65 protein-coding genes (1 of these 65 running past the window's edge) are annotated in these 52,702 nt (G+C 60.0%); 20 read left to right on the top strand and 45 right to left on the bottom strand.

Annotation, left to right across the window (positions count from 1 at the left end; all coding sequences use genetic code 11):
* Positions 1-170: 170 nt before the first annotated feature.
* On the top strand, positions 171-779 hold the full coding sequence (locus PQR40_RS29540; RefSeq protein WP_408510448.1) for a nucleotidyltransferase domain-containing protein: 609 nt from the start codon (positions 171-173) through the stop codon (positions 777-779).
* Between the two features lie 165 nt (positions 780-944).
* On the opposite strand, the gene PQR40_RS29535 is transcribed toward PQR40_RS29540, so the two are convergent.
* Entirely contained in the window at positions 945-1,586 is a 642-nt protein-coding gene (locus tag PQR40_RS29535; RefSeq protein ID WP_408242255.1) for a hypothetical protein, read from the bottom strand.
* Between the two features lie 199 nt (positions 1,587-1,785).
* Positions 1,786-2,700, bottom strand: coding sequence for a PhzF family protein (locus tag PQR40_RS29530; RefSeq protein WP_408510447.1), 915 nt, complete (start codon positions 2,698-2,700; stop codon positions 1,786-1,788).
* 510 nt (positions 2,701-3,210) lie between these two features.
* On the opposite strand from PQR40_RS29530, the gene PQR40_RS29525 reads away from it, so the two are divergent.
* Entirely contained in the window at positions 3,211-3,609 is a 399-nt protein-coding gene (locus tag PQR40_RS29525; RefSeq protein ID WP_408510446.1) for a hypothetical protein, read from the top strand.
* Between the two features lie 178 nt (positions 3,610-3,787).
* Here PQR40_RS29525 and PQR40_RS29520 read toward each other — a convergent pair whose 3' ends face one another.
* The 13 genes from PQR40_RS29520 to PQR40_RS29460 all read right to left on the bottom strand — a co-directional run bounded on the left by PQR40_RS29520 (position 3,788) and on the right by PQR40_RS29460 (position 15,807).
* Positions 3,788-4,525, bottom strand: a complete 738-nt coding sequence (locus tag PQR40_RS29520; protein WP_408510445.1) for a Type 1 glutamine amidotransferase-like domain-containing protein — start codon at positions 4,523-4,525, stop codon at positions 3,788-3,790.
* Between the two features lie 357 nt (positions 4,526-4,882).
* Positions 4,883-5,488 (bottom strand): IncC plasmid conjugative DNA transfer DtrJ family protein, encoded by a 606-nt coding sequence (locus tag PQR40_RS29515; RefSeq protein WP_408510444.1) that lies wholly within the window; start codon positions 5,486-5,488, stop codon positions 4,883-4,885.
* Positions 5,478-5,741 (bottom strand): hypothetical protein, encoded by a 264-nt coding sequence (locus tag PQR40_RS29510; RefSeq protein WP_408510443.1) that lies wholly within the window; start codon positions 5,739-5,741, stop codon positions 5,478-5,480. The genes PQR40_RS29515 and PQR40_RS29510 overlap by 11 nt, the downstream gene beginning before the upstream one ends.
* Entirely contained in the window at positions 5,698-6,216 is a 519-nt protein-coding gene (locus PQR40_RS29505) for a hypothetical protein (protein ID WP_408510442.1), read from the bottom strand. The genes PQR40_RS29510 and PQR40_RS29505 overlap by 44 nt, the downstream gene beginning before the upstream one ends.
* Positions 6,217-6,226: 10 nt before the next feature.
* Positions 6,227-8,092: a conjugative transfer system coupling protein TraD gene (traD, locus tag PQR40_RS29500; RefSeq protein WP_408510441.1), complete on the bottom strand. Its 1,866-nt coding sequence runs from the start codon at positions 8,090-8,092 to the stop codon at positions 6,227-6,229.
* A complete protein-coding gene (locus PQR40_RS29495) occupies positions 8,089-9,489 on the bottom strand; it encodes a TraI domain-containing protein (RefSeq protein ID WP_408510440.1) in 1,401 nt (466 codons plus the stop codon). The genes traD and PQR40_RS29495 overlap by 4 nt, the downstream gene beginning before the upstream one ends.
* A complete protein-coding gene (locus PQR40_RS29490) occupies positions 9,486-10,550 on the bottom strand; it encodes a type IV secretion system protein (protein WP_408485368.1) in 1,065 nt (354 codons plus the stop codon). The genes PQR40_RS29495 and PQR40_RS29490 overlap by 4 nt, the downstream gene beginning before the upstream one ends.
* Positions 10,551-10,561: 11 nt before the next feature.
* Positions 10,562-11,302, bottom strand: coding sequence for a DUF4141 domain-containing protein (locus PQR40_RS29485; RefSeq protein WP_408510439.1), 741 nt, complete (start codon positions 11,300-11,302; stop codon positions 10,562-10,564).
* A 12-nt stretch (positions 11,303-11,314) separates the two neighbouring features.
* Positions 11,315-11,587, bottom strand: coding sequence for a hypothetical protein (locus PQR40_RS29480; RefSeq protein ID WP_408510438.1), 273 nt, complete (start codon positions 11,585-11,587; stop codon positions 11,315-11,317).
* Between the two features lie 14 nt (positions 11,588-11,601).
* Positions 11,602-14,064, bottom strand: coding sequence for a VirB4 family type IV secretion system protein (locus tag PQR40_RS29475; RefSeq protein WP_408510437.1), 2,463 nt, complete (start codon positions 14,062-14,064; stop codon positions 11,602-11,604).
* A complete protein-coding gene (locus PQR40_RS29470) occupies positions 14,058-14,321 on the bottom strand; it encodes a conjugal transfer protein (protein WP_408485410.1) in 264 nt (87 codons plus the stop codon). Before PQR40_RS29470 ends, PQR40_RS29475 begins: the two co-directional genes overlap by 7 nt.
* A 40-nt stretch (positions 14,322-14,361) precedes the next feature.
* Positions 14,362-14,742: a TrbC/VirB2 family protein gene (locus tag PQR40_RS29465; protein WP_408485360.1), complete on the bottom strand. Its 381-nt coding sequence runs from the start codon at positions 14,740-14,742 to the stop codon at positions 14,362-14,364.
* A gap of 15 nt (positions 14,743-14,757) precedes the next feature.
* Positions 14,758-15,807, bottom strand: coding sequence for a TadA family conjugal transfer-associated ATPase (locus PQR40_RS29460; RefSeq protein ID WP_408510436.1), 1,050 nt, complete (start codon positions 15,805-15,807; stop codon positions 14,758-14,760).
* Between the two features lie 297 nt (positions 15,808-16,104).
* Here PQR40_RS29460 and PQR40_RS29455 point away from each other — a divergent pair, with 297 nt between their 5' ends.
* The 3 genes from PQR40_RS29455 (at position 16,105) to PQR40_RS29445 (ending at position 17,564) form a co-directional block, all read left to right on the top strand.
* Positions 16,105-16,563, top strand: a complete 459-nt coding sequence (locus tag PQR40_RS29455; RefSeq protein WP_408510435.1) for a zinc-finger-containing protein — start codon at positions 16,105-16,107, stop codon at positions 16,561-16,563.
* Between the two features lie 54 nt (positions 16,564-16,617).
* Complete coding sequence (locus tag PQR40_RS29450) at positions 16,618-17,082, top strand: hypothetical protein (protein ID WP_408510434.1); 465 nt, start codon at positions 16,618-16,620, stop codon at positions 17,080-17,082.
* A 173-nt stretch (positions 17,083-17,255) separates the two neighbouring features.
* Entirely contained in the window at positions 17,256-17,564 is a 309-nt protein-coding gene (locus PQR40_RS29445) for a hypothetical protein (protein WP_408510433.1), read from the top strand.
* A gap of 74 nt (positions 17,565-17,638) precedes the next feature.
* Here the strand turns inward: PQR40_RS29445 and PQR40_RS29440 are convergent, their stop codons facing one another.
* The 8 genes from PQR40_RS29440 to PQR40_RS29405 all read right to left on the bottom strand — a co-directional run bounded on the left by PQR40_RS29440 (position 17,639) and on the right by PQR40_RS29405 (position 24,879).
* Entirely contained in the window at positions 17,639-18,862 is a 1,224-nt protein-coding gene (locus tag PQR40_RS29440) for a vWA domain-containing protein (RefSeq protein WP_408510432.1), read from the bottom strand.
* Between the two features lie 7 nt (positions 18,863-18,869).
* Positions 18,870-19,796, bottom strand: a complete 927-nt coding sequence (locus tag PQR40_RS29435) for a hypothetical protein (protein WP_408510431.1) — start codon at positions 19,794-19,796, stop codon at positions 18,870-18,872.
* Positions 19,797-19,896: 100 nt separating this feature from the next.
* Positions 19,897-20,955, bottom strand: a complete 1,059-nt coding sequence (locus PQR40_RS29430; protein ID WP_408510430.1) for an ATP-binding protein — start codon at positions 20,953-20,955, stop codon at positions 19,897-19,899.
* Positions 20,956-21,213: 258 nt separating this feature from the next.
* Entirely contained in the window at positions 21,214-22,737 is a 1,524-nt protein-coding gene (locus PQR40_RS29425) for a hypothetical protein (RefSeq protein WP_408510429.1), read from the bottom strand.
* Positions 22,738-22,821: 84 nt separating this feature from the next.
* The gene (locus PQR40_RS29420) at positions 22,822-23,235 is read right to left on the bottom strand and encodes a hypothetical protein (protein WP_408485338.1); all 414 of its coding nucleotides are present in this window, start codon (positions 23,233-23,235) and stop codon (positions 22,822-22,824) included.
* Between the two features lie 215 nt (positions 23,236-23,450).
* A complete protein-coding gene (locus PQR40_RS29415; protein WP_408510428.1) occupies positions 23,451-23,924 on the bottom strand; it encodes a hypothetical protein in 474 nt (157 codons plus the stop codon).
* 8 nt (positions 23,925-23,932) lie between these two features.
* Positions 23,933-24,325, bottom strand: a complete 393-nt coding sequence (locus PQR40_RS29410; protein WP_408510427.1) for a hypothetical protein — start codon at positions 24,323-24,325, stop codon at positions 23,933-23,935.
* Between the two features lie 92 nt (positions 24,326-24,417).
* A complete protein-coding gene (locus tag PQR40_RS29405; RefSeq protein ID WP_408485332.1) occupies positions 24,418-24,879 on the bottom strand; it encodes an outer membrane lipoprotein in 462 nt (153 codons plus the stop codon).
* Between the two features lie 336 nt (positions 24,880-25,215).
* On the opposite strand from PQR40_RS29405, the gene PQR40_RS29400 reads away from it, so the two are divergent.
* On the top strand, positions 25,216-25,578 hold the full coding sequence (locus PQR40_RS29400) for a DUF2471 family protein (protein WP_408485331.1): 363 nt from the start codon (positions 25,216-25,218) through the stop codon (positions 25,576-25,578).
* Here the strand turns inward: PQR40_RS29400 and PQR40_RS29395 are convergent.
* The 11 genes from PQR40_RS29395 to PQR40_RS29345 form a co-directional block, all read right to left on the bottom strand.
* Complete coding sequence (locus PQR40_RS29395) at positions 25,529-25,735, bottom strand: hypothetical protein (protein WP_408510426.1); 207 nt, start codon at positions 25,733-25,735, stop codon at positions 25,529-25,531. The two genes, PQR40_RS29400 and PQR40_RS29395, sit on opposite strands and share 50 nt — an antisense overlap.
* A gap of 174 nt (positions 25,736-25,909) precedes the next feature.
* Positions 25,910-26,104 carry a hypothetical protein gene (locus PQR40_RS29390; RefSeq protein ID WP_408510425.1) on the bottom strand — a complete coding sequence of 65 codons (195 nt, stop codon included), beginning with the start codon at positions 26,102-26,104 and terminating at the stop codon, positions 25,910-25,912.
* Positions 26,105-26,194: 90 nt separating this feature from the next.
* Positions 26,195-27,010, bottom strand: a complete 816-nt coding sequence (locus tag PQR40_RS29385; RefSeq protein ID WP_408510424.1) for a PRTRC system ThiF family protein — start codon at positions 27,008-27,010, stop codon at positions 26,195-26,197.
* Positions 27,007-27,645 (bottom strand): PRTRC system protein A, encoded by a 639-nt coding sequence (locus PQR40_RS29380; protein WP_408510423.1) that lies wholly within the window; start codon positions 27,643-27,645, stop codon positions 27,007-27,009. The genes PQR40_RS29385 and PQR40_RS29380 overlap by 4 nt, the downstream gene beginning before the upstream one ends.
* Entirely contained in the window at positions 27,642-28,370 is a 729-nt protein-coding gene (locus PQR40_RS29375) for a PRTRC system protein B (RefSeq protein WP_408510422.1), read from the bottom strand. Before PQR40_RS29375 ends, PQR40_RS29380 begins: the two co-directional genes overlap by 4 nt.
* Before the next feature lie 11 nt (positions 28,371-28,381).
* Complete coding sequence (locus PQR40_RS29370) at positions 28,382-29,518, bottom strand: PRTRC system protein F (protein ID WP_408510421.1); 1,137 nt, start codon at positions 29,516-29,518, stop codon at positions 28,382-28,384.
* A gap of 99 nt (positions 29,519-29,617) precedes the next feature.
* Entirely contained in the window at positions 29,618-29,836 is a 219-nt protein-coding gene (locus PQR40_RS29365) for a PRTRC system protein C (protein ID WP_408485317.1), read from the bottom strand.
* An 8-nt stretch (positions 29,837-29,844) separates the two neighbouring features.
* Positions 29,845-30,297 (bottom strand): PRTRC system protein E, encoded by a 453-nt coding sequence (locus PQR40_RS29360; RefSeq protein WP_408485315.1) that lies wholly within the window; start codon positions 30,295-30,297, stop codon positions 29,845-29,847.
* A gap of 77 nt (positions 30,298-30,374) precedes the next feature.
* Complete coding sequence (locus tag PQR40_RS29355; protein ID WP_408510420.1) at positions 30,375-32,048, bottom strand: PRTRC system ParB family protein; 1,674 nt, start codon at positions 32,046-32,048, stop codon at positions 30,375-30,377.
* Between the two features lie 287 nt (positions 32,049-32,335).
* Positions 32,336-33,370 (bottom strand): N-6 DNA methylase, encoded by a 1,035-nt coding sequence (locus PQR40_RS29350; RefSeq protein WP_408510419.1) that lies wholly within the window; start codon positions 33,368-33,370, stop codon positions 32,336-32,338.
* A 29-nt stretch (positions 33,371-33,399) separates the two neighbouring features.
* Entirely contained in the window at positions 33,400-33,780 is a 381-nt protein-coding gene (locus tag PQR40_RS29345) for a hypothetical protein (protein WP_408510418.1), read from the bottom strand.
* An 805-nt stretch (positions 33,781-34,585) separates the two neighbouring features.
* On the opposite strand from PQR40_RS29345, the gene PQR40_RS29340 reads away from it, so the two are divergent.
* From PQR40_RS29340 to PQR40_RS29295, 10 genes are all read left to right on the top strand, one after another.
* Positions 34,586-34,780, top strand: a complete 195-nt coding sequence (locus tag PQR40_RS29340; protein WP_408510417.1) for a hypothetical protein — start codon at positions 34,586-34,588, stop codon at positions 34,778-34,780.
* Between the two features lie 15 nt (positions 34,781-34,795).
* Positions 34,796-35,149, top strand: coding sequence for a hypothetical protein (locus PQR40_RS29335; protein ID WP_408510416.1), 354 nt, complete (start codon positions 34,796-34,798; stop codon positions 35,147-35,149).
* On the top strand, positions 35,146-35,886 hold the full coding sequence (locus PQR40_RS29330) for a hypothetical protein (protein WP_408510415.1): 741 nt from the start codon (positions 35,146-35,148) through the stop codon (positions 35,884-35,886). Before PQR40_RS29335 ends, PQR40_RS29330 begins: the two co-directional genes overlap by 4 nt.
* A gap of 13 nt (positions 35,887-35,899) precedes the next feature.
* Positions 35,900-36,244, top strand: coding sequence for a hypothetical protein (locus tag PQR40_RS29325; protein ID WP_408510414.1), 345 nt, complete (start codon positions 35,900-35,902; stop codon positions 36,242-36,244).
* Positions 36,245-36,259: 15 nt separating this feature from the next.
* Positions 36,260-37,489, top strand: coding sequence for a DUF1173 family protein (locus PQR40_RS29320; RefSeq protein ID WP_408510413.1), 1,230 nt, complete (start codon positions 36,260-36,262; stop codon positions 37,487-37,489).
* Positions 37,490-37,616: 127 nt separating this feature from the next.
* Positions 37,617-38,003 (top strand): hypothetical protein, encoded by a 387-nt coding sequence (locus tag PQR40_RS29315; RefSeq protein ID WP_408510412.1) that lies wholly within the window; start codon positions 37,617-37,619, stop codon positions 38,001-38,003.
* Positions 37,969-38,523, top strand: a complete 555-nt coding sequence (locus PQR40_RS29310) for a hypothetical protein (protein WP_408510411.1) — start codon at positions 37,969-37,971, stop codon at positions 38,521-38,523. The genes PQR40_RS29315 and PQR40_RS29310 overlap by 35 nt, the downstream gene beginning before the upstream one ends.
* 127 nt (positions 38,524-38,650) lie before the next feature.
* Positions 38,651-39,049, top strand: a complete 399-nt coding sequence (locus PQR40_RS29305; protein WP_408485296.1) for a hypothetical protein — start codon at positions 38,651-38,653, stop codon at positions 39,047-39,049.
* Positions 39,050-39,112: 63 nt separating this feature from the next.
* Positions 39,113-39,649, top strand: a complete 537-nt coding sequence (locus PQR40_RS29300; RefSeq protein WP_408510410.1) for a hypothetical protein — start codon at positions 39,113-39,115, stop codon at positions 39,647-39,649.
* Between the two features lie 180 nt (positions 39,650-39,829).
* Positions 39,830-40,573, top strand: a complete 744-nt coding sequence (locus tag PQR40_RS29295; RefSeq protein ID WP_408485292.1) for a Lar family restriction alleviation protein — start codon at positions 39,830-39,832, stop codon at positions 40,571-40,573.
* 48 nt (positions 40,574-40,621) lie between these two features.
* Here PQR40_RS29295 and PQR40_RS29290 read toward each other — a convergent pair whose 3' ends face one another.
* From PQR40_RS29290 to PQR40_RS29265, 6 genes are all read right to left on the bottom strand, one after another.
* Complete coding sequence (locus PQR40_RS29290) at positions 40,622-42,100, bottom strand: UvrD-helicase domain-containing protein (protein WP_408510409.1); 1,479 nt, start codon at positions 42,098-42,100, stop codon at positions 40,622-40,624.
* Between the two features lie 112 nt (positions 42,101-42,212).
* Positions 42,213-42,467: a hypothetical protein gene (locus tag PQR40_RS29285; protein WP_408485288.1), complete on the bottom strand. Its 255-nt coding sequence runs from the start codon at positions 42,465-42,467 to the stop codon at positions 42,213-42,215.
* A gap of 81 nt (positions 42,468-42,548) precedes the next feature.
* Positions 42,549-43,670, bottom strand: coding sequence for a DUF3396 domain-containing protein (locus PQR40_RS29280; protein WP_408510408.1), 1,122 nt, complete (start codon positions 43,668-43,670; stop codon positions 42,549-42,551).
* Between the two features lie 8 nt (positions 43,671-43,678).
* The gene (locus PQR40_RS29275; protein WP_408510407.1) at positions 43,679-44,410 is read right to left on the bottom strand and encodes a VRR-NUC domain-containing protein; all 732 of its coding nucleotides are present in this window, start codon (positions 44,408-44,410) and stop codon (positions 43,679-43,681) included.
* On the bottom strand, positions 44,407-44,943 hold the full coding sequence (locus PQR40_RS29270) for a PAAR domain-containing protein (RefSeq protein WP_408510406.1): 537 nt from the start codon (positions 44,941-44,943) through the stop codon (positions 44,407-44,409). The genes PQR40_RS29275 and PQR40_RS29270 overlap by 4 nt, the downstream gene beginning before the upstream one ends.
* A 166-nt stretch (positions 44,944-45,109) precedes the next feature.
* The gene (locus PQR40_RS29265; protein WP_408510405.1) at positions 45,110-46,243 is read right to left on the bottom strand and encodes an integrase domain-containing protein; all 1,134 of its coding nucleotides are present in this window, start codon (positions 46,241-46,243) and stop codon (positions 45,110-45,112) included.
* Positions 46,244-47,385: 1,142 nt separating this feature from the next.
* Here PQR40_RS29265 and PQR40_RS29260 point away from each other — a divergent pair.
* From PQR40_RS29260 to PQR40_RS29245, 4 genes are all read left to right on the top strand, one after another.
* Positions 47,386-48,390: a PRTRC system protein D gene (locus PQR40_RS29260; protein ID WP_408510404.1), complete on the top strand. Its 1,005-nt coding sequence runs from the start codon at positions 47,386-47,388 to the stop codon at positions 48,388-48,390.
* A gap of 10 nt (positions 48,391-48,400) precedes the next feature.
* Entirely contained in the window at positions 48,401-48,727 is a 327-nt protein-coding gene (locus tag PQR40_RS29255; RefSeq protein WP_408510403.1) for a hypothetical protein, read from the top strand.
* Between the two features lie 102 nt (positions 48,728-48,829).
* Positions 48,830-48,979: a hypothetical protein gene (locus tag PQR40_RS29250; RefSeq protein WP_408241316.1), complete on the top strand. Its 150-nt coding sequence runs from the start codon at positions 48,830-48,832 to the stop codon at positions 48,977-48,979.
* Entirely contained in the window at positions 48,979-49,221 is a 243-nt protein-coding gene (locus PQR40_RS29245) for a hypothetical protein (RefSeq protein WP_408241313.1), read from the top strand. The genes PQR40_RS29250 and PQR40_RS29245 overlap by 1 nt, the downstream gene beginning before the upstream one ends.
* A 65-nt stretch (positions 49,222-49,286) precedes the next feature.
* On the opposite strand, the gene PQR40_RS29240 is transcribed toward PQR40_RS29245, so the two are convergent.
* From PQR40_RS29240 to PQR40_RS29220, 5 genes are all read right to left on the bottom strand, one after another.
* The gene (locus tag PQR40_RS29240; RefSeq protein ID WP_408241310.1) at positions 49,287-49,511 is read right to left on the bottom strand and encodes a hypothetical protein; all 225 of its coding nucleotides are present in this window, start codon (positions 49,509-49,511) and stop codon (positions 49,287-49,289) included.
* A 107-nt stretch (positions 49,512-49,618) separates the two neighbouring features.
* Positions 49,619-50,764: a primase-helicase zinc-binding domain-containing protein gene (locus PQR40_RS29235; RefSeq protein WP_408485279.1), complete on the bottom strand. Its 1,146-nt coding sequence runs from the start codon at positions 50,762-50,764 to the stop codon at positions 49,619-49,621.
* Between the two features lie 239 nt (positions 50,765-51,003).
* The gene (locus tag PQR40_RS29230; protein WP_408485277.1) at positions 51,004-51,579 is read right to left on the bottom strand and encodes a single-stranded DNA-binding protein; all 576 of its coding nucleotides are present in this window, start codon (positions 51,577-51,579) and stop codon (positions 51,004-51,006) included.
* Positions 51,580-51,590: 11 nt separating this feature from the next.
* On the bottom strand, positions 51,591-52,457 hold the full coding sequence (locus tag PQR40_RS29225; protein ID WP_408510402.1) for a hypothetical protein: 867 nt from the start codon (positions 52,455-52,457) through the stop codon (positions 51,591-51,593).
* An 8-nt stretch (positions 52,458-52,465) separates the two neighbouring features.
* Positions 52,466-52,702, bottom strand: partial view of a hypothetical protein gene (locus tag PQR40_RS29220; protein WP_408485273.1) — the 3' portion only. 192 nt of this gene lie beyond the right edge of the window; the window shows 237 of its 429 coding nt (coding positions 193-429); its start codon lies off the right edge, out of view; the stop codon is at positions 52,466-52,468.

The raw sequence follows: 52,702 nt of genomic DNA, 5'->3' as shown, positions 1-52,702 counted from the left end.
TCATCTGGGCCGATCACCGCCTCATGCAGCTGGCATCGACTGCCCGATCGCGCGCAGTCGCGATCGTCGGCACGCGACCCACAACGGTCCCCGAGCTTTCCCGAAAGCAGCCATTCCAACGTATATTGTCTTACGCACGCCCATCTCCAAACTCCATCTAGGACTGCTCGATGCGCCTTGAAGACATTCTCACGAGGTTGAGGGGCAACCCTTCCACAACACGCCAAATCACACTTCTTAAGCGGGTCTCGGCCGCGCTCCAGGCTTCTCCTGACTGCACCGGTGCGGCGGTCGTTGGTTCATTTGCAAAAGGGAGCGCAGATCGCGTTTCTGACATCGACCTAGTCGCCTTTTGCTCGGATGGCACTGGGAGTTCGCTATTACGTGCGATAGAGCAGCAGATCGCCCCGTCGGAAATATTCATCAAGTTTGATGGCGTGCGTGATCCGAAAAGTCCGTTCCAAAAGCTAATCTTCGAAGACTTAACTTCAATCGAGTTTCATGTCATCTCACCCGATACTGAACTCATCCTAGAGCAGCCATTTGTTGAAATAGTTAACCGGGATCGTTGCCTTGAGTCGAGGGCATCGTCCAGGCTCGCTCCGACTGAGCACGATGTGACGGCCTATCATTATGGCGACCGATTCCTGGCATGGGAACTCTTCACTTGCTTGAAGTGGTTATGGCGCGGAGACTTCAAAACTGCAAAGCGCTACCTGGTCAATTTGGGAAGAGCTATAGAAGCGTCGGAAAAAGCCAATGGATCTGCAGTCTGTTAGCCTGCGCACATGCAACTTCCGTGCTGGTGGTCGAGCGCCCGTTTGTCAACGATGCTCGCCTCGAAGTCGACGGTCCGCTTTTGGCCGAACTCAGCCTGATGCGATTGGCTCGGTTCGACCCGGAAGGGACGCACGAGTGTCTCGAAAGCGGCCGCTCGACAGCAGTTACGGATTTTGCTTTCCCACTTCGGTTATAACGAATCGAACTGTGTGTTGGTCAGGCCGAAGGATGTGTTCGTACTTCCCCAAGTCAGTCCCTCTCGCTTTTGCATCAAAATAGGCGCATGGATTGGTCGAGTTTCCTGGTGCCAACTGACTGACAGAAGCCAAATTGCAACGATGATAGGTCGGTTTATCACTATCGTCGTTTGAGGCCCAGGTGTTCAGGCAGTTCTCTCCAGTCCCGCAGACGTAGGCAACACGGACGGGAATGTTGGACGCCTGAACGGGATCCTCGTTAGAAGCCTTGGAGTCAAGATAGACCACAACTTGCTTCAACGCCCAACCACAGTGCCCGGACTTTACGTCGTCTCGCCAGACAAGCCAAGATCGTTGTCCATTCGCCGCGGATGTCTGTGTTGCACGCTTCGCGAAATGGCTGGGCATGAAGCCAGCCTCTCCAACCATGTGTTGGCAGAACATCGAATCCGTTGTGGTGTACCAATCTTCCACAAGAACGGCTTCGACATCGTCGGGTATCGCGCCGGTTACCTCTACTCGGTCGTTGGGGCTGGGGTTATTATCTGGCGCGGCAAACGCGGCGCAGGTATAGAGCACCACAATTAGAAAAATGAATAGAGATTTCACGCGTCCGCCTTTCCTTAACCTGTGAATGCTTGCCCGATTGTCGGCGATCTGAACGCATACGTCGACTGACCGTATATGGCCGGGTGCTGTCTCATGTGATCAGCATATGTAGCTCGAAACTCATGAGCAGGCGATCGGCCGCACACGACCCACAAAAGACGCTCAACTTTCTCGATAGCGGACGCTGGCCGACGATCAACTAAGCGTCGCCCGCGAGTTGAAACGACCCTTCCATAACGCTGACGCATTTGCCCCCGACACGGACCCTTGCATGACCGTCATGCGTGTCAACTTTCGCGAATAGAATGCTCGGGCGACCCATGTCCACGCCTTGGGCGACGCGCAGCGACAGTTCCGACACCCCCCCGATCTGAGCAATGAGCGCAGCAGTTGCTGCTGTCGCGCTGCCCGTAGCCGGGTCTTCTGTCATGCGCGGTGTGAACATCCGGGCCTCCAGATCACAGATAGGTCCTGCTTTGACGCGATCGATATCGCGTGTATAGCCATAGATGGATACGGCACCGTCAATCGGAAGCAAGCGTTTGAACGCCACGAGATTCGGCACACATCGCCGTAGAGCGTCGCGTGAAGCAAGTTCAACGACAAGAAACGGGAGACCGACAGAGGCGACCTGCGGGGCGTGAGCATCCACCCGGACGTCATCAGGGGTGAGTGAGAGACAAGCGGCTACCTGGCTTGCGGAGGCATGTGACAGTCGCGCCAACGGTTCAGGCGCAATGAGCTCAGCTCCGACTACGGCCCCACCCTCTTTCAGCTGGTTTACGGGAACCAAACCAGCTAACTCCTCGAATACGAGCAGGTCTGGCAACGGATTCCGACCGGATTCCGCCCTTGCAGCGAGCACAAATGCCGTGCCGATGTTCGGGTGTCCGGCGAAGGGTATCTCGCGGCTCGGCGTAAAAATTCTTACCCAAGCAGTATTAGCGGCATCGCGGGGAGGCAACACGAATGTCGTTTCACTGTAAGCGAACTCGCTTGCGATTGCCTGCATCTGACTGGTTGATAATCCAGCGGCATCGAGTACGATCGCAACCGGATTACCTTTAAGTTTCTCTTCTGTGAACACATCAGCGGTGACATAGCGGCGATTCATTGCGTTTCTCGGTTTATTTTAGACTCTCTAACGATGTACCCTATTATCGCCACGATCTGCCACTGAGACAGATACAGTTCTGCCCCGATAGACCGGGCCAACGCGTCGAATGACCGGGTTAGCCGCGTACAGCCTTCGGGTTCATAGACTTTGCGTTGGTATCGAACCGTAAGATTGTCGACGAGCTACGCGATGACGTCGAACGTCTCAAACTGGCCGAACCCAGCCAGATGACGACCGACCGAGTTCGACCCGGAGCAGCCACACGGATTGTTCGAAGGCAGACATTAAATGTCGCGAACTCGTGCGACTGTATTGAAACGCAGCTTAGTTCGGACAATGGCAGCAGCAGTTCAGGCATTAGATGAGTGGATCAAGCGTCACTGGTGAGCGCCGACCAACGATAGGTGCAATAGCTTACTGACAATATTAACAATGACGAGCCTGTTTTCCACACGATCGTCGCGCTTATGCACGCGATACGCCACATGTCTAGCCGCCTCTTTGCTCGTGAGTGCGGCGATTTCGACGTGGTTGGCACATCGTAGCGAACTGTTTTTCTGGCAGAATTTTCTAATGTTTTGGTTGCCTCAGGCGCTTGCGATCGGTGCTTTCGTTTCTCAGAGGAGCCGGTGGGCTTTGACGAGCGGAGCATCAATAGCTCTTACATTTCTTCTAGCACTATGTGCGTTGCTGTTTCATCATGCAGACGACTGGCTGCTCTACATATATGCCGTTGGTGCAGCGTTGATCACCGTACTAGCCGTGGGTCGCCTCAGCGTCGTTCAAAAAGCCAATCCTTTCTGGTGTTTCATTCTTGGATTTTTGGCCGTATTTCTGGCAATCGTGGCGCTTGCGTTGGTCATATACGGACAAATTGTGATAGCCGCCATATCCGTAAATCATTGAATTATCTTCAGCCCGGCACGCCAACTGACTAATTGTCAGCAATTCCTGAGTATCGGTCGAATGTCGCTTGTTGGCCGCACTTCGCCCGACGACGACCGGCTCAGGACGACCCGCAAACGCCCTTCACGCTACCCAAAACCGAACATTCAGACAATGGGTTGGTACATCGGCCGATGCATTATGGACCGGCGACCTTGCTCAATTGAACAGCGGCTAGCGGCGTCTCATGAATCTCATCATCAATTTTTTCGACTCGATAAGCGGTCGTACCCGGCGCCCAAGAAACCACCTTCTCAATTTCGCGATCATCGAAAAGAACAGCAGCAAAATCGTCGATAGCCAAGGTCCGTGGCATTCTTCCAAGACGCATTTCCATCAGAAAATTAACGCGCCGCTCTGGAATATGAATGTTGTTGTAATGGGCTGCGCAAGCTCCCGGAATAAGGCCTAAACCGCGCTGCAAACCATAATTCCCCTGTTCGAATGGCCCACCCAAGCCCGTCTCAAACCAGCACATGGCGCCGGCGCTCATTCCGGCGAGGAGAGTACCCTGCTTCCACGCTTCCGAAAGAGTGGCATCTAGACCCCACTCTCGCCACACAGCTAGCGCCGACCGCAGATGCCCACCGCCAACAAATATCGCGTCTTGACTCAGTAGCCGTTCTCTATAGTCGGTGTAGGAAATTACGTTAGAACCCCATCCGTTGAAAAACGAGAGATTTGACGTCTCAAAGCCGAGAGCTCCATACGCGACATGGAACTTGTCGATTTGCGCGGCGTTGTCTCCGCTAGAGGTCGCAATAAAACAGATTCGCGGTTGAGGCTTCCCCACCAACTCTCGAATGTAGACGTCGACGGGCGACGGCTCTTTTTCGATCGTAAATCCGCCGCCACCGATTGCAAGTATTCGCTGCATTTTCACGCCTCGTATGGACAGGTGCCCGCATTGTCAACGATCTACGTGCCGCAGTCGACCGTCCGTTCTTGGCCGCACTGAGTCGGATGACGACTAGCTTAGATCGCCCCACGCGATCCACTCGACGCGCTCGATGACGGTCATTCAGGAAGTACGAGCATGCGTCGAGATTAGTTGTCTGAATCGAGTGGACAGACGGCTGGGCGGTTGACTCGTGCCGCGCACGCGGTGGGCGCGGGCCTACGGTGACAGACACTGCCCGTTATCGAACGGCGAAATGCGTGCAACGCGTTACGCGCCCTTAGGCGGAAAGACCGTGTTCTTTTGATGGCTTTCCGGAAATAACCATCCCGAAGGCTACTGGTACGACGAGGCGGCCTTCCACAGCAGCGCCCCGAGGCACAGGGCAACCACCACCCAGTATTGCGCCAGCACGGGCAGCGGGACGACGAGCACGGTGAATGCCACGCCAAATACCAGCAGGATGCCGTGCCCCGCCAGATGGAAAGACAACGGACTGGCGAAGCCGGCCGCCGCGGCCTTGATCTTGCGGCGTACGGAGCCGTCGACGAACATCGCCAGACAGAACACGGCTGTGCCGAGTAACCAGAGCTTCATGACGATTACCCGATACAGCACCCGGTATACCAGCAGCCAGAAGTTCCGGACCCACGTGCGCGCAAAATCTGACACACCGCCGTCGCTTAACGTGTCGTCGCGCGTGGCGTCCATCGTCGCGCGCAGAAATCCCGGTTCGACAAAAAGCCTTTTGAACAGCAGGTTGGTATGCGACACCGCCTCGTCCGCGCGCGCCTCGCCCACCGTAGCGACCACCGATTTCGATTCCGCGTCAGGAATCTCGAAAAGCGTGCGCTCGGGAATCACCGGCATGATGAAAACTGAAATGATGGGCACGATAAAGAACCACCATTTAATGTGCGAGACGAAGCGGCTATTTGCCATGGAAGTACACCGCCAGCTGGACGAGCAGGTACACCGGGAAAATGACCAGCCCTGCCAGCCCCAGATAGAAGTGAACCGGCTTGCGGGTGATGAAGATACCTAGCGCATAGGCCAGTGCCCCCCTGCCCCTTGCAAATTCCACGGGCGGCGCCGCGGACATCTCGTCCTGCGACTGCGCGGTCGTCAGCGCACGCCGCGCAACATCGTCGTCAACCCGCGACAGCTTCGCAATCAGCCAGACTGTGAGCGACATCGTAATCCTCAAAATAAAGTCGGAAGCTCTCGCCTGTCAGTGCGCGCGCCGCCAGTTGGAACGCGGCCGAGCGCTGCGTGATGATTTCCGGACAGCGCTCGTCGACCATACCCGTCTCCCAGTCGCCGTGACGGGCCTCAAACGACGGGATCGGCTCGAACATGGGCGACCAGACGAAGTACTTCTCTCCCTGGCGCGCCACGTATCGCCGCGCGTACAGCAGATGGGCCCGCTCGAACAGCCCCTGCATGAAGGCGACATGAGGTGTTCCAGACTTGCGGGTGCGTTTGAACGCTGCCAGCGCAGACTGGAGCATTTCGACGATGAGCGGATCTGTCTCCCCCTGGAACCGCTCACCAATAAAGTCAGCTACGCGCGCGCACGCGAGTTCAAGCTCCGGTGCCAGCGTGAAAACCGGCACGAGGCGTGACGAAAGCTTGTGGTCGCGGATAATTTTTTTGAATACGGCAGACATGCGTAGGTTTTCAGCCTTGAAGGATTGGAATACGGCCCTGATACACCGCCGCGCCGGAGATCCGCATGAAGTACTGCAGGTTCGGCAGGCCGTGAATCAGACGGGTTGGAATCAAAGGGACCTTCTCCAGTTGCAGGGACCGCGACACGGACCCGTTAAATTCGCCAACGTGCGCTTCGCTCCCCGTGCTCGTGCTGCCGGTCACAACGAGATTGCGGATCGCGGTTTCTCCAACCTTGTCGGAGAACCACTGCGCTGTGTCGCTGTCTTCCAGGCGTAAGATGATCTGATTGTTCAGATTGCCCAAAACCTGCAGCATTTTTGCGGCATTTCCCAGCCGTGCCTCAAGATCAGCGCGTGCCTGGAACGCGACGAATGCTTTGAATCCTGCGCCGCGGCCCTTGTTCAGGATCTGGATGACCTGCTCGTTGATCGCTTCAGCGATCTCATCGATGATGAGCACGACATCAGGCGGCACATCGTAGAAGTTGTAGATCGAGCCGCACACCGCGGCGACGTCGGCGAGAATCATCGAAGCGATCGCCTTCTGCACGATGTTGTTCGACAGGGAATCGAGGCCCATGTACAGCACGGCCTTCTGCTTGATGATCTTGTCGATGTCCCATATTTCGCGCTCGTCCTCGAAGTCGTCCGCTTTTGGCGAAAGCATCAGACCTGTCTCGCCGGTAGCCAGCATCTGGAGCAACGGAAGCACAGACGCGATGATGCGCATGTAGTGCTCCTTGTCGTGCGTATGCGTGGCCACCAGGCCGTCGATGGTTTCGTGCCCTTTGTCGAACGCGGTGAAGCGGGCGTTGTAGAGTGCGACCATCCCGTCTACGATCGTCGCGCCCGGCTTGTTTCCGATGTTCGCCGCGTTGGCCGTGACAAGTGTTTCCCAATCCGGCAGGCCGTTTTCCCGGAAAAACCGCTTCAGGCTCTTTTCCAGCAGGGTCGTCACACCTGCCTGCGCGTATTTCAGGATCGAGCGCAGGGTTGGGTTGTCGCCGATGAAGAGTTCGCCCTTGACCGCGCGGTCGATGAAAAGGAACGCGAAGTCGCGGAACGGGCCTTCTTCCATCAGCTGCGAGATGCGGCTCGGAATTTCAGAGGGCTGTGACCAGTTTTCGATCGGATTCAGCCGGATCGACTCTGATGGTTTCGCCTGGTTGAAGTACAGAAACCTCCGGCCCGATCGTTCACACTCCCGCCTCACGCGTTCACGCCAATCCTTGTCGTTCTTCGGATCGATGCAGATCAGGACGTCTCCAAGGTGAACCACCTGCGTGGATATCACCTCGTAGGTCCGGGTTTTTCCTGAACCTGTCGTGCCACCCACCAGCGTGTGGCCACCCATCGCCTTGTAGTGGAACGGCACGAGCCCCTTCTTCGGCTCCATGCCGTGAATCCAGGACGACCCCTGCGGCATGCGATCACGGATACTGTCGGCCGGCGCGAAGAGCGACTCGATGGCCTCCTCAATCTTGCGGCCCGTGCGCGACTTTGACAGCCAGCGCGGCAGTCCAGGAATGTCCGTCGTCGGCATACGCAGGATGTCGTGCGCGATCTGGCAGTGCTTCTGCGTCCACTCGTAACCGATGCCCAGGTACATCGAGTTGGCTTCCTTGCGCATGCGCTGCTGGATCTTCAGCAGCTTCGGCACGTCGAGCGTGGTCAGCCATTTCGTCGAGATCGCCATGCGGAACTTGAGCGCCGTCCAGATCTGGGTCGACCGGAACACCAGCACAAGGAGGGCAAACAGAGCAAATGCCCAGCCGTACGGCATGCCTGAAAGCGGCAGGACGAGTAAAGCGAGAAGCCAGAATGTTGCGGCGCGAAATTCGTAGATCGGGCGGAAATGGTTGATGTAGTTCACGTTCCACTCCGCGCGAGGATCAGTTCACCCGCGCGCGGTGCAAGCGTGATCTCGCCATTTGCGTTCGTCAGGAGAAGGCTACGTTTGCGAAGGTGTTCGACAAGCGTGTCGCTCGTCACGCCGTAGTTACCAATCAGGCGTTTGGTCACGACGAGGCCTTTCTCGGACCATGCAACCTTTGCCTTGCCGCCCGCGACGTCCTCGCGCAGCGCGCGAAACAGTTCGCGGATGATGTTGGGCGCACCACTGAGCACTTCATCGAATACCTGTGGCTCAGACGACGCGGCCTGGCGCTGCTGGCTCGCAGCCGGGGGAACGTCCGCCGGATTTACCGCGGTCTGCACCCGGGCGTCGTCTACCGTGAACGGAAGTCCCATCTGGTCTGCGGCCTTCGCGCGGACGCCACCCTGTGCCGGAGTTGCCGCAGGCGCAACGCCTTGTGCCGTGTCCTGCTCGATGTCGAGGACGTCCATCAGGGACTTCGGTGGGCGAGCAGTTGCGCTTGCAGCCATAACCGTCTGCGTCGCCGCTGTCGGGGCAACGGTGGCCGGAGTTGCCGCGGAGCAACCGGCCGTCGCTGCAGGTGGCACCGATGTGCTGGGCGCAGGCGGCTGGGCCGCTGCGCCCGCAGGCGTGACTACCGGCTGAAGGACAGCCGCCACGTCAACTGCCGACGGCACGGTGAATTGCACGGGCTCGAACACCGCACGCTGCGCCTTCCGGTCAAAGTCCGCGGCAGTAACAATCGCCTGTCTCACGACCTTATGCGTCAGGGATTCCGAGTCGAGTGGTCGCATGCTCGGGTTGATCGCCCCAAACAGCTCCGACAGGACATCGGCATCGAGCCCACCGAGCAGATCCGGACCAATCAGCATCTGTGCGAGCATCCCGGTGCGCATGCGCTCAACCGGCAGCGCCGTATCACGGAGTCCAACCCGGTAGGGAGCGTCTCCAAGCCATGCGGCGGCCGCGCCGTGCGCTGACGGGTTCCACTCGGCCATGTCGCGCTCCCGGGTCACTATGAAGTGCCGGTGCGGTTCATCGAGGCCCGAACAGATCGCGGCGAGAAACACCGCGTAGTTGTACTGCGGCTCGATCCGGCGGCGCTTCTCCGACGTCAGATTAGTGCCGAACTTCTGCCCACCGGCAAGGCGCATCGCGTAGAACGCGGTTTCCACGGTAAAGCGGAAGGCGCCACCAGGCTCACGGTAGAACTCAGCGTTCAGCGGCAGCGACGAAAACCAGTCACCGCAGCGCAACAGTACCGCCATCCACTTCCTGTCGAATTCGGCGCGCTTTGCCTCGTTCGCACACTGCTCGATCAGATCCACCCGCCGTCGATGCTGCTCGACCAGAGCGCACGCCGCGAGCGGTTTGTGCAATGCCGCCGCGGTCATACAACACCGCCGGTTGCCTTACTCGCAAGCTTGCCGAGGATCGAACCGGATGCGTTGGCACCGCCGCCGAAGATACCGGCCATCTTTGGAATCTCGAAGGACAGCAGGAGGACAAAGAACGCGAGGTCGAGGACATAGGTCGAACCTTCCGCCGTTGACAGCCCGATCTGCTGCGCCTGCGCCAGCGCCGTCGTTATCGAGCCAGTGACGAGGCGAACCAGGATCGCAGCGATGACCACATACATTCCGGCGCTGATCATGTAGTCGAGCCACGCCTTGAAGTACCCGCGTGTGAAGGATGAGAAGCCGAGCGCGAAAGCGACCTGCCCGAGCACGATGCCAACGGCCGCCTGCAGCTGCCCGATGTGTACATAGAAGATGAACACAACGGAGGTCACCATCAGGACCACCCACGCGAGCAGAAGCGGAACCATGCCGATCGCCAGCTTCACGTAGTTGTACCAGTGCTCGGCTTCGAACGCAGCGATGACCGCGTCAAAGATCTGCCCGGACGCCGACGAAAAGATGCCCTGCCCGCTCTGCATGTTTCCTGTGATCTTCTGCGAGAGCGCGAGGAACCAGTTATAGAAGCCGGGGGCGGCCTTGACGTATCCCACGTAGATCGCCGCGAATATGCCCAGAATCGCAAGTTCCTCGAAGAAGGCGATCCACGCGCCAACGGGATCCTTCGTGCCCGCGAAGCGGATCGCGGCCAGAACGATGGTGATGACGGCGAGACCGCCGGCGAACTTGTCCGCGTCGTCCTTGATCAGTTGACTTGCGGTGACAGCGGCGGGGATAACCGAGTCGAAAAGTGTGCTGAGCTTATCGATGGCCTTTGAGGCACCCGCGCCAATCTCGCCTGGCGTTACAGTGGAGCCCGGCGCGGTGGTCGAGTTCGAGGGACCGCCGACCGTCGAGCCATCGGGCATGACAACCGTTCCGTCCGCCAGAGCAACGGGTATCTCCTGCGCAAAAGTCGCAGCGGGCCACATTGCCCCGAGCGCGACAACAGTCATCAGCGTCGTCGCAATACATGCCATCCGGCGAAGAAAATTCATGGCGCGATCCATCATTTCAGACTGTCGAAGGCCGCCCGTTCGGCCGCCTGCTGGGCTGTGAAGCTCTGCATCGCCGCCGTTTTCGTCTTCGCATCCTCGTTGGCAACCGATGCTTTCTGCGCGTCCTGCTGCTGTTTTGATGCCGTCAATTGCAGCAGATCGGCGTTCTGGCTGGTGACGATATCGAGATAGTGCGTGGTGAGCTCGGCCGTTGCCTGTGCGGTCGGCGTAAGCGCCATCTGCGACTGCAACTGCGAACGCCGCTGGGCCAGTTGCTGCGTGTGCTGCATGACGTCACTGCCCATTTGAAACAGACCCTTGGATTGCGAATCGTTCTGCTGGTAGAGCGTCGCCATGTCAGCGAACCACTGCGTGTTCGACTTGCCCGAGCGCGAAACGAGCGTCTGCACATGGCTGAGCCATTCGTTCCCCTTCTGGAGATCGCCGTAGAGGTCGGTCGCGTTGTTGATCAAGCCCTTGTACTTGTCGATGTCACCGGTGATCTGGTCGTACTGTGCCTTCATCGCAGTAGGGTCCAGGTTGACCGCCTGCAGCAACTGGTTGGCCATCATCTGGTACTGATAGACGATGTTCGTGTCCTGGTAAATCTCACCTTTCACGGCCTTGGCGGCTGTGATCACGTTCTGGGCGAAGTTTGTCGGGTCGAAGACGACCCATTGAGCAAACGCCCCCTGCACCATGCCGAACATCAGCCCCACCACCGCCGCGAGTCGAATGAATATTTTCTTCATCGTTGTTCACCTTCACAAGGGATTTGCCGTTAGACGCGCACGCGCGTTGTCTTCGTTATGGTTTGCCGGCGATGGACCATCCGCTGGTCTTGCGGCGACCGGGTCAGTTGGGGTGCTGCCAGCCGCAGCCCGCAGGGCCAGGTTCAATTCGGCCGCTACCATGCGCGCTTCACGCACGCTGTTGGTCACGCTGGTTGGGTCGATGGTTGGATCGGCGAACGACGTGCCGGAAAACCCCGACAGCAAGGTTGCAGCAGCTATGACTGCAAGCAGATTGATATTCATCGTGGGCTCCGGTGTCAGTCGACGGCCATCATTTCCTGCATATACGCCTCGCGCCAATGCGGCACACCTGAGGTGAAATGCTTGTCGAGCACGGCCTGCGCGCGGCCGTCGGAACGCAGCGCGGCGAGCGTCTCCCTGGGGAAGCTCGCCTGGAGCATCCGCGTCTGGTTGGGTGTGACCCACAGGTAATCGCGGTTAGGCACCGCATCGGTAATCATCTGGATCTGGTCCAGCGTCAGGCCGAACTTCTCCTGGTAGAGGTGCAGGTTGCTCTTCGCATCGCGGTTCGGCAGGTAGATGATGTTAGGGATGTTCTCCTTGAGCACTTCGAAGTCCGCAATCCGCGCAACCTGTGCAAGGGATTGCGTTGCCATCATCAAGGTCGCGTTAAGCTTCCGGATGGTCACCGCCCACACCTCGAGCCGCTCATAGAAACGCTGGTTCTTGAAGAAGAACCCCGCCTCCTCCACCTCGATCACGGTGTAGCGTTTGCCGTCGAGCCACTGGGAAATCCGGTAGAACGCGTAGTCCATGAACAGCGCCGCCGCTTCCTGATAGTTCAGGAACAGGTCGCCCATCTCGATCGAAATGTCGTCGGACAGCGTGAACGCATCGTCGACGTGATCGAAGAAACGCCCGTTCTTTTCCCCGCGCGTCCAGACCGCGAGGCGCTCGCGCAGTTCGTCGGGCAGGAGCGTGTTGAGAAATGACAGCGTCCAGAGTTCCGGACCGTAGCCTTTGCCGAGCGTCTCCACCGCCTCAAAAATCATTCGTTCCTGCGGCTTGGTGCAGCGGAAATCGTCGTCCTCGATTGCCATCTGAACCCACTCGGCAACATACGGAAAATGCTTTTCGTCATGCAGCAGTGACAGCGGGTTGACCGACGTAGCCGCTTCGAAGCGACCGGTTGCGTCGATGAATCTGCCGCCTGCGAGGACAGTCGGAATGCGGGTCGAACGGTCCTTATCGAAGCGCACCCGGCGCGCCTTGTGGCGGCCCGTCTGCGACATGAGGAAGTTCAGCATGATGGTCTTGCCGGCGCCGATCGGACCGAGAATCAGCAGGTGCGACGCGCCACCGGGCTGATGCAGGTTGACCCGCTGCAAGGTCTTGTGACGTGTCGGCAGCAACGTGAGCGGCCCCGTCTTTTCGCCTGACTGTTCGGTCAGCCAGTCGTTGACCGTATGACCCTCTGCCACACTGCGCAGCGGCGCAATATCGGAGACGGCCGGTGTCTCAACAAATTGCAGGCGCCGCTGCTGATCCCAACGGCCGGGCAACGTCGATGCCCAGCAGGCGAACAGGTTCTCGCGCTCGACGATGACGCCGAACCCGGCATTGCCTATGCGACCGACGACCTCGCGCGTCGCGTCATCGCATTCCTCGATCGTATCGCCATAGACGATCACGGAGATATTCGCGAATCCGTACTGCTGTCCGTCTGCGACCAGTTTGGCCAGCGCTTTTTCCGCTTCATCGGCTAGCCGTTCGCGGCCCTCGTCGTTTTTCTGCTCTTCCTTCGTGAAGTACTGCTTCACCATCGACCACGGATTGAACGCCGCGACCTTGTAGAACTTGCGAATCTTGTTGATGTAAGCCGACGCCTTGGTGGTATCGAGAAAGCGGAACATGATGCAGACGTCCAGTTCCGCATCGACTTCCGCCAGTACGTCGAGCGCCGCCTCCTGGAACCCCATCCATTCCTTCACACCGATAATCTTCGCGTAGCGCTTGCCGTATGCAGACTCGAACATCAGGTGTTCAGCGCCGATCGTCGCAACCGTCTCGGTGAGATGCGTGTCGAGCATCGTCACCGGGTATCGCACCCGCCGCGGCGGCACGGAAGGGTTGGCGGTCTGATGCAGGAACGCGAGGGCGTTCTGGAGCTGGAGGCGCTTCATCTTCAGTCGTGTTACCCCGCCCTTGAAGGCATCGAGCACCGACTCGAAACGTTTAATTTCGGAGGTCAACCGGTCAATGTCGAACGCAAACGCGCTGCGTGCGAGGACCGAGTCCCTGATCGTCTCAAAAATCGCGACAGGGACGGACTTGCCACCTACCGTCATGTGGTACGCGACCTTCTCGAACACCTTGTTGATACCGGTTTCTGGCGTATACGCGAGCGAGACCGAGTGCGCGTTGCGGAAATACTTGCCGCTCGCAACATGCTTGCGGTTGATTGCGTCGACCCGGTCGTCGATTGAGGCCGCGAAGGTACCTTCGATTTCTCCCTTGATGCGCCGGTGTGACAGGCGCCACCACGCCGTGACGCGATGGTCGAAGTTCTTGCACGCGTGATCGAGGTTGTCGCGCGCCGCCGAGATATCGGACGTGTTCGGGCTGTCGGCGTCGATTCCCTCGAACGTGTAGACGCTCAACAGCGACCCATCCTTGTCCAGAATCAGTTCCGGCGTGACCATCGTCGCCCACGGCGCGATCTCCTGGATCGCGCGTTTCGTGAATTTCTTCTTCAGCATGGAAGATCCTGATCAAACCCGTATGGCCGCTTGAAACGCGCCGCGAACTTCGTGGTAGGCACCGGCTCGTACACGTCCGGATAGCGGTTGTAGACCAGCATCACAAGCCGCCACCACGGATCCTTTGACGACTTCCAGCGCAGCAACCAGTGCAATCCAACACCAACGACCAGAAATGCAGGCGTGGTGCTGCTGTAGCAAAGCAGAATCGTGAGCGTGCCGCTCGCGATCGCGAGCCCACGGTCAGCACCGCCGATCTGACGCGGCAGCGACAGCGAGCGGCTGACCTTGGTCCGTTTACGCACAGGTGTAGTTGATCTTCAAATGGTTCTTGACGATTGGAATCGCGCACGATGCGATACCCAGGCCAACCAGGACCAGCGAGATGAACTTGCCGATCGAGCTTTCCGAGTTAGCAATCGCGACGGCGCCGATAATGATCAGCACGATGCCGATGGCATACAGCCACGGCCCGCTGACGTACGACGAGATCAGACAGATCACGTCCGTGGCGGAGCCGAGATCCGACATATCGACGGCCGAAGCCATCGGTGCGAAACAGACAAGCGCGGCAGCGACTATCGTGCTGCGCAGTTCCCTGCGGCTGAACAGACGTACACCCAGCCGGCGGAGCGCGGCTCCTGCCAGATCAAATTGGGCGAAAAGGTGCTTCTTCATTGCTACTCCAGTCAGTTAGAAAACACGATTGAGGACGTAGTCCCCGTCCTTGAAACCCTTGATCTCGACGATCTCGGAAACGTGGCGCAACTCGCCGGTGCGGCGCATATGGATCACGTAGTCAAAGCAGTCGGCAATCGACTTGCGCATGTCCGCAAGCTCCCATCGACTGCCAGGCGGGATGCCAAGCATGGCCAGGCTTTCCAGGCGGCTCAGCCCGATGCGTGCATTGTTCGCGTGGATCGATCCAAGGCCACCGTCGTGCCCGGTGCTCAGCGCCTGGATAAAATGAAATGCCTCGCCACCACGGACTTCGCCGACGATGATCCGGTCCGGCCGGAACCGCAGGCATAGCGCAACCAGTACCTCGGTCGTGACACCCTTGTCCGGGTTAGATAGAAACCGCACGAGATTCGGTGCGCGCAGCTTCAACTCCATCGTGTCTTCGATAGTGATGACGCGCTGGTCGTCGGGAACCTGCGCGGCGAGCGCGTTCAGAAAGGTGGTTTTGCCGGTCGATGTGCCGCCCGCAACGAGGATGTTCTTGCGCTGCAGGATCAGCTGGCACACCGCGGCCATCAGGGCGTCGTCTTCAATGCCGGGGATGAACAGATTCTGGTCATCGCGGTCCTGAAGCGCATTGATGCGTGAAAATGCGCCCATCGCGACGTAGTCATCGAGCGAAAGGAGCTTGTCGCTGTGTTTGCGGATGGACAGCGCGTGACCATCGATTGCGGTCGGGCGCATCACTGCGGCGATACGCAAACCCTTGTGACCGGCGTTGATGATCCCCTGCGACGTACCTGCGCGTGCCGACTTCTCAACGGACGACGCGAGCGACAGGACCGCTCCGTTGAGCGTTGCCTGATTCAGTCTCAGGTCGAGCCGGTGCATCTGGCCACGCTGCTCAATCCACACACTGTCGAAATTGTTGATCATGATTTCGGCAACGTCGGACGCTTCGAAGTACTCGCGCAGAGGCCGCAGCGATTCGAAGAACATCTGCACCGCACTCTCTTCGAGAGGACGGAGCTTGAGCAGGGAAGTTTCGAGGGACTCAGACATGCAGCTATTGTTAAAGCTGCGCATGCCAACGGCAGGCCGAAAGAGTCGCGAAATTTGAGCGCTTTCGAAGCGCGGCGCTGTCCCGTGCTGCGCGATCATCTGGCATGCGCCCGGGCGCACTCACGAGCCTGTTCTTGCTGCCGCGTTGCCGTGAGGTTGACTGGTCCGATGCCGGAGTGCGTTCAACGCGTTACGCGCCCTTAGGCGCTAAGCTCCCGAAAATCGGATATCTTTCCGGTTTAGACAAGCTGTTTTCCGTGTAATGACCGCTCGCCTCTCGAACTGGAGATTCACACCTTGCGCGTAGGACGCCCCGTCAAAGCCCTCCCCCAACCCGACTGCGACTATTGCGGGGAACGCGCGCTACTGGCCCGCGCGGATGACGAGGCTTATCCGTACCGCGAGGACCACGGCCCGTTGTGGATCTGTACGGCGTGCCAGGCGTGGATCGGTATCCCCTCGCGCAGCACCCGCAACGTGCCGTTGGGGCGGCTTGCCGACGCGCCTTTGCGCGACGCTAAAAGCCGCCTGCACGATATGCTCGAACCGCTGGTTGCAGGCAAGGTCCGCCGCGATCGGGTCAACCCGTTCGAAGCCCGCGCGAAAGCCATCCGCTGGGCCGCCGGCGAACTCGGCTTCGACCCGCTGCCCGCATCGATTCACAACCTGTCGCTCGAACAGTGCGAGCAGGCGATCCGGTACGTCGAAGCATTCATCGCGCATCGCCGCGCTGCATCACCCGACGATCGCGCTTAAGTGACATGTCCCGACAGCCGATATCCTCTTTGCAAAGATCACCAACGAACGCTGATGCCCAAAACACTTCCCTTCTCGCGCAACACCAACGCAGCCCGTGCACGTCGGGCCAAAACGATGCTGTTGCCGATGGCGCGCGCCACCGCCGACGAGCTCGCGCTGAGGGTGCACCTCGCGCTCGCAACGATGCGGGACTGCACCGCCGGTGTGTGCGACGCCCAGACCCTCACGCAGACGATGATCCTCACCGGTTTTATCGCCGAGGCGGGCTACGGCACGGCCACGTACGAGCAGCTGGTCGTCGCGGAGGCCGCCATTTCCGCTGCGTTCGACCGCGGCCGCGACACGGGTGAATGGCGGCTGGATGAGGGTGCCGCAAGTCTGTTCGCCGCCATCGTCACAACCTACGACGAGCAGTTGCGCCGCGCCCCGCTTTGGGCGATCGCCGAAGCGAGCGAACGGCTCGACCGCTTTCAGGCGGGCGAAGCGTACCAACGAACGGACCGAAAACTGGCCTGAGCGTGTCGCGCTGCTGCGACAGAAGCGCGCAATGGCATTGCGCGAACCAGATTAGGGTTTATACTGAATCCGTCTCCTCCATGTCTCCTCCGATATGGATTCAGCCCGCCCTTGAGGCGGGCTTTTTTCTGCCTGTCGCTATAATCCGGCGAACGAAAAACGGATGATTCGGGATGAAGGGAAAAATCGCTGACGGCGAAGCCCGCGAGCGGCTGATCATCTGGATCCGCCGACGCATGCAGGAATTCGGCATCTCATTCGACGCATTGGAAGCGTCCCTGCTGGAAGATGCCGCACATCCGCCCCTGTACCGCGATGCGCGAGGCAACGACTGGAACGGCATTGGCCCGATGCCTGACTGGCTGGCGGCCGCGAAACACGCCGGCGTTAGCCCGGACTTCTTCCGCATCGAGGAGAAGCCAAAGGAAGCGCCACAGCGCAAACGGGATGCGATCTACAGACAGGCAGACCTCTTCGAATAACTTGCGCCCATAAAAAAAGCCCGGCTGTATAGCCGGGCTTGAGTCAGGGAAACGGGCAGCAACGACACGCCCACTCAACAGATCACTTCCATCATCTCGCCGAACGGAGCCTGTTTCGCGCGCCGCAGCGGTGTGGTTGATGCCCACAAGACAGGAAACCCGGGCGCCTCGTCCGGGAACCGCCCGTCCATATCCGTCAGATAGACGAGAAACGCCGGATTGATCGCCTCGTCCTCAACGCGCGTGAACGGATCGACGAACGCCGTGCCGCCGCCACCTCGCACTGGCAGAAGATCGATCGGATCGCCCCGCTCAAAAATCTGCACCTGCGTGACGCGCTCATCGCAATCCATCACGATGAGCCGCCGCGGCCGCAGGCTGTCGTTCACGGCGAGAATCTCCGCGTCGAACTGGGCCTGCGTTTCGTCGAAAACCGAGCCACTGGAATCGCGCACAAACACCGCGTCGCCAACAGCCGGTTCATGAAGCGAGGGCAGGTACAGACCCAGATGCAGATAGCGCCGGTTAGGCATCGCGAAGCTGTAATCAGTCGGCGACGCCTGCTGCGCAAACCGGTGCAGGATCGAGCGCCAGTCGACAATCGGTTCAACTGCCTGCCCGACCATCGCCTGCAGCCCACCGGGCAGACCACCGCGCATCTGGGCCGCTTTCGCAGCCTGAAGCACGGCAACCTTCCATTCGGCTTCGTTCACCGGCTTGTCGTCACCCTTGTACTGACGCACCTCGCCACACGAAGGCGCGGATTTGGGGCTCGGGGTTGCGTCCGGAGTGTTCGCGCCGTTTGCGGATTGCGGCGGGGTATTGCCCCCGGATTGTCCACCTGACTTGTCGCCTGGCTTCCCGTCCGTTTTGCCACCGTCCTTCTTCCCCTTCTCCCTCTTCCGCGCCTCCTGCGCGAGGATCGAGTAAATCTCTTCGGCCGCAATTCCGGAAAAACGCGGATCGATCAGTGCACCAGCCGGCAGAATGAATCCCGCCGATTTAAGGATCGGGTTGATCGCATGGTCGCACGCGTGGTTCCAGAGCTCTGGGTCACGGTCGCCCATACGCCAGCAGTGACCGTTGGCCACGTGCAGTACTTCATGCGCCAGCACGCCCCGCACTTCGAGATCGTTCACACTTGCAAGATACGCAGGGTTGTAACCGACTCGTACCGAGTCAGTCCAGAACGTCTCACAGGACGGATCCTCCACGACGGTCAGACGAAGCGCCAGCGCGCCAAAGAACGGCTGATCCAGAACAAGGGCGGTGCGCTGCTTTGAGATTCGCGGATCCATGCGTACCTCAGGCAACGAGCCGCAGAAGCGGCGTCTGATCTTCCAGCGCCGTCGCCTGATCCTGCATCGGCTCCGGCACGCCGCCCATAAACGCCGCCATCAGCCCTTCGATTTCCTGGGCTTTGGCAGCGACCTGCGAGCGCAGCACGCGCGACTCTTTCAGATCGGCACCGGTATGAACGGCAAGGTGCCTGTTCGCCTGATCGAGAATATGCGTGAGCTGCGGATCGTTGCTGAAGTTCAGCTTCGGCAGCAGCTCGCACAGTTCGCGCACCTGATTGGTCACATCCAGCCGGACATTGCCTTCCGCGTACAGCCGGTCAGCCAGCTTCGACGTTGCCTCGTACAGACGGCCGACCAGATCGTTGTTGGCCGTCGAAATGCTGGCCAGAACGTGCTGATCGATCTCGCCCTGCAGCGACGAGAGTACGTCACCCGGCAGATCAATCCCGAACTGGCTTGCGTCCGGAAACGGCAGCACAGCCATCTTGATGCCGAACTTGCCGGACATCTGCGCGAGGCTCGGATAGTCCGCTTCGTTGAACAGTCCGTTCAGCTCAGCGCGCGCTTTTTCCTTCAGGTCGAGATAGTCCGTCAGGAAGACCGAAACGGCGAGGTCGAACTCATCCTTCAGCTTGCGCATGTGGTCGGCGAAGTCCATGTAGATCATCGTCGGCAGGAGGCGTACGCCCAACTGATCGTAGTCCAGCGAATGATCGTAGTAGTAGGCGCGGATGCGGTTCCCGATCGAAACCGCTTCCTTGTAGCTCGGCGCATGCTCCGGCATGAGCCGCTTGTTAAAGCGCCCGATGCCTTTGGCCTGATGCGACTTCTCGACCTCCTCGGTGACCTTCCCGTCGAAACAACGGGCGTGCCACGCAGAGATTGTGACCGACGACAGCATGACCTTCGATTTGATATCGGTGATGTTCATGGATAACTCCAGAAAAGTAAGGGTATGGATGACGCAGAAAGAAAAAAGCCACGACGTGCGGATGCAGGTCGTGGCCAGATACAGCAAAAAAACAGAAGGGTCAGGTACCCTGGATGATCTTTCCGATCTCACCACCCTGAGCGCGGACGAATGCGTCGGTGTTTGCGAGCGTCGGAGTACGACGAAGCGCATCGCGCACGAGCAGAGCCCCGAACTCGCGACTCCCTCCGCTGATGATTCGATCCGTGTACGTCAGCACCCGATCGAAGTTACCTTCGTTGGAATACGCCGCGAGAGCCGCAGTCACCGCATAGAGCGCCGAGGTGTTTTCCGGGATCTGGGCTGTATCGGGATTGAGCAGGATTGAATCCGGCGAAGGAAGTTGCCGGTAGATTCCGAGAAAACTCATCAACTCGGTTGCGGCCTCTACGCCGACCGTCCCTGAGTACGAGAGCAATTCCAGTCCCTTTGGCACAACCGGCATCGTTTTTGCGAGAAAGCCCCAGGTTCGGGGACTCGGCGAATTCTCGATGTCGCGGCTTCGTTTCTGGACGAAAAGAAGATCCGGCCGGAAACGTAGGAAGGCGATGAGTTCCGCCGGTACGTTGTTCAATATCGCCCACGCGGTCCAGTCGTTGACCGTTGGCTGCAACTCAACGACCGTCGCAAACCGGGAGATAACGGGGTCGAGGATTCCCGACACGCCCGCGTTGTCTGACCGTCGGTTGGTGGCGGCGACGAAGGTCACATGCGGGGGGAGCTCGTGGCTCCCTACGCGCCGGGCAAGCAGCAGTTGCATCTTGGCCGCCTGAACGGCTGGCGACGCCTGCCCGAGATCGTCCAGAAACCAGACAAGCGGCCTGGTGCTGTTAACCGCCCGCTCAAGATCGCCGAACGGGAGGTGCGCTGCCGTCTTGCCGTCTGCCGACGGAAACGGTAGGCCCTTTGAATCGGTCGGATCTTCGACAACCGGATGGCTGATGAGCAGGTCGTGGCTCTTCGCATATGCGGCCCGATCGACGATGTCGCTTTTGCCGATGCCGGCAGGGCCGGTGATGAGTACCGGCAGCCGCGCCGGAATGTAGGCTGTCAGCAGTTCGATCAGTTGAGCCGGATTAACAGTGGGTCGCGTGGCGACCGGGGATGCAGGTGCGTTCATGGGTTTGCCTGAAAGAGAAAACCCACACGAACGACGTCCCGCAGGGACGTGGTCCCTGTGGGAAAGGTGGAATGCCGTGATACGGCGGATCGATGCGTCTGGGACGCGGGTGATACGTGAAGTCTAGGCCCGTACCGTTGTGCCACTCTGCAGAAAGGTCTGATTTTCGACCCAGCTTTGTGCCGGCGTGCAAACCTGTAGCCCGAAAAAAAAACCGACGCGTAAGCGCCGGCCTGTTCAAACGGTTAACCGACGCGATCAGGCTGCAAGCTGCACGTCCAGCACCGCCCTCGCATACGCGAGCGTTCCATCTTTCGCCTTCAACTTGCGCGCAAGGCCGCGGGCCGGGTTGACCAGCAGGTAGATCCTGCTCGCGCCCTTCCGCTCGCTCCTGATTTCTGAGAAGCCATCCGAGATCGCCTGGTCGACGAACTCGGCGCCGTTGAGCACAGAACCGTCTTCCACGTGAAACCTCACCGTCTGCGCCTGCTCGCGCGCTTCCTTCGCTTCGCGCTCGCGATCCTTCTGCGCTTTCGTCGCCGCGGCCTGCAGTTCCCAGTTCGCCTGCTCTGCTTCATCAAGACCGCAAAGTGCAAACACTGCGCGGCGTCGATCCGAGGGCTTGAGGCCGCGAATCTTTACTCCGAGAATTTCGCGCACGGCCTGCTTGCTGAGCTTGTTCCAATCATCCGCGGTATCGAGTACCGACAGCAGGTATTCGACGTCGCGCTCAGCCAGCCCTGTGGCGAACCGATTCGGCCATTCGTAAGTCGACCGGCCGTGATCGAGGAGTGCCATCTGGCGCTGCAGCTGATACAGCCGCTTGCTGATAAGACCTTTGGCGAGTTCGCCTTCGGCTCGCTTCAGATCCTCGGCCCGCCGGTTATCCGCGACCAGTTCGCGCAAACGCATTGCCAGCTCCGACGTAGGGATGCCAACATCAAGCGGCGACATGAAACGGTCCGGCAATGGCAGTGATTGCAGCAAACCGACCTCATAGAGCCGGTTGTCGATGACGAGCGGATCGACGTCGGCCGGCAGTGCCTCCATGGCGGCGATGTACGCAGGTGCGGTTTCGCTGGAAAGTGTGATCTTCGCGTGCCGAAGCACTTGCGCGAGCCCGGCCCACTTGCGCGGAGGTACAGCACCGCGCAGTTCAGGTAGATCGAGCAGCGGCCGTGCCCAATCGAGGCCATATTTGAACGTTTCTTCCATCGCGCGGTAGTCGGCGACGACCGATTCTGGAACCGGTCGATTGGCCACAAGTGCGTAAGCGACATGCACCGCATGCCGCCCGTTCATCTGACCGCTAACGGGTTCAAGCGGACCGTTGAACCCGAACCCCAGGCGCTCCATCGCTGCCTTGTGGACGCAGTTCGAAAACTGGAAGTATTCGCCGCGAGACTTTGCGGCTGCCTTCTCGGCCTCGATCTGGCTGGACGAGAACAGCAGCCGCACATCCTTGTCCAGGCCAAACAGCGCCTGAAAGCTCTCCCAGTGGTGCGGACGTACCTGCCAGGGTGCCGCTATTTCGCCGCTTCGGGCAAACCAGGCAGTTGCAACCTCGTCGACGAGGGCCGTCGCGAAATCCGATGCCGCCTGCGTATGACGGATTGTCAGCGCGCCGTTGAAACGGGTCACCGTCACCGGCACGCCTTCGCGGGAAAGCTGGACGTCGTCCGTGGCCACCGTCTGCAGCGTCGGCTCACTCTGGAACAACTGGAACACTTCAATCAACGTCTGAAGTGTGAACTGGGAAATCGGTGTGGTCAGGGTGTACATGCTTGCCTCGTGCGTAAAAAAATGGAGAGGCAATCACCCCGTGGGGCGATTGCCCCATATGGGAAAAGATGAAACTGGTGGTGCTCAGTCGATATCGAGCAGCCGTGCGACGACCGCCGCAACCGTCCAGGCCTGCGAGCGGGACAACGCTTTGATGCGCATCAGCGGGACACTCTGCCAACGGCCGCTCCCTGCGCCGTCTTCAACGAAACGGACGAAGTCTGCCTGGATGATCCAGCCTTCGGACGTCCCGCGCTCGACCGAAAGGCTCAGTCGGCGTCGTCGGGCGAAGGTATCGGGCCATTCAGTCGCGGACCGCAGCCCGTACTGTTCTTCGTTGGGATCATCGACGGTGTTAGCCACCGAGACCCATTCCGGTTCAATCTCCGTGCGGGCAAGAGCCTGTTCGACCTGACGGACGACATCGATGACCGATTTTCCGACCGGATCGAATGGCGCCGCGGCAAGCTCGACGGGTAAATCCATCAATTGGGACATGGTTGGGTTCCAGAATAAAAAAAGGCCACACCCGAAGGTGTGGCCTTTGATTGATGGCGGGCTGCTAGATGCAGCCCAAAGTCAGTTTTTGGTCTAGTGGGAGGCACGTGAATGAGTGCGCTCGCGATCCGCCTTGCGGCCGCGATTGGTCATGTACGAGCCATACACACAGACCGTCAGGCCAATGGCCAATGCAAAAAGTCCTAAACCCATGTTCATTCTCCGTTCATGGAGTCCATGCCGATGAAAAACAGTACCACAAACAGGACGACGAGAACCGAAACGTTAAACGCTGCGGCCAGCGTCCAGACCGTAGTGGAATGACCATAGCCAATGGCACCCACAGCTGAAGCTGCAGACAGCGTGTGAGCGAAACGGCCAAACTGCTGGCGTTGGTCTTTGCTCCACGAATTACCTAGATTGAGCAGCCGGAACCCGGAGACTGGTTTCTTCAGTGCAACGCTTTCGCGCGACACCGAAAACGTACCGTCCACCCGGGCGTCGAGACGTAGCGATACGCCGTCAATCTCCGCCGTGACTGTCGGCGGCGCTTCAGACGTCGCGAACTCGCGCAGGATCGATGCGAGTCGCTCGGATGGCACAACGTTGTCCAACTGCTGGATGAAGGTTGCCCGGTCGACGATGCTGATGCCAGACGGGTATTCGATGCGGATGTCAACGATTTGCATCGTTCCTCCTATCGCCGTTCTGCGTCCAGACCCGCGGCGAGCCGCAGGCCTCCCAGCAACGCGTCGTACCCGTCGCGGGACGACAGTTGCTCGATCGGTACCGCATTGTCGCCACCGCCCGACAGATCGGAGCGGCCACGACGCGTGCGGAACGACATCGCTACCGATTGCCGGTAGGGCGAATCGGCGACTTCCAGCATCACGGCGGGAGTACGGAGTGTTACACGACAGCCGCGACCACGGCGTGCCGACTCGGCGACGATCTCGTGTTCGCCGGAGCGAAGACGAAGATCGCGGGCCACGCGGCGCAGCATGCGCGTTGCCTGGTCTGTGATGGCGGCGTCGGTCGACGCGCCCGCACTGCGGCGATCGGCATAGAACACCTTGGGGATTTTCAGCATGAATGACTCGCGAAAAGAAAAAAGCGAGGCTCCCTTTCGGAAGACCTCGCTATGCAGGAGTTGTCCGGCGGATGCCGGTGGGGGGAATTGCGTTAATGCGTGACGCGCAGTCCCGAGTTAGTGGAAACGAGAAGGACGTGGTCTCCCGGCGCGAACTTCTGATCGTCCGGTTGAGCAACCACCAGCGTGCGGCCAGCGTTAGTGCGTACGACAATCTCCAGACCCGCGTGATGCGACAGGACTGACGAGATTTTTTGCGTGATGAAGCCGGATGCGGCTCCAGTGATGGCACCGGCGATATATCGCCCGTTGCCGTTGCCGATAGTGCGGGTACCGAGGAAAGCACCGACGCCTGCGCTCAGGAGAGAAGTCAGCCCGGAGTTATCCGAACTGGCCTCGATCGTGATGTTGCGCACGCGAACGATGGTGCCTTCTTCGAGGGTGCCAGCATGCTGAACGTCGTAGCGCTGGTACGTGTCCGGAGAACCGAAGTCGGTACCGGCGCATGCCGTCAGGAGGGACAGAAGAACAATGCTGATGATCAGTTTGAACATGGTTGCCTCTAAAAAAGAAGGGCAACCGGCCCGTCAGGGGGTTGCCCTGACGGGGAATAAAAAGAGCGGGCGATACGTTGCCCGCAAAGGTGCCGAGGGTTCGGCTGAGAGAACGTGCACACCGGCGGCGCTGGGGTGGTGGGGTCGATGCGCTGAAGCGCGGGGAAACAGGACCAGTCTACGAGGCCGGCACCGTCGCAGCGGACAGAAACGTCAGGAAATCACCATCGCTTTCGCGACACTGCGGCCAGCGCGCCTGCCTTGCGCGTCGACCGGAGCCGGCAGCGCTAGAATTGGGGGATCTGAATACAACCGCCAGCACGGCCGACCACCACAATGAAAATGACAAACGACGAGACGCTCGCCATCCAGCGCGGCCAAGCCATGTTTGTGGCGGACGTGGGCCGGGTCGTGGCAACGATCGCCGAGCGACACCGGGCAACCGGCGCGCCGCTCACCTGGCAACTGGTTCGGGAAATACGGGAGGAGGCCCTGGCGGATATCGGGCTCGCGGGGCGTTGGCCGGCCCAGGTTCTTGACGAGCTCTGTTCGATCGATCTCGCGCCGCCGCTTGATGGACCGCTACGACAGCAGGACCTCGCCACACTTGGAGAACTGGGGCGCCCGATCGCTAACGTCTTCAGGGACACTATTCCGGCGTTAGGAACACCAGCACCGGCTGATCGGCAGGCAATGTGAATTCGAGGAGACGCCCAGCCCGGACATCGAGAAGCAACTGTTCGAGCGCGTTAGCCCGCGTCTGTGTGTCCGGCAACAGGCTGTTGCCCGCCACGACTCGTTCCTGCAGAATCCGGCGCTCCTCGATAATCCTGACGACGGCGCTGCGTCGCGGCATAAACACGCGATCCATCTGGGTCCGCCCTACTTGATCGGGGCTAAATGTGGGTGGGTAATCCATAATGGACCCGCAGCCACGGCAGAAATTCCGCACCAGAATGGAAAAAGCGCCGCCCGTTTGACGGGGCGGCGCTGGTTCAAGGAATGAACGGTTGCAACGGCGATAGCCTGGTCAGAAAATCGTAATGCATCCCTGGGCATCGTCGTCCCACTCGATTCTCAGCTTCGCCGGTGCGGGCTCAATGTATGAAATGCTCTTGCACCCCTGACACTCGGCCGCAATCCGCGCCTCCCTGTCGGCAGTAAAGAGCTTGAATCCGTCCGCGCCGCAACCGCCGCAGCGCATCTGTTTTGCATCCACCATCACGATCACTAACCTCCGAACAGTAAAAAACGTGGCTCCCGACTAAGGGACGAGCAGCTAAAAAAATGCCGCTCCTTTTGGGAGCGGCATCGTTCAGTTTGTTGCCTTCGCCTTGCGGCGCTTCGCGGCCTTAGGGTCCGGCGCGGGCGCCTCGTAACCGAAGCGTGCCCACGCGGCTGGGTCGATCGGAATCGGATTCGTCCGCCCCGTTGCAAGGTTGACGAACACGCCCGAAAAAGCCAGTGACCCGGTGCGAAAAAGCGTCCAGAGCAAATTGAACGCCTGCACCGAAATCGCCTGGTTGATGACCAACGACTGCTTGCGCAGCGCGTCCGCCATACTGCATGAGGGTGTGTCGTCTCCCTTATCATTCTTCGCGTTCAGCAGGTCCGGAAACAGGTCGCCCACGTGGGGCAACCGGTCGTGCCGTGCCGTGCCAAATTCGCCAAGAATGACCTGCCCGCGGTCCGTCTCGTTCCCGCAGTCAAGGTAATACGAACAACGCCCTCGCTTTGCCGCCTGAACAATCGCGTGACGCGCGCGACGGGAATCGACACATCCAACGACCAGATCAGCATCGAACCTGACGCTCGAATCCACCCGTCGTGGCTCCGCGTTCCAGCGGGTCCCCATCAGGTTATTCAGGCGATTGACCATCAGAAGCGCCTTGTGCTGGCCAACGTCGTTCGGATAGAAGCCCTGCCGTCCGACATTCGTTTCGCTCACGGTGTCATCGTCAAACACGGTGCATTCGATACCACCCGGGTGCCCCAGTTCAACCATCGCATGGTGCAGACGCGCGAGACTCGGAAGAAATGCGCTTCCGGTTCCGCCTGCCCCGACAACAACGACCTTCCAGGCCCGCTGGATCATCTCCTGCGGAATGGTGTGCGTGATCGGCTGACTCATCGCGTCACCTGTGCCGAAAGCGCATTTGCCCACGGCTCAGGGATCGTGCCGATTTTCTCGAAGATCCCCTTGGCACATAGCCGCAATGCCGTCGACGGTTCCTGATGGCAATGCCCGAGCACAAGCGCGAACTTTACGTCGTGCCGGTCATCCTGATTGTCGGTACGCGAAAAGAAGGCTTCCCCCCTTCCGTGCGAATGACAATCCACCACGACACAATCACCGTCCGCGAGCGGCGGCCGCTCATAGACGAGGTAGCCGGGGCCGTGTGAGAGCGACGGCAGCGCGACGAGTCGAAACTCCAGCGTCAACGCGCTCCACACGATCCATGCACCCGCCTCGTTGGGAAGTGCTCTGCGAGCCATCTGCAGAAATTCCGCGACGAGAGCCGGTGGTACCGAACCGCAAAGCAGCTGCGTCTTCTGTTCGACGGCACCATACGGGATCGCGGTATCCACTTCGTAGCGCGCAATGCGCCTGATGATGTGAATCCACGCGCGCATGACTTCCAGATACACGCCGTCGGCAGCGACAAGCAACCGCTCCCCGGGCCCCGTCATGGCGACCAGTGGTTCACGCGCCGGCACCATGACCGACGGGAACGAACGTTGAAGAACCAGATCGACCGGGTTCATTGCGCCCTCCCGATCTTGCCGCCGATCAGGTCAGCCAGGGTCGGTTTGACCGGAACAAGAAGTTCCAGCGGGAATCCGGCGTCGAACTTGCCATCGAGCATGTCACGCCAGAACGCAAAGAAGCCCGTTTCGTAGTCGACACGCTTACCTCCCACGTTCGGATGCGTGAACGCCGAATTGAAGAAGCCCGACTCCCAGCCATCTATGGACGCCACGTCAATACGGCGTGGCACTTGAGCCGAACCAATGCAGATCTGGCCCATATCCCACGTGTTGAAGTACGGCGGTTCAAACAGCACCGAATCGAGCGATGGGCGCCCCGCGTCTTTCAACGCGAAGACACTGAAGCCCTTCGCCGCTGCCTGAAAGGCTAGACCCGGGTGCGAAACAACGGCGCTACGCTTGCCCAGTTCCTTGCAATCGAAAAAGACACGGCGGGATGCAGGCGCACACCACCACGTCAGTGCGTCGGGAGAGATGGCAAGCACGGTAGGCGGGAGGAAATCAGCCTTGGGTGCCGCATTTTTGTCGAGGTTGCGCAACGTCCCGAGCAACGCGTTACGGTCCATCGGACGACCCGCGCCGATCAACGGGCGGGAAGTCTTCGGGTCATGGGATACAGGATGGATGGTCGCAAACTGATCGCCATTCTGCCCCGAGTAAAAAAGAATGGCTGACGACAGCTGAACTTCGCTGCCGGTGTTGCCTTTAGCAATACCAGTCATGGGATGTTCCTCTAAATAGTGATGAGCGCCAGAAGGCGATCAAGATGGGTAAGGATCTGGAACGCGAGCGCCCAGTCGGCGTATTGCCGACGTATAGAGCCGCGGGTCAAGGCAAAGGGACTGAAACCCGAGTAGTACGTGTACTCGCCGCTCTGCGATTCCTGCTCGAAGTGATCGTCGAGGAGCTCGCCGATACGTTCGCTATTGGTTAGCGCGATACTGCAGGCCGCATAGGCAGGACTTCCGTCGTGAGCACCCTGAAACAGATCCCTCTTTCCGGCGTGCCTAAGCAACCTGGTAAGCGTGATCATTTCGGTGCACACTCGGCGAGCCATTCCGCGGCAACGGATACGCAGTTTGAGGAGCTCGTACTCGCTCAGCAGCGGGTTTTTCCGCCGCCTCCCGGCGACGGGAGCGGGCTTGCGCAGCTCATCCGGATAAAACTCCGGTTTCACCGCTGATGGCAGGTATCGGTCAGCATCTTCGCCTTCGAGACCCCGATAGTCCGCAATGAATTCCCGTACCTCATCGTCGGACGCGTTTTCGTCGCCTTCCCAATGCCAGCAGGAGAACTCGTTGAGAAACCAGCCGGGCGTCCGCACAAGCAACGTCTTCCAGGAGGCCTGGTCGATGAGCCAGAGCACACTCGGCAACAACAGTGGGTGAATCGCGCCAAGCTCATCTCCCTTTGCCCCGATAACATAGAGGTGCTCATCGGGCAGCTTCAGGGCCAGATGCAGCGGCGATGTCGGGGTGAAATCATTTCTCTCGTACTGATGCTCGATTGCATCCTGAACAGCGTTCGAGTCCATTAATTCGGCCCCGAAACAGAGACGCTGCGTGGTAGGGAGCTCGCGCTGCACCCAGGCATAGAAAGCCTGCTGGAACGCATCGCCCGCGTCGACCGGATCATTGACGTCAGCCGCACGCAACGGCCCGTGCTCGAACTGGGCAATGACGAGGTCAACGAAAGGCGCTTCCTCGCGGTGGCGGACCCTGGCCAACGGCGGGATGCCGTCATGAAGGTCCGGAAGAGTCAGAAAATCAGTGGCAGGTCGACGTCCGGCAGCGGCAACGCGTGACGATTGCCACGTCGCGCCGATGCACCCAGCGACGCCTCGATCAACCGATGAAGAATCGAGCAGCATGATTTGACATCCTCGTCATATAAAAAAACCGCCCTTTCGGGCGGTTCCTCGGAGTTGAAGCCCGAGTCCGGATCGGACAGAGCTTTGAGCAGGGTGGATTTACGCATTGGTGCCTTTGGCCCCAGCTGCACGCACGAATTTGTATCGAGCGACCTCGCCCGCCATTTCCGGACCGTCGACCGCTGCGGTCGTCAGTTCGGGATATTGAGCGGTGTACAGATCGCGAACCTGATCTGGCGAAAATGACGGCCCGGGATCCAGAAGAGTCATACCGTTGTAGGCAAACTCCCGAACCAGCGCGGCAATGCTGATAGTCATAAATTACCTCACAGAAGAAGTTGGGAAAGGTCGGTACCCGCCGGCTTGTCAGTCGCCTGCGGCATCGATACTTCGCCACCCGGTTCTGACGCTCCGGCCGAATCAGCCTCCTCGTCATCGTCATTGCCCGAAGACGGCGCCGGCAATGCAGGTGCCGTCTTCTTCGACAGCGCCTTCTGGGCCTTCCCCGCCTGGGACTTCTCAGCCTGCTGCAGGATCGCCGTTGTCGCCGCGACCTGTTCATCGAGCGATTTATGCGCGCTCGAATACGACTGAACCGCGGCAAGGAAACCCTCGTCGAGCTCGGCCCCCGTCGCCGTCAGAATCAAGGGCTGGCGCAGAACAGCCTCTTTCGAGTCGCCCTGGGGCGTCAGAAACACGACCATCCTCTCGCCATCCATCGACAGCGACAGCACCAGCTTGCCGGTCGTGCGAACCAGCGCTTCAATTGCCTGAAACATGGAAACTCCAGAAATAAGAAACGCCGCGCAATGGCGGCGTTGAATGGGAGAGCGCTTCGGCATGACCCGAGCGCACGTCAGAACTTGAGCACCTTCGGCACCTTGCCTGCATAGTCGAAACCATCGACTGCGAGCAGGGCCTCGATAACCTCCGGCTTCGATTTCGCGAAAACCTTTTTGACACTGTCACCAAGCGCGGCACGAATGCCTAACTCGTCGGCCAGCACCATCATTTCGGACTTGGTAATCAACTCCAGAAACTCCTTGTCGAGCTTCCAGTGTTTTTTAAGGTCCAGCTTGTGGGTTTTGCAGAGTTGCGTAAGGTAAGTGACATCGAGCCCGTCGATCGCGGAGAAGATCATTCCGATCATCAGGTTCGACTGAGCATCGGCGCCTGCCGCCTGCACCGCTTCGACAGCCTTGGGCAGGTTGGCGACAGGTGAGTCCGTGCCGGTGATCCGCTCGAACAATTTGCGATAGACAGCATCGTCGATCTGTCGGGCATGACCGCTGAGCACGACGGCGATCAGGTACTGGCGCGCCAGATCATGATCCATGCCGATGTCGGCACGCAGGGCCTTGCGCCACAGCTTCACACGATAGGACTTGACCCTCTCGGATTCGGCCACAACAGTCGCAGTCGGATTACTCGCGGCCACCGTAGTGGCGGATGCGGCACCCGCCCCTTTCGTCCCCGGTTTGCCCTTGTCGGCAGCAGTCTTCTGCGGCGCCGTTGCAGCTTTCTCAGCCTGAATACGGGCGCCGACCTTCTTCATGTTGCAGACCGTATCGAAGCACTGCCCTCGATAGACCTTTCCCATGGCGTCAGGCAAACCGCTAACCGCAGCACCGTAGTTCGAGCAGGCGTGGCAGGCTTTCGCCTGTTCCAGCCCAACGCCTTTCGGCCCGTCTACAGCAAGTTGAACGCGGGTGTTGTTATCACCTGCCCGGACGATTCGCACCACCTGAAACTCTTCGCGCAACGGTACCGCGATCGTTTCAAGCTGCTTTTCCGTCTTCTCGTTGAAGCAGGCTCGGTTGGTACAGTTGCCTGTCCCGATCGCTTCGCCAAACATCTGGGCCTGAGTCGACGAATTGTGCGGGCAACCCGCGCAGTCCGCCTTGTCAAAAATCGCTGAAGCCAGTGCGCACGACGCCGATTCGACCAGCTTGCGCACATCTGCGGCCGACCGCTTCTCAGCGACGACAACAGGCAGGACCCTGTCCTGATTCTCCTTCGAGAGCGCGGCCAACAGTTCAGCGTGAGCGATGCTGATCTGTCGCTGGCTGAGTGCGTCGAGCACTGCTGTGGAACAGTTCAGCAGCGCGAGGCGGCCATCCAGTGTCGAGCGCGACCACCCAAGAATCTTGGCCGTCACGTCGCGATCGCCACCGTGCAATCCAAGCAACTCGGCGGCATCGACCGCTTCTTCAGCGGGAGACAGATCGTCGCGCTGAATGTTTTCAGTGAGCGCAATACGGCGCGCCTCGACATCATCGACCACCCTTACAGTGATGGGCATCGCATAGTCCCCCCCGTGGGCATCTAACGCTCCGCGGTAACGGCGACCACCAGCGATCACCTCGAAATCGTAGTCTTCTTCAACTACGGGACGAACGATGATCGGCGTATCTACGCCGTGCGCCCGGATCGACTCGGTGATTTCCGCCATCTTCTTCGGATCGAAGTACGTCCGGGGATTGCGACCGAGCCTGATGCGCTTGAGGGGAGCAGTGAGTTGTTGTTGCATTGCAGGTTCTCCAGAGAGGGAACCTGCCCCCGATCGGGAGTGGTTCCCGATGGGTTTAACAAACGGTTGCCGGGCGAGCCGGCGGATCGATGCGTCAATGACGCTGAAGGTAGAGCAACGATACAGTCAGGTGTCTCAGCGGACGCGGCGGAAAGACGCAAAAAACATGGCGTCTTAGAGACTTGCCGCAGGCGAAAAAAAGCCCGATCTCGCGATCGGGCCGTAGCACACGTTACTTCATGGTGGATCGCTCCACAGAAAAATACTAACTTGCGAAAACAACTACGTCAAAACAGGGTCATCTGCTCGATACGATCAAAAATCGTGTTCTCTGCTTTCACAGCAGTCGCCTGCCCGGTCAGCGCTTCGAACAGGGCTGCTATAGATGTTTGTGCGTCGAACTGCATCTCCGCACGATCAGCATCGACCGCGACGGCGACGTCGCCTTCCTCCTGTTCAACTGCGTGATGCTGTCCATCAGCGGTTGAAGCGACCTCCGGAACGGCCAACCCCGGCGCGTGTCCGTCTGGAGCCGTCGTTCCCGGTTCGTTGCAATTGCCCGGCGGCTCCGTGTACCCGGCGATGATGCTCTTAGCCTCCGCTTCGCGCCGTCGTCTGAGTTTGCGACCCCAACCAAGCATAACGTGCGCTGGCGTGTACCAGACACCCCACACCTCGAGTGAGAGGCCGTTACCGTGCACAACGATGGCCGGGATACCCAACAGCGACAACTGGACAAACGCCATGTGAACACAGCGTTGATCGATATCAACGCAGGTAGCGTGCAGGGTCTCGGGGTAATTCAACCCGACCTGATGCATTGCCTGAGCCGTCGCGACCACCATTCCGGCCGACCCACACGCCGGTTCCTGGAGGGTGACGAATCCTTTCTCCCGAACGGAAGCGGCGTCGCCGACGGTCATCATCGCCATGAGCAACGAGACGCTATAGGGCGTGAAGAACTGCCCTGCGCGATCGTTCCCCAGCTCCAGCGCCATAAAGATCTCGCCGAGCACGTCGCCCAGGCCGTCGCCCGGAATCCCGGGACATCCCGGATCGCCAATCGCATCCACGCGCGTGCGATAGCACATCTGCAACGCCGCAAACATCGCGGCAAATCGCTGGACCTCCTCAGCCTTGTACTTGCCGACGATGTCCAGGTAACGCTTCTCCCGCGCATCGAACTGCGGGTGATCGAAGCGATTGCTGAGCGCTAGCGCGCACATCTCGACGAAGTCCGAAAACACCGTGTACGGGTCATGCGAATGCGAAAACTCTCGCATCGACTTGATCAGTTCGGTCTTGTAGGGATCGCCGCCCATTGCAGCGCGTTCGACCCGCTGGCGCCGGCTCATTGCTGCTCTCCAGCCGGACCGCGAGTTCCGCCCAGTTGCGTTGCCAACACCAGCCACAGGCGATCAAAATCCGGCGCTTTGCCCAGCGATAGCGAACGTTCGATATCGAAGCCAGCCTGTTCGAAGACCGACTTACGGTCAACGACAGGTCGTGCAGCTCCGATGGCGAACTGCTGCCGTGCCTTGGTAATAATACGATCGGCGAGGACTGAATAAGTGCGCCGCAATTCCTCCACGATCTCGCGGGTACCGGGAACCCTGACGGCCGGATCACTCATATCCGCGAAGAGGCGCTTCTCCGTCGCAGCGATTGCGCTGTAGTGACGCCATGCCGCAGTCTGTGCGTCGATGAAAGTTTCGATGAAGTGGTTGTACATGCCTGACTCCTGAAATGGACGAGGCATGCCCTTTGGGGACAATGCCCCTGAGGGATAGGAAAACGTTGGATTGAGCGTGCCTACACGGCGTAGTGCTTGCGCACCCGCCGGCGTCGCTCGGCAAACGGCCGACCGCCAGTCACCGAAAGCGGTGCATGAAACACAAGGTGACGTAGCGCGGCTGTTCGGTAAAGAGGGCTGTACTGGTCCCTTGATCGGACAATCTGCAGAAGCACCGCCTGTGGCAGGCCGTTCGTGTGGCAGATCATCTTCACAAGGCGAAGGATTCGCAGTGACTTCACAAGTGCTTCCGTAGCTGTAAGACGGAAACACATCCGCAACGGGCGTGAGTCCCGTCGGGCTTAAGAATAGGCGCGCTCTGCGCGGGCCAGGTCGATGCGTCGGCGACGCTGTGGATCGAGTCATCGTAGCCGGTTGCTTACCGCAGGAAGGTCCGAATGCGCCGACAAACCACCCAGCTTTTGCCACGCCCATGTTATCCACAGAGTGGATGGGATAAGCCTGTGGACAGTCCGCCGAATCACAGTCCCGACGTGCCCTTCGTCGGCGGTGCCTGCAAATTGCGCAGCATGCCCGTGCGTGCAACTCGTTACGCGCCCTTAGCCGGAATGGTGCGGGAAACCATACAGCTTTCGACCTAAGCGCGACAACGAGCCCGGGTGGTTGCCCTGGCATCGTCACGAAAGCTCCCGAAATCCCCACCGCTTTCGCCCGTCCATTGGCTCCACATCCGGCCAGAATCAATGCACGCGCACGCACGTGCGTTCCCCTTCCCAGGAATGCCATGACCGAACCGATCGAGCAGCGGGACCCTGATTCGCTGAAGCTTCGCCGGGTCTATTACCAGACGGATGTCGCCAGCTTCGGCGAGGGCGTGGTGACCGACCATGATCTCGAGACCGGCATCGTCACCGTGATGGACGACGGGGACCAATCGTTCTGGCGCGGCCAGGAAGATCTGGTCGAAGTGATCGTTTAACGCCATGGAAGACACATGCACAAACTGATCGCGAAATTACTCCACCGCTCTCCCCCTTCCCACGTCGAGCGACTGGCAGGCCGGGATTGCCGCCGGCTGATCAAACGAATCGACGAAACCCGCGAACTCGTTGAACTGTTGCAGGCGCAGGCGCCCGATCTGTTACGCACGCACCCATGGGTTCTGCTGTGGCTCGAAGACAACGATTCGTTCCTCGTCGAGCTCGCCGAAGCCATCGGCGAACCGTCGCTTACCACTGACTCGCGCCACCGCTCCGGTATCTGGCTCCGACCATGGCCATTGCAGCCGCTACCGGCGCGCACAACAAACCCTGACCACATCGAATCGCAAACCATAGGTGCAAAGTGACCAATCTCCGAATCCGCAATCAGTTCTGGGGCTCCGCCGCCCTCGTTTCAGCCCTCTTCGCGACGTTCTTCGCGGTCATGATTGCGGTGACCGGCGGTAGCTCGCCAATTCAGGCCGCAGCTCTTGCCGCACTTACAGCTTTCGCGGTCGAGTACGCCCGTAAGCAAAAGCTGGCCAGACTCCGATCGGAGCTTGCGCAATCCGCCCGATCGACCGACTGCCTTGTCCTGATCAACGGAGTCGTCGCTGGTTCTATTCCCGAGCCGGATTACATCGAGCTGCGCATCCAGTCGATGCTCGATCCCCGGAACTATGTCGGCCAGTTCATTGAGGTCGCTCGTTTCCTCATCAAATGTCTCGTGGTAACTGGGATCGCAATGCCGGTGCTGCTGTTCTGGTGGTTTATTGTCGCCACGGCTCTTGCACCGGAGAACGTTCTTCACAACCTGATGCCGTTTTACAGAATCATGGCGGCGGCACCTTCACTTGCCTCGACGGCGCCGATGCTCGGTCAACTCGCCAGAACGATTCTCACGATGACGGCGACATTCAGCATGCTCGTGAGCGGAGCGATGGGCTTCTTCTCGAGCCGTTTTCCCATCACAAACGTCTTCCAGCGGGCGGTAGACGAGCGACTGCGCCGCATCACCGGCACTGTGGCCAGGGGTGACGTCGGTGTATCGCGCTCCGTTGACACCTCGGCCGGCAACAGCGGCCGCACCGCGCGCGCGGCCTGAGAACGACGCTCTCATGCCTTTGTTTGAATACTGGCCCCTGGCGCTCGCCGCCGTCCTCGTCGGCGAGGTTGTTCAACGGCTGTGCATTTCTTTCAACGTTCCATCGTGGATAGGGTACGGCGCGCTCGGTGGCGCGCTCGCGCTTGCAGCCCTCGTCGCCTGGTGGTCTCGGGTCGACGAACGACGCAAGGCCCGGGAATACGAAGAGGAACGGATCGCCATCGAAGCTGAGCGCGAGCGGCTGCAAGCCCACTACCCTCATTGCCACGCCACGCGTCTGACAAGCGACGAGTGGTTTCTCACCGACAGAGCGACCGGTCGCGAATATCGGCCCGGGCGTCCATTAGTGGTGAACTGATCGAACGGAGTCGTCATGCCCAACGTGTCTTTCGACAACGCGGAACACCCGCTGAGCGACGTGCAGGAGAACCCCGCGCACTATGTGTCACGGCTCGAACGCGCCAAGGTGACGCCCGGCTATGCCATCTGCCTGTGCGCCACGCGTGCGGAGCCGCTTCGCATCGTGATCCGGCGCTACGGAAAGTTCTGCCACCTCGCGGGATGGCCTGAGGATGGTCACCGCCACTTCTCCGGCAGCGCAGGCCAGCCGGCATGCCTGTTCTACAAGGACCCTGAGACACAATCATCCGCCGCAGGAGGCGATACAAGCGCTGCCATCGTCGTCACGCCGATGGGGATCAACGCGAAACTCGATATCGCGCTGACACAACGGGAGGTCTCGACCGGCACGCAACGCACCGCCGTCGCTGGCCAGCCGACCACGTCGCGCCGCGCGGCGACGTTGCTCGCCTTCCTCCAGGCGTTGTGGATGGCGTCGGGCCTGACCCGGTGGAACGGTCTCGCGACAAGTCGCCATTGGGCCGCCTGCAACGCGATGCTGCTCACCGAACTCGGCGACGCCGTAGTTAACGGGGAATCCGCGCAGAAAGCGCTGCACGTCATGCGTCGGTACGAAGAGGCCGACCGTGCAGCGATCAACGCCGAGTTCGATGCATTTCTCGACGGCATCACCATTGAGGGCAAAACGAATCGTCGCGGGCTGATCGTCGGCGAGATCAACGAGCTCACGCGCACGCAGTATGGTTACGCGCTCAGCCTTCGCCAAAGTGCCCGGAAATACTATGGAAGCACTGATCTGATCACTCATGCAGAGAAGACCTTCCCCCACGCGTGGCGCGCTCTCGGCGATCGCAGCGCGCGGGTCGTCGCGATTCTCCTCGTTGAACGCACCTCGAAGGGGCACCTCCGGTTGGTCGATCTCGCCGCGATGCTTTGCTCGAACGCATTCATTCCGTGCGATTCGATCCACGAGGTCGCGCTCGCAAACAGACTGGTAGCAGAACATCGCGCCTTCGAAAAACCGATGCGCACGGCGAAGGGCGACGACATGCTGCCGGACTTCGAACTCACCGACACGCCGCAGCGTTATCACGTCGAGGTGTATGGGATGAACGGCTTACCCGCCTATGAAGCACGCAAGCAGGCGAAGCGCGAGTTGCGGCACCAACGCGGTATACCCTCGGTCGAGTGGGATGTCGACCGAAGCCCCGTCTCTCAGGTATTGCTACCACCGGCCGGATAGGCGCATTCCCCGGTGGTCCTGCAGCTTGACTTCGACGGCACGTCGCTAGGCTCGAAATCAAGACGACATTGTCGTCGCGCAGCGCCGGACGAGCCGGCCCTTCTCAACGAGTCGAAGCGACAGCCAAATGAAAATCCTCCTCATCGATATTGCCCGCGATCTTGCAGACATTGCTTCCCATGACGGTCCGCATTCCGACTCCAACCTTTCCTCGATATCACAGGACGCGTTGACTTCCATCCGCGAGCGCGCGTCGAGTCTGCAAGCACGCGTCAACGCCCTGCTCGGCTTGGTAGATGGCGCTTGTCGGGAGGCACTCACTGGCTGGACCGATTCGCACCGTCAGCTCTTTGGCGAATGGTGCAGGAAGATCTATCCCAACGAAGCGAGTGCCGGCACGATCGCGCTCGGTGAAACATGGATGGATGGATGGTCTGCTTGTTGGCGCGAGCGTAGCTCTTGTCGGGAGCGTCCCGACAATGGGCGATGCGACACCCGGCACGACACCGATTGAGTTCGCAGGCGTCGCCGCCGCGATAGGTTCAGGTAACGGCGAATGGCGCATCTGCGCCGGCTGTCATGAGTCCGAGGATGGACATCCAGTCGGCAAATACCCCTATAGCGAAACGCTCGGCTGTGAACTCGGCGTGGGATGCAGCGACTGCGGAGGAATCGGCGCCGTCTGGGATGACACCGACTACGGCGCCATGAGCAAGGCAGAGGCCACCGCCGCACTCGCCCCCCGTAGGAGTGAGGACGCGGCACAGGCCGCAGACGCGGAGCGTTATCGCTTCATCAACGCGACGGCCGAACAATGCGATTCCGGGTGGGTCCGCTACTGGCGTCTGAACACGGTCGACATGCCCATCGATCAACCGCGCGCAACGCTCGACGAAGCCATCGATGCTGCTCGGGCAACACGACAGCCGAAGAACGGCGGAGCGCTTACTTGCCAGTCTGACGTAGAACAAGCGCCCCGCGCTGATGCCCGAGGGTCTCCAGCTGGTTTCGCCGTTTGCAGAAAGGACAGATGAAGTAGATCCCGAATGAATCGATCCCCGGGTCGGTCAGCTTCGTCGGGATTTCCTGGCGACAGCGGATACATAGCCAGAAACCAGTGTCGATCATGGCTGCCTCCGAATAGCTAACGGAACGCGAAAAATGAACAATAGGACAGAACCAGCGAATACCCAAGTTGTCGCCGTCTTGCCCGCTGGCAGCCCGGCGGCGACCCGCTGCCCGAGAGTGCTGACGCTGCGCCTTAAAGCTGTCTATTTCCATGACATCGCAGCTGGCATCAAACCGCTCGAGTATCGGTTGGCGACGCCATACTGGCGCAAGCGCATCGAGAGTCGGCAATACGATTACGTCCTGTTGACCCTCGGCTATCCAGCCCGCTCGAACCTGGACCTTCAGATGCTCAAACCTTGGCGCGGCTACTTCGAGCACCCGCTGGTTCATCCTCACTTCGGCGCCGACAAGGTCGACGTCTTTGCAATTGACGTTTCAGCGCCGAACGTCCCACTGGGTGTCCTGTACGTGCCCGCTGCCGGTGCTTGACTTGCCACTGTCGCAGGCAATCTGGATGTACGCCGACTTTCGTCGGCCTCACCGGAGATCATCGTGCAAGGCAAAACCTTTTTCCTGAACCGCTTTATCTCACGCTCGAGCGAGTGGCAATGCCGCTATCCCGGTCTGGGCGCGGCCTGGCAGAATGCCAGGTCGCTGTCTGACGGACGCCAGGTCGTTGCTGCAACGGCGGACGCGGATGGCATCCGTTGCGTTTTTTTCAGCAGCCTGGGATCGGTACTCGACTTCAGCGCGAGCTGGGCGGAACTCGCGAGCGCGAAGACCTGGTGGTATTTCACGATCCGCTGGAACTTCTGGCTCATGAGCGACGAAGACAGCCTCGTTGCTTTGCGCACCGCGGGCTACGATCCCACCGACCGGAAGATCGGCAGCCCCGGCACGCCGGTCAACCGGCGTTGTGAAAAAAGCTTCGAGGCGTTCCTCGACTATGCAGAAGCGCTGTTCCGCCAGGACTGCGGCACTTTGCTGTCACACACCGCCCGCCCCGATCAGAACCAAGGCGCGTCCAATGCATCCTGCCTGTGCACATTCGCTGCGCGATCAGTACCCGGCGACCGGGCGACGTTTTAATGAGGGATGCGGGCAAATCGTTAGCCGGCCGGCTACTCGACGGTCTACTTCATGATCGGCTACCGCGAGCCCCGCCCAACCGGAAATAAACGGGGATCCATTAAACGAGGATCTATTGCACCCGATATTACGGACCGGCTTTTCTGGGTTGATCACTGGTATTAGGGTTTGGAATGCGCGTTGTTCCCGCTTTTGGAAATAACCCATAGAGGCAATAATGCAGCCAACTTTCCAAACATTCATCCTTCCCGCATGTACGAGCAACTTTATCCCTGTGACCATTGCGGCGGTCGCCCCACCGTCGGCCGTTCCCAGCGGGTTGTAGCGCAACTCGGAGAAGACGGGTTTGACTATGGTGTTTTCGGTCGTGAGGGCGGACCGCCGGAAATCGGCGACACCATGCCCCGCCCACCGGGCGCTCCCCAGACCGAAAAGATTGTCTGCATTTATTGCGACGGCTGCGGTATGACCACCCCGTGGGAACCGGTAGGCGCAGACATGAATGCGGCTCTGGATCGAGTGGGGCTCATCTGGAATCACCGGCTGAACCGCCCTCCTGCCCAAGCGGCCGATCTCCAGCAACTCGTTGAAATGGAGCTCGGTGCGCCCGATGGTCAGTTCGTACTCGACCTGCTGGCTCGCAATGACGCAGATTGGGAAAAGCGCGGGCCGATTTTCGCAATGCTCGCCCGGCGGATCGTAGACGCGTCGATTGTCGCAGCCGACTCCTGGCCGATTGAGCCGACGCTCAGAGACGCTGCCCGCTATCGGAAGCTGGTCCATCACGCCCAGTCGGTGACCATCGATGGCGAGCGCTACATCCAGTTTCCTAGAGTCTTTAACCCGAACCGGGATCCCTACGTGCTCTACGAGGCAGAGGCCGCCGCCGCGGTCGACGGGCTGCCCGACCGTGGCCGCTGGTAGTTGCCTTGTGCCTCACGCACCATACCCTGTGCGAGCGCAGCCCCTTTGCTATACCGTCGACGGGCGCTTCGAGGTGAACAACCGCATAAGCTCCTCGCGTAGTGCCGAGATGTCCAGCAGATGCCGGGCACGCGTAATTGCCACATAGAGCAGGCGCATTTCGTCTTCTTCCAGCGTCAGGCGACCGTCGATGATCTTGAAGCGGAAATCATTGACTACCTTCACCAGCTTCCATTCGAGCCCCTTCGCACGATGTACGGTGGAGATCACATAGTCCGCGCTCGCTTCGGGAGTTACGCGGCCGGCGAGCGCTCGCAGATAGCCAGTACCAAACTCGTCGACGATCCGAACGATCGGTAGCAAATCGCGCCCAACGGCGCTTTGAGCAAACCCCTGAGCATCCTTCCAGGTTTCGAACAACGAAAATGCAGCCGGGCGAAACGCCCGCCTTCCCATCAGCAACTGATCCGCCCCATCCGCGAACGCTTCAATCTCCGTGGGACTCATCCGGATCGCCGGTTTGAATCCAGCCTCTATCCCTGCAGCCAGATGCCAGATCGCCGATACGTTCTTCCGGCACAGGACCGCGTCGACCGGCGGCGAGATGGTCGGATCGTCCACCAGCAGAGATCCGATCGTGTTCTGGCCTCGGAGCGGCGTAGGCTCCCCAAACAGACCGAGAATGCGACTGGCAAGCGCAGCGATTGTGTCTCCAAACCTGAACGATTCGGTCAACGCGCGCTCCGGAGCATCGATCTGAGCCATCGCGTTCACCGCGCCACGCCATTCGTAAATCTGCTGGTACGGGTCGCCGACGTAAATGATCTGCGCGTGACTTTGCCGTGCCAGCACCGAGAGCATGACACCATCACTATCCTGCGCCTCGTCGAACAGAATGAAGTCTGCCTCAACACGCGGCTGGGCCTGCGCCCACACTTTCAGATAGACGTCCGGCGTGATGGCACTACGACCGCGCGGATCTATGCTCTCAGTCCACAGCCGCGCTACATACGGAAGCAACGCTTCGCGAAGCGAGGCAGCGGCGCTATCTTCCACCTTTTCGTCGACAGGAATATGCGCGGCTTCCGGATGCTGCTGCGCCGAGCGGCAAAAGCGACCGAGGCCGTCGGCAATCATCCGACCGATCTCAAACGGTGCGACCTCGACGGTTTTCCCCGTAATCGTGCGCACCTGGACCGGCCCAAGCCCGAAGCGTGAAGCCAGTTCGTGCGGCGGTTCGGCCGGCAGGTTCACGCGGGAGGTCAGAGCAGAAGATACGGACGAGTACGCGAGTGAATGCACGGTGCGCGCGCTGACGTTCGGCGGAAAAATCCGGCGAGCGTGTTCGGCGATTTCCCTGTTGAAGGCGAGATAGGCTCCACGACTGCTACCAAGTCGATCGGCAATCAACCTGAGTGTCGACGTCTTGCCGGCACCAGCGTATGCCTTTATCTTGAGATCGCCGCCGCCGAGCGCAGCGTCTACGACCGCGTGCTGCTCGGCAGTAGGCTTGAACAATTTGGCCATGGAATGCGGGGCTAGGGATATTGCCGGTAGTGTGCCGGAAAATCGCCGGCCGCACGGCGAGGAATGCCGGGTACCAACTGTGCTCAGGCCTACGTGGGCGATCAGCGTGACGTTAGTGCCCCTGAGCGCCCCGCAATCCGTCTTGCCGCGCGCGGATGATGAAAACCCATGCGTTTCGCTGGTAGATGACGCTGAGACTCGATAGAGGGTTGCGTGCCGCAGTGCGCACGCCTAAAAAAAACCGGCGCGAGGCCGGCTTGAAGGGTTCCAGTGTTTTCCGAGGGCCGTCTGGAACCTGAGAGAGATCCCATTCTCTCGGAAAAATGACCCCGGATTCCGCCATAACCGGGTCGATATTCGCATCCATTTGGTTCGCCTTCGATGCCTGCGTACGCAACCGGTTCGGGCAGACCCGTGTCTCGAGAAACCGGAGACATGGCCACCCTCGTCAGGCTGGATCCGAATCGGACAGCTTGGGCGTATCGAGTATTGCTGCCTGCGCGCGCAGTAGATCGTCGGGTGACGCGTCGAACCTGCGCAACCACCCCTCGCTCGCGACGGTGGTGTCGAGCAGCGGCGCCGTACTGCTCAGTGTTCCGTCCTGGAGACTGTCAATCGTGTCCGCAACGATGGGACGCAGGGCGGCGTTCAGCGCAACGTAAGCTGGCGGCGGCGCCGGCTGGCTGCCCTCGCCCGCCGAGACACCAGTTTGTGGTTCCGCGCCCGCCTGGATAATCACCCCACCGTCGCTAAAAGGCCGGCGCCCATACCAGTCCGGCGGTAGTGGCAACCGGGCTGCCCCTCCGACGAGGCGCAGCATGTCAGCATCAAGCGCAACCAGCCAATCCACTGTCTTGATGCGGTCGACCAGGTCACGCACGTTGGTGCGCATGGGGTCGCCAACATCGAGTCCCGGCCCGTAGCGACGCGCGAGGAAATACTCGCTCGCCTCGTTGGGTTCCCGTCCCATCGGCGGCACGTTGCACGCATACCCGGCGTGTCCATGCACGGTCGGGACCAGGGAGGCGATGGTCGCGAAGAGCGACTGAAAGACGCCGGGACGGATCTGGAGAAATGCGCGCGGGACGGAAAATGCCAGAACATCCAGACCGCGGCCAGCGTTCGCTTGCCAGGTGTCAACGCAGAACACGGAAAATTCGAAGAAACCCGCGGCAAGTTTGTGGTCCGCGCTCGTAACGGTCACCGCGAAGGCCTCATCAGCGGGAATTGCGGCAGCAACCCGGCCGAACGCCGGCGCCTTCTCGAACGGTACCGGCTGTTTGCCCTCTTCGTAAAACCACCGTAACGGGCCCGCCGTTGAAGGTTGGTGCCCAGCCGCCGCGTCCGCAGCATCCTGATAGTCGGCGATCGCGGCCGAGTAAAGATCGAAACACCGCGTCAGCGCTTCGCGAACAGCCCTTGTATGACCGTTCCTGAAGTAGAGCACGCCGCGCACAACCAAAGCCGCACCGACTATACCTTTCTGATAGCGAGGCTCGAATAGCCCGTAGGGCAGTGTGTCCTGCCGTTCAGGGTCGTTGGCCCATGCTGCGAGTTCTTCGTTCGTCATTGTGGTGATCAGGGAAAAACGGGAGGCGGGATCAGTGGCGGCGGCAAGACATTTCCGAGGCCACGCGAGAGGTTACCGCCAAATATCTGCTCAAGATCGGACTGGGGTTGGCTCGACGTCGCCGGTTTTTCCTCCGGCTCCGCATCACCACACCCGCAATCTGCAGGCGTCATCTGCACAAACTTGCTATTGCTTCCGGCGATACGGATATAGTCGTCGCGCTGGGCTCTCCCGAAACTATCGGGAGGGAACTTCATCTCGACAACCGATTTGATGTTCGATTGCACGGGAGGTTGCGACGGATCGTTCACGATCACTACATCGGGACGTCGAATATTGCCTTGTCCTTTCATGTCCTGATAGGCGTCGTTACCACCCGGCCAGTATTTCCCGATCCATGCCGGAATGAACGAGTGCGACTCGAGGGGGCTCGTCGAACTCATGATCGGCTCCGGTGGCTCCGGGCGCATATCGTATGAGACCTCCGGCCGGTACTCTGTGGGTGTGCCGGTCGTGCCGGTGGATACGGCATTAGCCGCGTTCAGCCGCTGCGCCACGCAGGATTGTTTGCGTATTTTGCCATCGACCGTGGCGACCCCAATACGGTTGCACTTGCACATCGCATCGCACAGGACTTTCCTGTCCTTCGGCGACAGCCGACTGCTCAACCCTACCTGCGTAGTTTCGCCGCCACCCGCAGCCATTCCGCCGTTCGCGGAGCTCGGCGTATAGCCGCTCATGCCTCGCCCTCGCTTCCTTGATGGCCGAACGTGAGGGACGATGCCTGAGGGCCGTCGAGCCAGTCGGTAAAACCGTCGCTATCGGTCCTGCCCTGCACCGTCCGCCCGTCCGCTGCGGTCAAGGTGTACGGATGTCCCGTCACCGGCGCACGAGTGCGATCGTCGAGCACCTGGAACCGCCCTCGGTACGGGCCTGTCTGCGCCGCATCCGCACCATGCGATACAACGTTCTTCTGAGCGCCTACTGGGTCGCCAGCGCCCCCCGTCGGCGCGGCTGTCGCGGTCGACTGTGTCGCGATCAACGTGGCGCCGCACGCGGTCCTGTCGCCCTCCGACGCAACCGGCCGACCACCGAATGTTATGCCCAGCGGTTTCGTGCTCACGATTGGATAAACACCGCCGCATCGCGGGCATGACACCATGTCGCCCAACAGAGCGAGCGGCTTCCCGCCTACTAGGTTGGTGACCGTGCACGTGAGAACGCGCCCACCGTGGGAAGTCGCGTCACCCTCCCGGATAAAGGCAAAACCCATTTCGCATATTCCCGTACCGACGTTTGGACGCGGGAATCTAGCACGCGACGAAAGATATGAAAGCCTACCAACATTGAGAGGGCGATCGCGCCATAGGGAGGAAGACGCGCGTCACCGGAAACGCTCCTGCAGGCGCTTCAGCAGCGCCTCGCCTGCAAACGCTCTTTTACTGCACGGTGCCCAACAGTCGATACAAAGCCTGTCGCGATACACCGAGCGCAGCCGCCGCCCTGCTCTTGTTACCCCCCGCTGCCTTGAGTGCCTCGTGCGCCTGCTCGATCGTTGGTGTGACCTTCTTCAGCCGCTCCTGACGCGCAAATGTCGAGAGATACGCATTCGCTTTTGTTCGCCGGCTGTGACCGGCGTCCGCAACGACGCGCCGCAAGGCCTCAAGATGCAACTCCAGATCCGGCCGCGCGTCGTGCCCCTTCACCGGTGCCGGCACTCCGGTCGTTGTCTCGTAAAGCGTTTGCAGATACTCATGACGTAGCCCGTGACTGGTAACCCCGAGGCCCGCTTTCGTCACGCCGTGTTTTTCCAGAACGTAGTAGTACCAGTCGCGCCATTGCCTAAGCGTTCGATCCGCAGGCACCGTCGAGCCGGTCAGATCGTTACTCAGTCGGGCCGCCTCCTCAAGCACTGCAATTTTTGCCTCGATCGGAACCTCGCGCGGCCGCCCACCCTTCGTCCCACGCGTCACGCCAAGCGTATGTGAGTCCCGAACCGTCTCAGCGGGTCTGAGCATGAAGCTCTCCTCGACGCGCAGGCCGAACGCCGCCTGCATTTTCAGTTGCACCGCGACATGTGGACACGTCCGACCGATCTCAGCGATCTTTGCCTGCGTATCTACGGAATGTGCGATCCATGATTTGTCTTCGGTCGCCACGTACGAGCGGACGAGATCATGCTCCTTCCGGTCAACGTAGTCTCCCAGCGTGCCGACAAGATTTCGTTTGTTCATCCAGCTCGCCAGCGCGCGCAGGTACGTCAGCTTGTTCTCGATCGTCCCGCCGCTCTGCCCCAACGCAACCCAGTGTCTTACAAGAAACTCGACATGTTTCTGTTTCAGCGACCACGGCGTCTGTAAAGCGAAGCCGTGCTGTCGCAACTCGACAAACAATTTGCAGATCGCTGTCGTGCGCCTCTCCTGCGTTTTGACGGAGAGGGACTTCGCGCTAATCCGCGTTCTGCTGTGCACCTCGTTGACGTGATCGTCAAAGAGCCGCAGCAGCGCGTCCGTGAACTCCGGCGGCAGGCCATAGCTCTTCACGACCGCCCGAACATTGAGAACCGCTGCCATACAATCATCCCCGCTTGCGCGGTCTGCCCGCGCCTGTGTTTCGCCTGCTCACCGCGGCCTCACCACACGCCCCTACCCGACGTGCCCGGCGCGCGACCGGCAGTGGTGCTGCGTGAACTGACCTGTTGCCCTCGCTGGCCGCTACCAAACGGCCTTGCCGGTTACCCCCGACGTGGGTCCCGCCTTCCTCGCCTTTAGCGATTCCATCCGATCAGCCCGACGCAGGGAAGAACTGCGTTCCGACTGTCCATCTGCTGCGGTGCGGGCCGGTCTGCGCTGCGCGCAAACCCGCTCCACACGTATTGGCTACGTGGGCAATTCCCCGCTCACGTTGCACCGGTACTGCAGCTTCCGGCCGCCCTGCCAGCCCCGACTCGCTGCGCGATCTCGCGCTGCGGTCTGGACGCCCCTCATCGCTCTGCGCGGTGAGACGTCTGGGCTTATTGCCGGGTGAATCCTGTTTGCGCATTTCTGGTAACGGCTGCGCCTACCGTGTGTCTTCCGTACGGGGTTCGCGATCGACCGGTCTTTCCCGGTGTCGCAGGATTTCCCCCGCCCCAAAGCACACTCATCTCCGCCGCGGTGTATCGGGCTTCCTGAGTGCACCCAGCGTCGTGTGCTGAAAGGGCGCGTGCGAACGCAATGCGCGACGTGCGGGACTGTCCGGTGTCCGGGTCCACATGTCCTCATTGCGTCTCATCGCGGCAAACCGCCGCCAATCGTATGGATATCGCCGTGTCCAGTGGTCCTCAGTGTGGATCAGCGTGGACTTGATTTGATTCAGAAAAAGGCCGCGTCATTGTGCGGCCTGGACAGAAGAGGCTTTACGTAGGGCGCAAAACCTCTTTCTTGCTGTTACTGCGGATCGATGCGTCATGGACGCGGTAGGTAATTAGCAGGATAAGGCCGCGACGAGCGGTCCGAAGGCTAAAAGCTGACCTGATCACGCGCGCTTAGCCGACTTGACTTCGGCAGGTGCTCGATAGACTGGACTCACGCTCAAAGTCCCACATGAACTGCGACTTTGATGATTCGCACTGCCGAACTCGTACATGAAGTGCGAGTTTGGCGGATCGCGCCGGTTGAAAGTCCTACATGAAGTGCGACTTCGCCGGTCCCAACTTCACTACCCGGAGTCTGAATTGAAAACCCCCGTCTTCGCCATCGACGTTGGATACGGCAACACCAAGTACGCATACCGCGCGGCCGGTGGAACTGTCGCAACCGGCATGTTTCCCTCGCTCGCGCCGCTCGCCGCGAGCCGCACTATTTCAAATTACGGGGAAAGCGTTCTTGCCGCCCGCAAGGTCGCAACGATCCGCATCGACGACATCGAGTACGAGGTCGGCCCCGATGTCGCCTTGACAGCCGCCTATGGCAATACCGGCCGCACGCTCGCCGACGACTTTGTCCTGTCCGATAACTACTCCGCCCTTCTGGCCGGCGCCTTCCATTTCTCGGGTGTGACGCACATCGAGCGGCTGGTGCTCGGGCTGCCGGTGCACAACATGCAGAAATACTCCGCTGAACTGAAGGAGCGATTCGCCGGTGATCTAGACTTTGGCCAGGCCCGTGTACACGTCGAGAAAACCATCGTGGTTCCGCAACCGCTGGGCTCGCTCGTCCTCGCGTCAAGCAACCGACAGAAAGATTTCGGCCGCGACAGCGCCCACCTGGTCATCGACGTCGGCTACTTCACAACCGACTGGGTGTACGCGAACGGGTTCACGATGGACGACAAGCGCAGCGGTGGCCTGCCAGGCGGCGCATCCCAGATCTACCAGCGCATTGCAGGCCTGATCTCGAAGGATCAGGGCGAACCCGTCGATGATATTGAGCGCATCGACAAGGCCTTGCGCGAGCGTATGCCGTTCTTCTTCTACGGTTCGGACATCGTGCTCGATCCGTATGTCGAACAGTCGCAACCGCTGATCAATGCTGTCGTCAAGGAAATGCAGAACACGGTTGGACGGCTTCCTGACGTCCGCTCGATCATCCTTTCAGGCGGAGGCGCCGCGCTGTATGCATCGGCCATCCGGAAAGCATTCCCGCGCGTGCTGATCGAGATCATCGACACACCATGCCTCGCGAACGCTCGCGGATTTCTCGCGGTCGGCGAAGCAGGACTCGCGCGCGATCGCAAGTAACGGCGGCGGTATGGACGACAACATCACGATGACCATTGTCATCAATCCACTCGTCTCGCCTTTGCTGCACGAGGCGCTGTCCGGCTATCGTAGTGCCCGCCAGCGCGCCATTCGTCTGCGCGCACTTGCGGAGTCGGCGCTGCGCGAACCGACACAACGAGCCCGGAATGAAGGGAACACAGAAAGACCGCAATCACCGTCCTTCGAACAAACGCGTCCAGCAGCCGCGGCTCCGGAGGAAGCCGGCGTCCAGATCCTCCGCGTGCATGACTCGGCGACTGACGGGGACGGTTTCGCCTCGGCGTCCCTCGGCGAGGAACTCGCCGGCTTCTTCTAGAAGCGCGCTCGACTTGACTTCGCCATGATTCGGGCATCCTTGAATCAAGGCACCGGGAACGACGAATGGCGTCAACCCCGGTGCGTCAACCGGAGAATGATCATGGACACACTTCAACTGTTTCACGCAGGCATGCTCAGCGAGGCACGCACGTGGGTCGGCTTCGTCCTGCTCGCCGCCGTAGCCGCGGCCGGCTGGTATGTCGGTGGCGCATTGTTTGATTATTTTGAGAAACCAACGACGGGTGAATAATGGACCGCCTCCTTACCTGCTACCGCGCATTCGATCGACTGCCGTTTCTGGCGAAGCGGGCTATCTACACCGTCCTGCTTGTCCTGCTCGCACTCTACGGCACCCACGTGGGCAGAACCGACCCCCACAACGGCGGCAATATCATCTTCGTCGCCTGGGTCGGTATCATGTGGTCGACAGGCTTGTGGATTCCGTTGTGGATTCTTTTGCGCCTGGTAATCTTCTTCAAAGTCCGTCCTTGACTGCGACGAGAGGCAAAAAAAAAAAGCGGCCCCCGGATTTCTCCGGGAGCCGCTTTCGTCTATGGTTAGTGCTGCCCTGCGGCTGCAACGATTGCAAGACGACGGGTACAGAAATCCCATGCCTCGTCGAACGATTGATCCCGGCACGCGTACAGCGTATTGCCCCGTGCCCGACGATCAATGACGTCATATGCTTCCGCGTCGGACTTCAACGCCGGCTGATTACCGCTCGCGGCGCCAGTCGTGCCGACGATCGCAAAATTACCTACCAGCACCCGGAACGAGCTCATTTCCTACCTCACAGAAAAAAGCCCGATGCGATATTCCCGGTGGGGAGATATCCCCACCGGGCAAAATAAAAGAAATTCCTGCCAACGGCTAACGCCGGCCCACCGAATCAGGCAGCGACTGATTGCCTCAACGCGCTGACTGGTCTGCAGGCGACATCCTGCAAATCACCGCCCGCGACAACCCGGTCGAGCCATTCATCGCAGAAGTCCGTGCCGCGCAACTTTGGACGATGGATAAAGACCGCGTACCCTTCTTTCTTCAGACGGGTAGCCAACTCAACCCCAGACGCCACACCCGGCGACTTGCGTGTCTTCGGATCGATGTGGTCAAAGTCGACGAAGATATGAACGACCCGGATACCTAGCCCCTCCGGGACAACGAACTGGCCGAGCAGGACGCGATTGAGACAACTCCAGACCGGGACGCCGAACTCCATGAACGCGGCGTAGGCCGTTTCCAGTCCCTCCACGACACCGATCTCGCCGTTGACCGGTTCCATCAGGCGCACCGCTCCGCCCTTCAGCGCATTAAGCGTCATGTCGTTCAGCTTGTTGTCGAGAATCTCGCCGTCCCCCGTCACGATCGTCGCCTTCGCAGGTGTCGATCGTTCGAGAAAGGTCCGGTGCAACGTCCCAAGCCGGCCATCGGGCAACTCGAACCGCGCCAGGATGCCCGGCCACGTACCAATCACCTTCTTCTCATGCCGGTAATCGAGCATGCCGAGGCGCAACGCTTTTGACGGCGGTGCCGTCAGACCGGGTACGCGCGCATGCAGGTATCGCCTTGTGAGGTCACCATCGCGCTGCATATGCGCCCGTTCCCACATCGAGTTCAGGCGTCGCTCGATAAAGGCCGGGTCCGCCTTACGCTTCGGAGAAGGCGCTGCATGCGCGCCAGGTGCTGCATGGCTTGTGTTGCGCATCGATGGGTTGCCGTCGATCTCAGTCATCAGCCGATACAGGCCCATCCGGTTGACGCGTGTGATCAGCTGAAGGCCGTCGCCAGCCATTGCTTTGCCGTTGCCGCATTGACGACATACCCAATCACCACGCCCACGCTTGTTGTCGTAGGTGAAGCGATCGTTACCGCCGCAAACCGGGCATGCACAAGCCTTGCCAGTGAGCCGGTCGGCTGCCACACCATAGGTCACGAGAAGCGAAATCCACTGCTCCGGGGAGCGTGTGAATTCCTTCAGCTTGCGCTGCAGCCACGCGTACTGCTCAGGCGTGAGCTCTCTGCCATTCAAACTCATAGTCACTCTCCGTTGAGGAAGTGGGTTAGGTCGGTGCCTGAGACAGGCGTAGAAACGCATGCTCAAAAAAACCGCCCACACGCAGGGGCGGGCAGCTTTTTTCAGCAGGCAGTTGCTCTGTCAGGAATGCGCGGCAAGCGCGAAAGAATTCGCTGCACGACACACCGGAAGGCGTGTCGTGACAACGAAAGGTGAGTAACTACGGGAGAGGAATTGCGCTTTGGTGAGCCTTTACGGGATCAGATGATCGACCACGCAGCACCCGTGTGAAAACCCCAAAAGGGTATGTCGTCCATCTCATCGAAGCCACCACCACGCGGCGCACCACCGCCGGCATAGCTGCCTTGCGATGCTCGCGCAGGTTGACTTGCAGTGCGAGCGGGAGTGCGGCGAGTTTCGGAGGGCTGTGCCTGCGAACGGCTGTCGCCCTGCTGCTCAAATCCGCCGTCGTCATCAGACTGCTCACGTTGACCACTTCCGCCGCGGCCGCCAAGCATCTGCATCTGCTCGGCAACGATCTCGGTCGAGTAGCGATCGGTACCGTCCTGCGCCTGCCACTTGCGAGTGCGGATGCGACCTTCGACGTACACCGACGAGCCCTTCTTCAGATATTCCGAAACGATCTCCGCAAGCCGACCGAAGAACGACACGCGATGCCATTCGGTTGCCTCTTTCATTTCGCCCGACGCCTTGTCCTTGTATCGGTCGGTTGTTGCCAGGCGGATGTTGGCCACAGCGTCGCCGCTGGGCAAATAACGCACTTCTGGATCCGCGCCGAGATTTCCGACGAGGATGACCTTATTCACAGATGCCATTCAATGCTCCTTCATTTCGTAATGGACCAGAGCCACTTGTCCCAAAGGACCGGTACTCCATTCTTCAGTTTTGGCTCGCCGTCTTTCTCGAACGCCTGAACCTTGATCTTGCGCAGGCGGCGCACTGAAACTACGTCGCCCACTTGACAGCCAGACTCGGATATCGCGTCTTTCAGGCCTTCGCCCTGCAGGACGCGCTCACCGGAAAACGTCTGCAACCGGATCGCAAAGGAGGTGTAGAAGCGGGGACCACCTGGCTTGCGACGCGGAAACTTCTCCTCGCCCCAGGCTGTAACTGTTCCGGAGACAGCGGCCAAGTCCGACGCACTGTTGCTGGAAGCAGCGTGACGACGTGGTAGTGCAGCCCCGGCCTCGTCGTTGTCGTCCATCGCAGTGAGCACCGGTTCCTGTGCTGCGTTCGAAAGACGCTGGTGGTCAGTGCGTGCCCCGGCAGTCGGTGGCGCACAGGGGACACCTGCTGCCTCGGCCGGGCCACGAATCGCGACGGCGATCGCCTGCTTCAGATTGCACCGGTGCATAGCGGCCTGGGACCAGTGCGGTTCGAGCTCGGGCAACACCTTCATGCCGAACTGGGTCTGCTTCATCGCTTCGTCGAACGCCGGCACGAACTGCATGACGCAGTCGCCTTCATCGATGAAGAGATTCGGGACGCCGCCAATGGTGATGTGGGTTTCGTTGGGTTCGCCCTGCCCGATCAACCGCAGACCGGCTTCATCGCTTGACTTCCCTGGTTCAGGTGCAGTCGGAAGCGGAGAAGGTTCGCGCATGGTTTGCGGGGTTGCATGCCGCGCGGTACTTGCCTTGCCCGGGAAAATGTCCGCGAGCACGCGGGTAAAAAAACTGGCCGTAATCGTCATGTCGTCTCCTACAACAACGTGCCGAGGCACAACAGTTTCAGTTCACCAAGATCGCGCGCAAGCAGCGGCGTGCTCATAATCACGTCCTGCATCGTCTCCGGGTCTACCCCGTTGACCTTGCACACGTAGTCATAAGGCAGCGCGCCATCCCAGTACCCCATGATCCAGCCAAGGGTTGCGCGATAGTCGTCGGTGTCGACCTTCCGGTTGCGAAGACGCTCGGAGAGCAACGACGCGCAGTCCAT

Source organism: Paraburkholderia sediminicola, from assembly GCF_046026855.1.
In the GTDB taxonomy this organism is placed as follows: domain Bacteria; phylum Pseudomonadota; class Gammaproteobacteria; order Burkholderiales; family Burkholderiaceae; genus Paraburkholderia; species Paraburkholderia sediminicola_A.
Note: the sequence above shows the minus strand (reverse complement) of the source record. Positions and strands in the feature narration are given on the sequence as shown.

Excerpts from the sequence above, each read along its gene's own strand:
- PQR40_RS29365 (WP_408485317.1), bottom strand. The coding sequence starts at position 29,836 with ATGACTATCAGCATTGCCGCGCTGGTTCGGGAGTTTGCCTACAACGGT.
- PQR40_RS29515 (WP_408510444.1), bottom strand. The coding sequence starts at position 5,488 with ATGGCAAATAGCCGCTTCGTCTCGCACATTAAATGGTGGTTCTTTATC.
- PQR40_RS29505 (WP_408510442.1), bottom strand. The coding sequence starts at position 6,216 with ATGTCTGCCGTATTCAAAAAAATTATCCGCGACCACAAGCTTTCGTCA.
- PQR40_RS29395 (WP_408510426.1), bottom strand. The coding sequence starts at position 25,735 with ATGCCGCGACGCAGCGCCGTCGTCAGGATTATCGAGGAGCGCCGGATT.
- PQR40_RS29380 (WP_408510423.1), bottom strand. The coding sequence starts at position 27,645 with ATGAACCCGGTCGATCTGGTTCTTCAACGTTCGTTCCCGTCGGTCATG.
- PQR40_RS29270 (WP_408510406.1), bottom strand. The coding sequence starts at position 44,943 with ATGGGTTTTGCCTTTATCCGGGAGGGTGACGCGACTTCCCACGGTGGG.
- PQR40_RS29375 (WP_408510422.1), bottom strand. The coding sequence starts at position 28,370 with ATGACTGGTATTGCTAAAGGCAACACCGGCAGCGAAGTTCAGCTGTCG.
- PQR40_RS29495 (WP_408510440.1), bottom strand. The coding sequence starts at position 9,489 with ATGACCGCGGCGGCATTGCACAAACCGCTCGCGGCGTGCGCTCTGGTC.
- PQR40_RS29245 (WP_408241313.1), top strand. The coding sequence starts at position 48,979 with ATGGACCGCCTCCTTACCTGCTACCGCGCATTCGATCGACTGCCGTTT.
- PQR40_RS29490 (WP_408485368.1), bottom strand. The coding sequence starts at position 10,550 with ATGAATTTTCTTCGCCGGATGGCATGTATTGCGACGACGCTGATGACT.
- PQR40_RS29530 (WP_408510447.1), bottom strand. The coding sequence starts at position 2,700 with ATGAATCGCCGCTATGTCACCGCTGATGTGTTCACAGAAGAGAAACTT.
- PQR40_RS29540 (WP_408510448.1), top strand. The coding sequence starts at position 171 with ATGCGCCTTGAAGACATTCTCACGAGGTTGAGGGGCAACCCTTCCACA.
- PQR40_RS29450 (WP_408510434.1), top strand. The coding sequence starts at position 16,618 with ATGCCCAAAACACTTCCCTTCTCGCGCAACACCAACGCAGCCCGTGCA.
- PQR40_RS29320 (WP_408510413.1), top strand. The coding sequence starts at position 36,260 with ATGCCCAACGTGTCTTTCGACAACGCGGAACACCCGCTGAGCGACGTG.
- PQR40_RS29440 (WP_408510432.1), bottom strand. The coding sequence starts at position 18,862 with ATGGATCCGCGAATCTCAAAGCAGCGCACCGCCCTTGTTCTGGATCAG.
- PQR40_RS29225 (WP_408510402.1), bottom strand. The coding sequence starts at position 52,457 with ATGACGATTACGGCCAGTTTTTTTACCCGCGTGCTCGCGGACATTTTC.
- PQR40_RS29305 (WP_408485296.1), top strand. The coding sequence starts at position 38,651 with ATGAACAATAGGACAGAACCAGCGAATACCCAAGTTGTCGCCGTCTTG.
- PQR40_RS29335 (WP_408510416.1), top strand. The coding sequence starts at position 34,796 with ATGCACAAACTGATCGCGAAATTACTCCACCGCTCTCCCCCTTCCCAC.
- PQR40_RS29230 (WP_408485277.1), bottom strand. The coding sequence starts at position 51,579 with ATGGCATCTGTGAATAAGGTCATCCTCGTCGGAAATCTCGGCGCGGAT.
- PQR40_RS29385 (WP_408510424.1), bottom strand. The coding sequence starts at position 27,010 with ATGAGTCAGCCGATCACGCACACCATTCCGCAGGAGATGATCCAGCGG.
- PQR40_RS29460 (WP_408510436.1), bottom strand. The coding sequence starts at position 15,807 with ATGTCTGAGTCCCTCGAAACTTCCCTGCTCAAGCTCCGTCCTCTCGAA.
- PQR40_RS29410 (WP_408510427.1), bottom strand. The coding sequence starts at position 24,325 with ATGCTGAAAATCCCCAAGGTGTTCTATGCCGATCGCCGCAGTGCGGGC.
- PQR40_RS29240 (WP_408241310.1), bottom strand. The coding sequence starts at position 49,511 with ATGAGCTCGTTCCGGGTGCTGGTAGGTAATTTTGCGATCGTCGGCACG.
- PQR40_RS29425 (WP_408510429.1), bottom strand. The coding sequence starts at position 22,737 with ATGTACACCCTGACCACACCGATTTCCCAGTTCACACTTCAGACGTTG.
- PQR40_RS29480 (WP_408510438.1), bottom strand. The coding sequence starts at position 11,587 with ATGAATATCAATCTGCTTGCAGTCATAGCTGCTGCAACCTTGCTGTCG.
- PQR40_RS29485 (WP_408510439.1), bottom strand. The coding sequence starts at position 11,302 with ATGAAGAAAATATTCATTCGACTCGCGGCGGTGGTGGGGCTGATGTTC.
- PQR40_RS29250 (WP_408241316.1), top strand. The coding sequence starts at position 48,830 with ATGGACACACTTCAACTGTTTCACGCAGGCATGCTCAGCGAGGCACGC.
- PQR40_RS29415 (WP_408510428.1), bottom strand. The coding sequence starts at position 23,924 with ATGCAAATCGTTGACATCCGCATCGAATACCCGTCTGGCATCAGCATC.
- PQR40_RS29435 (WP_408510431.1), bottom strand. The coding sequence starts at position 19,796 with ATGAACATCACCGATATCAAATCGAAGGTCATGCTGTCGTCGGTCACA.
- PQR40_RS29235 (WP_408485279.1), bottom strand. The coding sequence starts at position 50,764 with ATGAGTTTGAATGGCAGAGAGCTCACGCCTGAGCAGTACGCGTGGCTG.
- PQR40_RS29510 (WP_408510443.1), bottom strand. The coding sequence starts at position 5,741 with ATGTCGCTCACAGTCTGGCTGATTGCGAAGCTGTCGCGGGTTGACGAC.
- PQR40_RS29420 (WP_408485338.1), bottom strand. The coding sequence starts at position 23,235 with ATGTCCCAATTGATGGATTTACCCGTCGAGCTTGCCGCGGCGCCATTC.
- PQR40_RS29280 (WP_408510408.1), bottom strand. The coding sequence starts at position 43,670 with ATGACGAACGAAGAACTCGCAGCATGGGCCAACGACCCTGAACGGCAG.
- PQR40_RS29350 (WP_408510419.1), bottom strand. The coding sequence starts at position 33,370 with ATGGGCGGCGATCCCTACAAGACCGAACTGATCAAGTCGATGCGAGAG.
- PQR40_RS29465 (WP_408485360.1), bottom strand. The coding sequence starts at position 14,742 with ATGAAGAAGCACCTTTTCGCCCAATTTGATCTGGCAGGAGCCGCGCTC.
- PQR40_RS29315 (WP_408510412.1), top strand. The coding sequence starts at position 37,617 with ATGAAAATCCTCCTCATCGATATTGCCCGCGATCTTGCAGACATTGCT.
- PQR40_RS29475 (WP_408510437.1), bottom strand. The coding sequence starts at position 14,064 with ATGCTGAAGAAGAAATTCACGAAACGCGCGATCCAGGAGATCGCGCCG.
- PQR40_RS29400 (WP_408485331.1), top strand. The coding sequence starts at position 25,216 with ATGAAAATGACAAACGACGAGACGCTCGCCATCCAGCGCGGCCAAGCC.
- PQR40_RS29405 (WP_408485332.1), bottom strand. The coding sequence starts at position 24,879 with ATGTTCAAACTGATCATCAGCATTGTTCTTCTGTCCCTCCTGACGGCA.
- PQR40_RS29310 (WP_408510411.1), top strand. The coding sequence starts at position 37,969 with ATGGGCGATGCGACACCCGGCACGACACCGATTGAGTTCGCAGGCGTC.
- PQR40_RS29445 (WP_408510433.1), top strand. The coding sequence starts at position 17,256 with ATGAAGGGAAAAATCGCTGACGGCGAAGCCCGCGAGCGGCTGATCATC.
- PQR40_RS29255 (WP_408510403.1), top strand. The coding sequence starts at position 48,401 with ATGGACGACAACATCACGATGACCATTGTCATCAATCCACTCGTCTCG.
- PQR40_RS29370 (WP_408510421.1), bottom strand. The coding sequence starts at position 29,518 with ATGCTGCTCGATTCTTCATCGGTTGATCGAGGCGTCGCTGGGTGCATC.
- PQR40_RS29290 (WP_408510409.1), bottom strand. The coding sequence starts at position 42,100 with ATGGCCAAATTGTTCAAGCCTACTGCCGAGCAGCACGCGGTCGTAGAC.
- PQR40_RS29520 (WP_408510445.1), bottom strand. The coding sequence starts at position 4,525 with ATGCAGCGAATACTTGCAATCGGTGGCGGCGGATTTACGATCGAAAAA.
- PQR40_RS29285 (WP_408485288.1), bottom strand. The coding sequence starts at position 42,467 with ATGGATGCGAATATCGACCCGGTTATGGCGGAATCCGGGGTCATTTTT.
- PQR40_RS29430 (WP_408510430.1), bottom strand. The coding sequence starts at position 20,955 with ATGAACGCACCTGCATCCCCGGTCGCCACGCGACCCACTGTTAATCCG.
- PQR40_RS29340 (WP_408510417.1), top strand. The coding sequence starts at position 34,586 with ATGACCGAACCGATCGAGCAGCGGGACCCTGATTCGCTGAAGCTTCGC.
- PQR40_RS29355 (WP_408510420.1), bottom strand. The coding sequence starts at position 32,048 with ATGCAACAACAACTCACTGCTCCCCTCAAGCGCATCAGGCTCGGTCGC.
- PQR40_RS29325 (WP_408510414.1), top strand. The coding sequence starts at position 35,900 with ATGCCTTTGTTTGAATACTGGCCCCTGGCGCTCGCCGCCGTCCTCGTC.
- PQR40_RS29360 (WP_408485315.1), bottom strand. The coding sequence starts at position 30,297 with ATGTTTCAGGCAATTGAAGCGCTGGTTCGCACGACCGGCAAGCTGGTG.
- PQR40_RS29345 (WP_408510418.1), bottom strand. The coding sequence starts at position 33,780 with ATGTACAACCACTTCATCGAAACTTTCATCGACGCACAGACTGCGGCA.
- PQR40_RS29265 (WP_408510405.1), bottom strand. The coding sequence starts at position 46,243 with ATGGCAGCGGTTCTCAATGTTCGGGCGGTCGTGAAGAGCTATGGCCTG.
- PQR40_RS29275 (WP_408510407.1), bottom strand. The coding sequence starts at position 44,410 with ATGAGCGGCTATACGCCGAGCTCCGCGAACGGCGGAATGGCTGCGGGT.